General features: G+C 64.3%; 57 protein-coding genes. 21 read left to right on the plus strand and 36 right to left on the minus strand.

Features of this window, described 5'->3' with window-relative positions; translation table 11 throughout:
• Positions 1–502 precede the first annotated feature (502 nt).
• Positions 503–2,107: a peptidoglycan L,D-endopeptidase MepK gene (locus DY468_RS09270; protein ID WP_164604510.1), complete on the plus strand. Its 1,605-nt coding sequence runs from the start codon at positions 503–505 to the stop codon at positions 2,105–2,107.
• 154 nt (positions 2,108–2,261) lie between these two features.
• On the opposite strand, the gene DY468_RS09275 is transcribed toward DY468_RS09270, so the two are convergent.
• Both DY468_RS09275 and DY468_RS09280 read right to left on the minus strand, forming a co-directional pair.
• Complete coding sequence (locus DY468_RS09275; RefSeq protein ID WP_013504056.1) at positions 2,262–2,534, minus strand: DUF2312 domain-containing protein; 273 nt, start codon at positions 2,532–2,534, stop codon at positions 2,262–2,264.
• A gap of 186 nt (positions 2,535–2,720) precedes the next feature.
• The gene (locus DY468_RS09280) at positions 2,721–3,020 is read right to left on the minus strand and encodes a DUF1244 domain-containing protein (RefSeq protein WP_164604512.1); all 300 of its coding nucleotides are present in this window, start codon (positions 3,018–3,020) and stop codon (positions 2,721–2,723) included.
• 188 nt (positions 3,021–3,208) lie between these two features.
• On the opposite strand from DY468_RS09280, the gene DY468_RS09285 reads away from it, so the two are divergent.
• Both DY468_RS09285 and pyk read left to right on the plus strand, forming a co-directional pair.
• Entirely contained in the window at positions 3,209–3,793 is a 585-nt protein-coding gene (locus DY468_RS09285) for a DUF1036 domain-containing protein (protein ID WP_164604514.1), read from the plus strand.
• Positions 3,790–5,223 carry a pyruvate kinase gene (pyk, locus tag DY468_RS09290; RefSeq protein WP_164604516.1) on the plus strand — a complete coding sequence of 478 codons (1,434 nt, stop codon included), beginning with the start codon at positions 3,790–3,792 and terminating at the stop codon, positions 5,221–5,223. The genes DY468_RS09285 and pyk overlap by 4 nt, the downstream gene beginning before the upstream one ends.
• A gap of 256 nt (positions 5,224–5,479) precedes the next feature.
• On the opposite strand, the gene DY468_RS09295 is transcribed toward pyk, so the two are convergent.
• From DY468_RS09295 to ykgO, 5 genes are all read right to left on the minus strand, one after another.
• Positions 5,480–5,917, minus strand: a complete 438-nt coding sequence (locus tag DY468_RS09295; protein ID WP_164604518.1) for a type II toxin-antitoxin system HicB family antitoxin — start codon at positions 5,915–5,917, stop codon at positions 5,480–5,482.
• A 35-nt stretch (positions 5,918–5,952) separates the two neighbouring features.
• Entirely contained in the window at positions 5,953–6,153 is a 201-nt protein-coding gene (locus DY468_RS09300; RefSeq protein WP_164604519.1) for a hypothetical protein, read from the minus strand.
• A 187-nt stretch (positions 6,154–6,340) separates the two neighbouring features.
• The gene (locus DY468_RS09305; protein ID WP_164604521.1) at positions 6,341–6,769 is read right to left on the minus strand and encodes an OsmC family protein; all 429 of its coding nucleotides are present in this window, start codon (positions 6,767–6,769) and stop codon (positions 6,341–6,343) included.
• 123 nt (positions 6,770–6,892) lie between these two features.
• Positions 6,893–7,555 carry a tetratricopeptide repeat protein gene (locus DY468_RS09310; RefSeq protein WP_164604522.1) on the minus strand — a complete coding sequence of 221 codons (663 nt, stop codon included), beginning with the start codon at positions 7,553–7,555 and terminating at the stop codon, positions 6,893–6,895.
• Positions 7,556–7,651: 96 nt separating this feature from the next.
• A complete protein-coding gene (gene ykgO / locus DY468_RS09315; RefSeq protein ID WP_013504065.1) occupies positions 7,652–7,777 on the minus strand; it encodes a type B 50S ribosomal protein L36 in 126 nt (41 codons plus the stop codon).
• 299 nt (positions 7,778–8,076) lie between these two features.
• On the opposite strand from ykgO, the gene DY468_RS09320 reads away from it, so the two are divergent.
• The 3 genes from DY468_RS09320 to DY468_RS09330 all read left to right on the plus strand — a co-directional run bounded on the left by DY468_RS09320 (position 8,077) and on the right by DY468_RS09330 (position 10,371).
• Positions 8,077–8,946 (plus strand): amidohydrolase family protein, encoded by an 870-nt coding sequence (locus DY468_RS09320; protein WP_164604524.1) that lies wholly within the window; start codon positions 8,077–8,079, stop codon positions 8,944–8,946.
• Between the two features lie 141 nt (positions 8,947–9,087).
• Positions 9,088–9,828: a haloacid dehalogenase type II gene (locus DY468_RS09325; RefSeq protein WP_013504067.1), complete on the plus strand. Its 741-nt coding sequence runs from the start codon at positions 9,088–9,090 to the stop codon at positions 9,826–9,828.
• Between the two features lie 75 nt (positions 9,829–9,903).
• Positions 9,904–10,371 (plus strand): YbaK/EbsC family protein, encoded by a 468-nt coding sequence (locus DY468_RS09330; protein WP_164604526.1) that lies wholly within the window; start codon positions 9,904–9,906, stop codon positions 10,369–10,371.
• 326 nt (positions 10,372–10,697) lie between these two features.
• Here the strand turns inward: DY468_RS09330 and DY468_RS09335 are convergent, their stop codons facing one another.
• The 3 genes from DY468_RS09335 to DY468_RS09345 form a co-directional block, all read right to left on the minus strand.
• A complete protein-coding gene (locus DY468_RS09335; RefSeq protein ID WP_164604528.1) occupies positions 10,698–11,000 on the minus strand; it encodes a hypothetical protein in 303 nt (100 codons plus the stop codon).
• Positions 11,001–11,138: 138 nt separating this feature from the next.
• The gene (locus tag DY468_RS09340) at positions 11,139–12,464 is read right to left on the minus strand and encodes a methyl-accepting chemotaxis protein (protein WP_164604531.1); all 1,326 of its coding nucleotides are present in this window, start codon (positions 12,462–12,464) and stop codon (positions 11,139–11,141) included.
• Complete coding sequence (locus DY468_RS09345) at positions 12,439–12,960, minus strand: PAS domain-containing protein (RefSeq protein WP_164604533.1); 522 nt, start codon at positions 12,958–12,960, stop codon at positions 12,439–12,441. Before DY468_RS09345 ends, DY468_RS09340 begins: the two co-directional genes overlap by 26 nt.
• Positions 12,961–13,668: 708 nt before the next feature.
• Between DY468_RS09345 and DY468_RS09350 the strand changes: the two genes are divergently transcribed.
• From DY468_RS09350 to DY468_RS09360, 3 genes are read left to right on the plus strand one after another with little or no spacing between them, the layout of a single operon-like run.
• Positions 13,669–15,027, plus strand: coding sequence for a lipopolysaccharide biosynthesis protein (locus DY468_RS09350; protein WP_164604535.1), 1,359 nt, complete (start codon positions 13,669–13,671; stop codon positions 15,025–15,027).
• A 55-nt stretch (positions 15,028–15,082) separates the two neighbouring features.
• On the plus strand, positions 15,083–15,316 hold the full coding sequence (locus DY468_RS09355) for a hypothetical protein (RefSeq protein WP_164604537.1): 234 nt from the start codon (positions 15,083–15,085) through the stop codon (positions 15,314–15,316).
• Complete coding sequence (locus DY468_RS09360; RefSeq protein ID WP_164604538.1) at positions 15,313–15,606, plus strand: type II toxin-antitoxin system RelE/ParE family toxin; 294 nt, start codon at positions 15,313–15,315, stop codon at positions 15,604–15,606. Before DY468_RS09355 ends, DY468_RS09360 begins: the two co-directional genes overlap by 4 nt.
• 124 nt (positions 15,607–15,730) lie before the next feature.
• On the opposite strand, the gene DY468_RS09365 is transcribed toward DY468_RS09360, so the two are convergent.
• The 4 genes from DY468_RS09365 to DY468_RS09380 form a co-directional block, all read right to left on the minus strand.
• Entirely contained in the window at positions 15,731–16,519 is a 789-nt protein-coding gene (locus DY468_RS09365) for a 3-hydroxybutyrate dehydrogenase (protein ID WP_164604540.1), read from the minus strand.
• A 48-nt stretch (positions 16,520–16,567) separates the two neighbouring features.
• Positions 16,568–17,707, minus strand: coding sequence for a DUF3734 domain-containing protein (locus tag DY468_RS09370; protein ID WP_164604542.1), 1,140 nt, complete (start codon positions 17,705–17,707; stop codon positions 16,568–16,570).
• A gap of 94 nt (positions 17,708–17,801) precedes the next feature.
• A complete protein-coding gene (locus DY468_RS09375) occupies positions 17,802–18,314 on the minus strand; it encodes a CAP domain-containing protein (RefSeq protein ID WP_164604544.1) in 513 nt (170 codons plus the stop codon).
• Positions 18,315–18,503: 189 nt separating this feature from the next.
• Positions 18,504–19,541, minus strand: a complete 1,038-nt coding sequence (locus tag DY468_RS09380; RefSeq protein ID WP_164604546.1) for a glutamine synthetase beta-grasp domain-containing protein — start codon at positions 19,539–19,541, stop codon at positions 18,504–18,506.
• 494 nt (positions 19,542–20,035) lie between these two features.
• Here DY468_RS09380 and DY468_RS09385 point away from each other — a divergent pair, with 494 nt between their 5' ends.
• Positions 20,036–20,218 carry a DUF2735 domain-containing protein gene (locus tag DY468_RS09385; protein WP_164604548.1) on the plus strand — a complete coding sequence of 61 codons (183 nt, stop codon included), beginning with the start codon at positions 20,036–20,038 and terminating at the stop codon, positions 20,216–20,218.
• Between the two features lie 96 nt (positions 20,219–20,314).
• On the opposite strand, the gene DY468_RS09390 is transcribed toward DY468_RS09385, so the two are convergent.
• The 5 genes from DY468_RS09390 to cysG form a co-directional block, all read right to left on the minus strand.
• Positions 20,315–21,250, minus strand: coding sequence for a glutaminase (locus DY468_RS09390; protein WP_164604549.1), 936 nt, complete (start codon positions 21,248–21,250; stop codon positions 20,315–20,317).
• Between the two features lie 165 nt (positions 21,251–21,415).
• Entirely contained in the window at positions 21,416–21,925 is a 510-nt protein-coding gene (locus DY468_RS09395; RefSeq protein ID WP_164604550.1) for a DUF934 domain-containing protein, read from the minus strand.
• Positions 21,912–23,567 (minus strand): nitrite/sulfite reductase, encoded by a 1,656-nt coding sequence (locus DY468_RS09400; protein WP_164604551.1) that lies wholly within the window; start codon positions 23,565–23,567, stop codon positions 21,912–21,914. The genes DY468_RS09395 and DY468_RS09400 overlap by 14 nt, the downstream gene beginning before the upstream one ends.
• Before the next feature lie 10 nt (positions 23,568–23,577).
• Positions 23,578–23,892 (minus strand): DUF2849 domain-containing protein, encoded by a 315-nt coding sequence (locus DY468_RS09405; RefSeq protein WP_164604552.1) that lies wholly within the window; start codon positions 23,890–23,892, stop codon positions 23,578–23,580.
• Entirely contained in the window at positions 23,889–25,325 is a 1,437-nt protein-coding gene (gene cysG, locus DY468_RS09410; protein ID WP_164604553.1) for a siroheme synthase CysG, read from the minus strand. The genes DY468_RS09405 and cysG overlap by 4 nt, the downstream gene beginning before the upstream one ends.
• 413 nt (positions 25,326–25,738) lie before the next feature.
• On the opposite strand from cysG, the gene DY468_RS09415 reads away from it, so the two are divergent.
• Complete coding sequence (locus DY468_RS09415) at positions 25,739–27,913, plus strand: malate synthase G (protein ID WP_164604554.1); 2,175 nt, start codon at positions 25,739–25,741, stop codon at positions 27,911–27,913.
• 194 nt (positions 27,914–28,107) lie between these two features.
• Positions 28,108–28,308 carry a CsbD family protein gene (locus DY468_RS09420; protein WP_164604555.1) on the plus strand — a complete coding sequence of 67 codons (201 nt, stop codon included), beginning with the start codon at positions 28,108–28,110 and terminating at the stop codon, positions 28,306–28,308.
• Between the two features lie 141 nt (positions 28,309–28,449).
• Here the strand turns inward: DY468_RS09420 and DY468_RS24610 are convergent, their stop codons facing one another.
• From DY468_RS24610 to DY468_RS09430, 3 genes are all read right to left on the minus strand, one after another.
• Positions 28,450–28,611 (minus strand): Thivi_2564 family membrane protein, encoded by a 162-nt coding sequence (locus DY468_RS24610; protein WP_205512161.1) that lies wholly within the window; start codon positions 28,609–28,611, stop codon positions 28,450–28,452.
• A 304-nt stretch (positions 28,612–28,915) separates the two neighbouring features.
• Positions 28,916–29,578, minus strand: coding sequence for a DUF2865 domain-containing protein (locus DY468_RS09425; protein WP_205512163.1), 663 nt, complete (start codon positions 29,576–29,578; stop codon positions 28,916–28,918).
• A gap of 26 nt (positions 29,579–29,604) precedes the next feature.
• Positions 29,605–30,318 (minus strand): L,D-transpeptidase, encoded by a 714-nt coding sequence (locus DY468_RS09430; protein ID WP_164604591.1) that lies wholly within the window; start codon positions 30,316–30,318, stop codon positions 29,605–29,607.
• Positions 30,319–30,576: 258 nt separating this feature from the next.
• On the opposite strand from DY468_RS09430, the gene DY468_RS09435 reads away from it, so the two are divergent.
• Entirely contained in the window at positions 30,577–31,677 is a 1,101-nt protein-coding gene (locus tag DY468_RS09435) for an AI-2E family transporter (RefSeq protein WP_164604557.1), read from the plus strand.
• A gap of 187 nt (positions 31,678–31,864) precedes the next feature.
• Here DY468_RS09435 and DY468_RS09440 read toward each other — a convergent pair whose 3' ends face one another.
• Positions 31,865–32,386, minus strand: coding sequence for a hypothetical protein (locus DY468_RS09440; RefSeq protein ID WP_246700932.1), 522 nt, complete (start codon positions 32,384–32,386; stop codon positions 31,865–31,867).
• A 253-nt stretch (positions 32,387–32,639) separates the two neighbouring features.
• Positions 32,640–33,446: a response regulator gene (locus DY468_RS09445; protein WP_164604558.1), complete on the minus strand. Its 807-nt coding sequence runs from the start codon at positions 33,444–33,446 to the stop codon at positions 32,640–32,642.
• 203 nt (positions 33,447–33,649) lie between these two features.
• Here DY468_RS09445 and DY468_RS09450 point away from each other — a divergent pair, with 203 nt between their 5' ends.
• Positions 33,650–33,877, plus strand: a complete 228-nt coding sequence (locus DY468_RS09450) for a NepR family anti-sigma factor (protein WP_164604559.1) — start codon at positions 33,650–33,652, stop codon at positions 33,875–33,877.
• 3 nt (positions 33,878–33,880) lie between these two features.
• Entirely contained in the window at positions 33,881–34,426 is a 546-nt protein-coding gene (locus DY468_RS09455) for a sigma-70 family RNA polymerase sigma factor (protein WP_164604560.1), read from the plus strand.
• Between the two features lie 380 nt (positions 34,427–34,806).
• Here the strand turns inward: DY468_RS09455 and DY468_RS09460 are convergent, their stop codons facing one another.
• Positions 34,807–36,474 (minus strand): CHASE domain-containing protein, encoded by a 1,668-nt coding sequence (locus tag DY468_RS09460; RefSeq protein ID WP_164604561.1) that lies wholly within the window; start codon positions 36,472–36,474, stop codon positions 34,807–34,809.
• Between the two features lie 248 nt (positions 36,475–36,722).
• On the minus strand, positions 36,723–37,355 hold the full coding sequence (gene ureG, locus DY468_RS09465) for an urease accessory protein UreG (RefSeq protein ID WP_164604562.1): 633 nt from the start codon (positions 37,353–37,355) through the stop codon (positions 36,723–36,725).
• A gap of 348 nt (positions 37,356–37,703) precedes the next feature.
• Here ureG and DY468_RS24770 point away from each other — a divergent pair, with 348 nt between their 5' ends.
• Complete coding sequence (locus tag DY468_RS24770) at positions 37,704–38,051, plus strand: hypothetical protein (protein WP_246700933.1); 348 nt, start codon at positions 37,704–37,706, stop codon at positions 38,049–38,051.
• A gap of 464 nt (positions 38,052–38,515) precedes the next feature.
• Positions 38,516–38,800, plus strand: a complete 285-nt coding sequence (locus DY468_RS09475; RefSeq protein ID WP_011159765.1) for a hypothetical protein — start codon at positions 38,516–38,518, stop codon at positions 38,798–38,800.
• A 71-nt stretch (positions 38,801–38,871) separates the two neighbouring features.
• Here DY468_RS09475 and DY468_RS09480 read toward each other — a convergent pair whose 3' ends face one another.
• Positions 38,872–40,983, minus strand: coding sequence for a molybdopterin-containing oxidoreductase family protein (locus DY468_RS09480; RefSeq protein ID WP_164604563.1), 2,112 nt, complete (start codon positions 40,981–40,983; stop codon positions 38,872–38,874).
• A 139-nt stretch (positions 40,984–41,122) separates the two neighbouring features.
• Here DY468_RS09480 and DY468_RS09485 point away from each other — a divergent pair, with 139 nt between their 5' ends.
• The gene (locus tag DY468_RS09485; protein ID WP_164604564.1) at positions 41,123–41,446 is read left to right on the plus strand and encodes a hypothetical protein; all 324 of its coding nucleotides are present in this window, start codon (positions 41,123–41,125) and stop codon (positions 41,444–41,446) included.
• Positions 41,447–41,458: 12 nt separating this feature from the next.
• Here the strand turns inward: DY468_RS09485 and DY468_RS09490 are convergent, their stop codons facing one another.
• The gene (locus DY468_RS09490; protein WP_164604565.1) at positions 41,459–42,697 is read right to left on the minus strand and encodes a cyclic nucleotide-gated ion channel; all 1,239 of its coding nucleotides are present in this window, start codon (positions 42,695–42,697) and stop codon (positions 41,459–41,461) included.
• Positions 42,698–42,746: 49 nt separating this feature from the next.
• Positions 42,747–43,466: a transcriptional activatory protein AadR gene (gene aadR, locus DY468_RS09495; RefSeq protein WP_164604566.1), complete on the minus strand. Its 720-nt coding sequence runs from the start codon at positions 43,464–43,466 to the stop codon at positions 42,747–42,749.
• A gap of 195 nt (positions 43,467–43,661) precedes the next feature.
• On the opposite strand from aadR, the gene DY468_RS09500 reads away from it, so the two are divergent.
• Entirely contained in the window at positions 43,662–43,979 is a 318-nt protein-coding gene (locus DY468_RS09500; RefSeq protein WP_164604567.1) for a c-type cytochrome, read from the plus strand.
• Here the strand turns inward: DY468_RS09500 and DY468_RS09505 are convergent.
• From DY468_RS09505 to DY468_RS09515, 3 genes are read right to left on the minus strand one after another with little or no spacing between them, the layout of a single operon-like run.
• Entirely contained in the window at positions 43,939–45,135 is a 1,197-nt protein-coding gene (locus tag DY468_RS09505) for an ABC-type transport auxiliary lipoprotein family protein (protein WP_164604568.1), read from the minus strand. The genes DY468_RS09500 and DY468_RS09505 overlap by 41 nt on opposite strands.
• A 12-nt stretch (positions 45,136–45,147) precedes the next feature.
• Positions 45,148–45,927, minus strand: coding sequence for an ABC transporter ATP-binding protein (locus DY468_RS09510; RefSeq protein WP_164604569.1), 780 nt, complete (start codon positions 45,925–45,927; stop codon positions 45,148–45,150).
• A gap of 2 nt (positions 45,928–45,929) precedes the next feature.
• A complete protein-coding gene (locus DY468_RS09515) occupies positions 45,930–47,078 on the minus strand; it encodes an ABC transporter permease (RefSeq protein ID WP_164604570.1) in 1,149 nt (382 codons plus the stop codon).
• A 150-nt stretch (positions 47,079–47,228) separates the two neighbouring features.
• Between DY468_RS09515 and DY468_RS09520 the strand changes: the two genes are divergently transcribed.
• Positions 47,229–47,639: a hypothetical protein gene (locus DY468_RS09520; RefSeq protein ID WP_164604571.1), complete on the plus strand. Its 411-nt coding sequence runs from the start codon at positions 47,229–47,231 to the stop codon at positions 47,637–47,639.
• A gap of 22 nt (positions 47,640–47,661) precedes the next feature.
• Here DY468_RS09520 and DY468_RS09525 read toward each other — a convergent pair whose 3' ends face one another.
• Together DY468_RS09525 and DY468_RS09530 are read right to left on the minus strand one after the other, a co-directional pair.
• Positions 47,662–50,385 (minus strand): bifunctional acetate--CoA ligase family protein/GNAT family N-acetyltransferase, encoded by a 2,724-nt coding sequence (locus tag DY468_RS09525; protein ID WP_164604572.1) that lies wholly within the window; start codon positions 50,383–50,385, stop codon positions 47,662–47,664.
• Between the two features lie 138 nt (positions 50,386–50,523).
• The gene (locus DY468_RS09530) at positions 50,524–50,952 is read right to left on the minus strand and encodes a CBS domain-containing protein (RefSeq protein ID WP_205512173.1); all 429 of its coding nucleotides are present in this window, start codon (positions 50,950–50,952) and stop codon (positions 50,524–50,526) included.
• A gap of 253 nt (positions 50,953–51,205) precedes the next feature.
• Between DY468_RS09530 and DY468_RS09535 the strand changes: the two genes are divergently transcribed.
• A complete protein-coding gene (locus DY468_RS09535) occupies positions 51,206–52,771 on the plus strand; it encodes a bifunctional aminoglycoside phosphotransferase/ATP-binding protein (protein WP_164604573.1) in 1,566 nt (521 codons plus the stop codon).
• On the opposite strand, the gene DY468_RS09540 is transcribed toward DY468_RS09535, so the two are convergent.
• Both DY468_RS09540 and DY468_RS09545 read right to left on the minus strand, forming a co-directional pair.
• On the minus strand, positions 52,753–54,516 hold the full coding sequence (locus DY468_RS09540; protein WP_164604574.1) for a PHA/PHB synthase family protein: 1,764 nt from the start codon (positions 54,514–54,516) through the stop codon (positions 52,753–52,755). The two genes, DY468_RS09535 and DY468_RS09540, sit on opposite strands and share 19 nt — an antisense overlap.
• A 250-nt stretch (positions 54,517–54,766) precedes the next feature.
• Positions 54,767–55,603 carry a universal stress protein gene (locus tag DY468_RS09545; RefSeq protein WP_164604575.1) on the minus strand — a complete coding sequence of 279 codons (837 nt, stop codon included), beginning with the start codon at positions 55,601–55,603 and terminating at the stop codon, positions 54,767–54,769.
• Positions 55,604–55,643 lie beyond the last annotated feature (40 nt).

The following is a 55,643-nucleotide window of genomic DNA, read 5'->3' on the forward strand; positions in this document are numbered from 1 at the left end:
GCCGAACTACACCCGCCCCACCCGTCTGCCCGATGGCGTGAGCGTCGCCGGCGACTACACCGGCTCGTCGGGAGCGTCGTCGAGCCCGTTCTCGTTCCTCGAGAACCTGTTCGGCGGACCGCAGCCCCGGCCGCAGCAGCCGGCTGCGCGCAATCAGCGCCGGGTCTACACCCGCTGAGCAGCTTTCGCGTCTTCCGGGCGCGCACAGCTAGCGAGAGATCTTCAAGGGCTCGCCGCGAGGCGGGCCCTTTTTGTCGTTAACTTAGATTAACCATCCTCCATCTAGATTGGGGCACCGGGCTCGATTTCGCCATAGTCAGAGGGTTAGGGTTGACAATCGACTTGGGGTCACGGGCGCCGTTTCCGGATCGCTAACTTCGGTGAACGGCGCGTTTACCCTGCCACGCAGGCTTGGGGTTCGCGGGCAAGGGTTTGTTGGTCGACCATAGGTGGGGCTGCGTTCGTGCTGGCTGCAATTTCGCGCCGTCTGAAATCACTGTCGATGCCAAGAGCCGGTTACGGCGCCGTATTGACGACGGCGTTGCTCCTGGCCGGGGCCGGTTCGGTCCATGACGCGTCCGCGGTCGGCGATACCCGGACCCTGTCGTTCCACCACACCCATTCGGGCGAAAACCTCACCGTCACCTTCAAACGCAGCGGCCGCTACGACGAAGACGCGCTGAAGCAGCTCAACCATTTCCTGCGCGACTGGCGATCCCAGGACCAGACCGTGATGGATCGCCGGTTGTTCGACATCCTGTGGGAAGTCTACCGGGACGTCGACGCCAAGCAGCCGATCCAGATTATTTCCGCCTACCGCTCCCCCTCCACCAACGCCATGCTTCGCCGCCGCTCCTCCGGGGTGGCGCGCCACAGCCAGCACACGCTGGGGCATGCGATGGACTTCTTCATTCCGGGCGTCGCGCTCGAGCGGATCCGTTTCGCCGGCCTGCGGCTGCAGCGCGGCGGCGTCGGGTTCTATCCGACCTCTGGCTCGCCGTTCGTGCATCTCGATACCGGCGGAATCCGGCACTGGCCCCGGATGACCGCCGACCAGCTCGCCCGCGTGTTCCCGGACGGACGCACGGTGCACATCCCGTCCAACGGCAAGCCGCTGCGCGGCTACGAGCTGGCTCTGGCCGATATCGAGAACCGCCGCGACGGCAGCAGTGCCGCGCCGGCCAAGACCAATTTCCTGGCAGCGCTGTTCGGCGGCAAGTCGCGAGACGACGAAGACGAACAGGCAGCCGCCAAGCCCTCCTCCGGCGCCAAGCCGATGGCCGACATCAAGGTCGCCGCTGCTGATGCCGTCGCGGCAGCCGCCGGCGTCAAGACTGCCGATGCCGGCAGCAGCGATCCGGTGCCGGTGCCGCGCGCCAAGCCCGCCGCCGCGATCCAGCTCGCCTCCGCCAGCGACGTAGTGCTGCCGGCGCCGCGTCCGGCCAAGGCCGTCCAGGCGGAAGCAAAATCGGCCAACGCCAAATCGGCCGAGCCGAAACTGCAGACACCGGCCGACATCATCAATGCCCGCGGCTTCTGGGACGATTTCCCGCTGGCCTCCGAGCAGGCGAAGCGACCGCAGGTCGCCGCCGTCAGCGCGCGCGAGGCGTTGGCCGCCGCTGATAAATCGGACGAGGTGGCAATGAATGCGCTGGCCTACGCCCCGTCGGTCCAGGACAACAGCTCGCAGCATGCGCGAAGCCGGCACCCGCGGGTGGTCACTGCCAGCGCGCCGATCCCGCACAGCTTCCGCCCTCATCCGCAGCGCCATGCGGCAGTGTCGGACAAGATCGACACCGTGATCGGCAAGTCCGAACAGGGCAAGACGGTCGTGGCGAATTCAGCGCGGCTCGCCGCCGCCGGCAGCCGGGACAACGACGTCTGGATTCGCGCGATGATCCTGATGCCGCGAGCGATCCGCACCGCCGCAACGGTGATCGGCGACACCGACATGACGCTGCTGACCGGCTATTTCGCCAAACCGGACGCCACGCTGGCGATGGGCTTTGCCGACGACCCGCAGCCGGGCCTCTATGCCGATGCCTTCAGCGGCACGGCGGTGGCGACGCTGACCACCACGTCGTTCCCGGACCAGGCATCGCGCTGACCGCTGCGCCTCGATCCGATCGTGTCCATAAAAAAATGCCCGGGTTCGTCCCGGGCATTTTTCGTTTTGGGCGATGTCTTGCCGTTGAGCGATGCCTTGCCGGATCGTCGCGCGGATCGCGACGGTCCGGTCCAGACTCCGACCGACGCCGGCCTCAGAGCATCCCGAGCGCCTGCATATAGGTTTCCAGGATGGTCTCCTGCTCGGCGCGCTCATTGGCGTCCTGCTTGCGCATGCGGACGATGGTGCGCAGCGCCTTGACGTCGAAGCCGTTGCCCTTGGCCTCCGCATAGACGTCGCGGATGTCGTCGGAGATCGTCTTCTTTTCTTCCTCGAGACGCTCGATCCGCTCGATGATCGCCCGGAGCTGGTCCTTGGCAAAATTGGTCGCGGGATCGTCCTGGACGGCGGCAGCGGAGGTGGCCATCGTGCACTCCTGGCAGATAATGATTGGAAAAAGCGGCGGGGCGGTCGCCTCGCGCGCCGCATCTGCGCCGGACACTCTTCGCCGCGGCGGCTCCCGTCAAGGGGCATCACGCCGATCCACAGCGACCCACAGCGGAAATCGCCGCCGCCGAATTTGCGCCTTGATGGGCGGCGTGGACGCGCCGCGTCAGTGACTGTGCGGGTGAGATTTCTTGAACGCCTCGACCTGGTCCGCGGTGGCCACGCTCTGGTACTTCGCCTTCCAGGTCTCGTAAGGCATGCCGTAGACCGCCTCGCGGCTCTCGTCCCGACTCATTTCCACGCCCTGTGCGTCGGCGGCGTCCTTCAGCCAGTTCGACAGGCAGTTGCGACAGAACCCGGCGAGATTCATCAGATCGATGTTCTGAACGTCGGTGCGCTCGCGCAGATGCGCCACCAGACGGCGAAACGCCGCCGCTTCCAGTTCTGTCCGGGTGCTGTCGTCCATGCGATCACCTTATGCTGAGCTTGTGGTGCTCCCCAAATGGGGACGGGCTGAGATTTTGCCACATCTGGAGGCTACAGCCGACTCCGCCGCGCCGTGGCTCCGGTCCAGAAGGCTCGGCGGGAGGCGCGGCCGTTGACAGGCCGCCTCTGTCACGCGAAATCATCAGCAAATTGGTATAGCTTGGCTGCATGATCATCATAGATTCCCTTCCCTTCCGGCAGATCTGGGCCCGCCCCGCCGCAGCCGTGACCGCGGCGCTGGCCGTCGGCGCGCTGCTGTGCGGCAGCGCTCCGGCCTCGGCCGACTTCCGGCTGTGCAACAACACCTCGAGCCGGGTGGGAATTGCGCTGGGCTACAAGGACGTCGACGGCTGGACCACCGAAGGCTGGTGGAACGTGTCGTCGCGGAGCTGCGAGACGCTGCTGCGCGGCGCGTTGGTCGCCCGCTACTACTACATCTACGCGCTCGACTACGACCGCGGCGGGGAATGGTCCGGCCAGGCGTTCATGTGCTCGCGCGACAAGGAATTCACCATCAAGGGGACCGAGAACTGCCTGGCGCGCGGGTTCGACCGCACCGGCTTCTTCGAGGTCGACACCGGCGAGCAGCGGGCCTGGACCGTGCAACTGACTGAAAGCAACGAACAGAACATGCAAAAGCTGCCGGGAATGCCCGGGGCGCCAGGGACCGGACTGCCGGGCATCCCGCCGACGCCGGGCCGCACCGCCCCCGCCACGCCTGGCACGCCAGGCGAGGCCGGGACCAAGCCATGAGACGCCTGCGCCGGATCAAGATCCTCGCCACGCTCGGCCCCGCCTCCTCCGACAGCACGATGATCCGCAAGCTGTTCGAGGCCGGTGCCGACGTGTTCCGGATCAACATGAGCCACACCCCGCACGACAAGATGCGGGAGTTGGTGAAGACCATCCGTAACGTCGAAAGCAGCTACGGCCGGCCGATCGGCATCCTGGTCGACCTGCAGGGACCGAAGCTGCGGCTGGGGTCGTTCGCCAACGGCCCGATTCAGCTCAACAACGGCTCGAACTTCGTGCTCGACTCGATCAAGGAGCCGGGCGACGCAACGCGTGTGCATCTGCCGCATCCGGAAATCCTCGCCGCGCTGAAGGTCGGTGACGCGCTGCTGCTGGACGACGGCAAGGTGCGGCTGATCTGCGAAGAGACCGAGGGCGACCGCGCGGTGACCCGCGTGGTGATCGGCGGCAAGATGAGCGACCGCAAGGGCGTCAGCCTGCCCGACACCGACCTGCCGATGTCGGCAATGACCAACAAGGATCGCGCCGACCTCGAAGCCGCATGCGAAACCGGCATCGACTGGGTGGCGTTGAGCTTCGTGCAGCGGGCCGAAGACGTCGTCGAGGCCAAGCGGATGATCCGCGGCCGCGCCGCCGTGATGGCCAAGATCGAGAAGCCGCAGGCAATCGACCGGCTGCAGGACATCCTCGACGTCTCCGACGCGCTGATGGTGGCGCGCGGCGACCTCGGCGTCGAGATGCCGCTGGAGCGGGTGCCATCGCTCCAAAAGCAGATGACCCGCATGGCGCGGCGCGCCGGCAAGCCGGTGGTGGTCGCGACCCAGATGCTGGAATCGATGATCACCAGCCCGGTGCCGACCCGCGCCGAAGTCTCCGACGTGGCGACCGCGGTCTATGAAGGTGCCGACGCGATCATGCTGTCGGCTGAATCTGCCGCCGGCAAATATCCGGTCGAAGCGGTGTCGACGATGAACCGCATCGGCGAAGAAGTTGAGCGCGACGTCACCTATCGTACCGTGGTAACGGCACAGCGCCCCGATCCGGAAGCGACCGCCGGCGACGCCATCGCCGGCGCGGCGCGGCAGATCGCCGAAACGCTCGACCTGTCGGCGATCATCTGCTGGACATCGTCGGGCTCGACCGCGCTGCGCGTCGCACGCGAACGTCCGAAGGTGCCGGTGGTGGCGATCACCCCCAGCATCAGCACCGGCCGCAAGCTGTCGGCGGTGTGGGGCGTGCATTGCGTCGTCGCCGAAGACGCCAAGGATCAGGACGACATGGTCGACCGCGCTGGCCGCATCGCGTTCCGCGACGGCTTCGCCAAGTCCGGGCAGCGCGTCATCATCGTCGCCGGCGTCCCGCTCGGCACCCCCGGCGCCACCAACATGGTCCGCATCGCCTATGTCGGACCGAGCGACGCGGACGTGTGAGGCGGCGCGGAGAGGCAAGCCCTCCCTCGTTCAACCTCACGGTCGTGCTTCCGGGGCGCGCGTAGCGGGAGTCCGGAATCCATAATCACCGAGTGAGTTGTTGCGCTAGCTAATCCCCATCGCCCAGTGCTTGACAGCTTGCACAGGGCATATGGATTCCGGGCTCGCTCACTTCGTGAGCGCCCCGGAATGACAAACGAGAGGCTGAGCGTCGGGTCTGGTCGCCCGTGTTGAGCAGAGACGTAAATGCGGCGGATCAGGCCGCCTCTTCGACTCCGATGACCAGCCGCTTGCCGAGCGCACGTAACGCTTCAACCATCGCCGGCAACTTGGTCGGGTGCCGTGGATCGAGGATTCGGCGAACCTCCTTCTCGTCTTTGCCCATCCGGCGAGCCAATTCGCTTTTGTTGATACCGGCCTCCGCGAAGGCTTCCAGGACTGCCAGTTTCGCAGCGACCTCGGGGGCAACTGCAATCATGATAAGCCCCTTGGTCTTGGTCTTCGCTTTCGGCAGCGGAAGACCGCGCTGCGGATAGCTCAGAAGCGCCAGACCAAGAGCTTCCTCCGCCTGCGCGCGGGCGTCAGCCATATCGTCACCCTGAGTGATCGCCTCGGGTACATCGGGAAAACTCACCACGACGACGCCGCGCCGATCGCCCGGCTCGAAATCTGCCGCGTAGGCGTAGGTTTTCATCGGCAAATCCTCATTCGGTGGCCACCGTCGGCCGATTAGTCTGCAAGACCCAGATGTTTTCGTATCTTCCTCGCGGTCTTGGGATCGATCTCACGACTCGGCAATGTCGTCAGGCGATCGCCGACGAACACCATCGCGTGACCGCCTTTGCCCTTGCGATAGTCGACGCGAAAGCGCAGCCCGCGAGCCTGGGCCTCTTCGCGCAACTCCGCGATGAACCGATCACGCTTGTCCATGCCGAGACCTCGACCGGACCAGCATCGGACATTTTTGTCCGATTGTCAAAGTTCGCTAGCCTTGTCGTTCCGGGGCGCGCGAAGCGCGAATCCGGAACCTCGAGATGGTCTGGCCTGAGGGGCGACAACTCTGGATTCCGGGTTCGCTCACTTCGTGAGCGCCCCGGAATGACAGGGGAATTGGCGCTCAGCTCACCAGCTTCGCATCCAGCGTGATCTTGGTGTTGAGCAGCTTCGAGACCGGGCAGCCGGCTTTGGCCTTGGCGGCGCAGTCCTGGAAGGTGGCGTCGTCGGCGCCGGGGATCTTGGCGGTGAGCGTCAGGTGAATTGCGGTGATGGCGAAGCCGTCTCCCTGCTTCTCCAGCGTGACGTCGGCCTTGGTTTCCATCTGCTCGGCGGTGAGCTTGGCTTCGCCGAGGATCAGCGACAGCGCCATGGTGAAGCAGGCTGCGTGCGCCGCGCCGATCAGCTCCTCGGGATTGGAGCCCGGCTTGCCTTCGAACCGGCTGGAGAAGCCGTAGGGATAATCCGACAGCGCACCGCTCTTGGTCGAGATCGCGCCCTTGCCATCCTTGATGCCGCCCTGCCATTTCGCCGAGCCGGATGTCGTGCTCATTGGGATCTCCCTGATTGATGTCGATGACCGACCGCCATCACCCGAGCGAGCGACGGCCTTGAGGTGGACCTTGGATGTGGGGTGGTTCAGCCGAATTCAAAGCGCGATGGACGCAGAAGCGCCTCAGATGTCGCGGCCTTCGACCTTCTCGGACAGCGTCTTGACGAGGTCCGGCACCTTGTCGAGGTGAGGATTGAGCGCAAGCGCCTGGCGGAACGCATCGAGCGCGCGTTTGTCGTCGCCGAGTTCCTGCATGATCATACCGAGCCCGGCGAGCGCGCCGAAGTGGCGCGGCTCACGCGCCAGCACCTGCTCGATGTCTTCGAGCGAGCGCATGTACTCGTTCTGCAGATAGTAGATCGTTGCGCGCCGGTTCCAGCCTTCGACATAATCCGGCTTCAGCTCGAGCACGGCATCGAGCAGCTTCAGCGCGACGTCATACTGCTTGGCGTCCATCGCCACTTTCGAGCGCGCCATCAGCAGCGCCGTAGTGTCGCTGCTGGTCTGGCTCCACAGCGCCCAGATCCGCCCTTCGACGTGTTTGGCGCTGGCTTCATCCGGCGCGGCCTTCAGCGCTCCGAACAGGAAATCGAGCCCCTTGGTGCGATCGGTCGGCACCCGGGGCAGCTTCTCCGGTGGCGCCGGCGGCTGGGCGAGCGGCTTCTCCAGCGGATGCTTGGGCCCATCGGGTGCCTGGGCCCACGCATCATGAGGCGTTCCCAGCAGCAACGCGGCGAGAGCCAGCAGGCACGGGGCCATACCCGAATGTCGGAGGACGAACGCCATCGGTGCAGTCTAGACACGACAAAGCGCGCTGCAAAGCAGCGCGCACGTCACAGCGGCGTGAAATCGAAGGCGCGAGCCGCAAGCGGCCCGGCGCAATCAGCCCTGGCGGGCCTTGAAACGGCGCTGGGTCTTGTTGATGACGTAGAGCCGGCCCTTGCGGCGAACCAGACGGTTTTCGCGGTGACGGGCGAGCAGCGACTTCAGCGAGTTACGGACCTTCATGGGTCTACCCTGACTGTTTGAAAGGCCGTGACAATTGGCCGAATGCAAAATGAGAACAGCCCGCTGGCGGGGAGCCCGCCCGGGACGGTGTTTATCTATCCAGCGAGTCCCGGCGTGTCAATCGATCGGCTGCCGGAACCGGCGGATCGCTTGCGGAAAACCAGGAACCGAGGCGATCGCACGCCGGCGTGGGGCGGAATCCTGTTGGCCGAGCCGCTTCACAGCTCCACAAAATAATTATACACCATAATCAATTCTATGCCGCCAAGAAGGCGAGCAACGCCCGAAGGAAACGCCCGATGCTGAATCCCGACGACCTCGTCGCCATCGACATCCACACCCACGCCGAGGAGCCGTGCGGCTGCCACGCCGACGACGGCTACGACGACTTCCAGGCTCGGATGGCCGAGTATTTCGGCTCGCCCAACAAGCATCCGCCGACAGTGCCCGAGACCGCTGCGTATTATCGCGCCAAGAAGATCGCCGCGGTGATCTTCCCGGTGGACGCCGAGCGCGAAACCGGCTTCCGCCGTTACAACAACGACGAGATGATCGAACTGACGCGGCAGAATTCCGACGTGCTGATTCCGTTCGCCTCGATCGATCCGCACAAGGGCAAGCTCGGCGTCCGCGAAGCGCGGCGGCTGATCGCCGACTACGGCATCAAGGGCTTCAAATTCCACCCGACGATGCAGGGCTTCTATCCCAACGACCGGCTCGCCTACCCGCTGTACGAGGCGATCCAGGAAGGCGGCGCGATCGCGCTGTTCCACACCGGCCAGACCGGCGTCGGCTCCGGCATGCCGGGCGGCATGGGGATGCGGCTGAAATACTCCAACCCTATGTACATGGACGACGTCGCGGCCGATTTCCCGGACATGAAGATCATCCTGGCGCACCCGTCCTTCCCCTGGCAGGAAGAGGCGCTGTCGGTCGCGACCCACAAGCCCAACGTCTATATCGACCTGTCGGGCTGGTCGCCGAAGTACTTCCCGCCGATCCTTGTGCGCTACATCAACACCATTCTGCAGGACAAGATGCTGTTCGGCTCTGACTGGCCGGTGATCACCCCGGACCGCTGGCTGTCGGACTTCGCCAAGCTCGAGATCCGCGACGAGGTCCGGCCGAAAGTGCTGAAGCACAACGCCCGCAAGCTCTTGGGGATCTAGGACCTCAACCTTCGTCATTGCGAGCGAAGCGAAGCAATCCAGGAGCGTCGTGCACTGAGCCGCTGGATTGCTTCGTCGCTTCGCTCCTCGCAATGACGAAGGAAAGGCTTCTTCACCGAAACAAATCGAGAGTTGCCACCCATGCCCATCGCCGCCGTCGTGTTCGATGCCTATGGCACGCTGTACGACATTCAGTCGGTCGCGGCGGTGACCGAGGCCGAGTTTCCCGGCCGCGGCGATCTGATCACGCAGCTTTGGCGCATCAAGCAGCTCGAATATACGTGGCTGCGCTCGCAGATGGGGACTTACGAGGACTTCGCGGTCGTCACCCGGGATTCGCTCGCCTACACGCTCGACTGCCTCGGCATCGAAGCGGGCGGCGGCGCGTTCGAGCGGATCTTCGCCAAATATCTCGATCTTGCGCTCTATCCCGAAGCGCTGTCGGCGCTGGATGCGCTCGCGCCCTGCAAGCGCGCGATCCTGTCCAACGGCAGCCCCGATATGCTCGGCGATCTCGTCCGCAACACGGGACTCGATCGCGTGCTCGACGACGTGATCAGTGTCGATGCCGCCAAGGTGTTCAAGCCGCACCCGCGCGCCTACGCGCTGGCCGAAGCGCGGCTCGGCGTGGCGCCGCGCGAGATGCTGTTCGTGTCATCCAACCCGTGGGACGTCGCCGGCGCCAAAGCGTTCGGCTTCAACGTGGCCTGGATCGAGCGCGTCAGCCGCGACGCGATGGCGCGCGAACTACAGCGGCCCGGGCCCCTGCCGCCGCAAACGCTGTTCAAGGCGCTGCGTACCCAGATGGACGTGCTCGGGTTCGAACCGGACCATCGCATCGGATCGCTGACGGCGCTGGCGGAGATCGTGGCGAGCCGCTGAGTTTGCGCCGTCGCAGGCTTTGCGGCATATCGGCTGCTCAGTTGCCGGCACCGAGCGCCGGCCCCGAGGAGCCGCATGAGTCTGGAATCCGTTCGCGCCTGGTTCGCCCAACACGCCCCCGATATCGCCGTGGAAGAATCGACGATGAGCTCGGCCACCGTGCCGCTCGCCGCCGAAGCCTACGGCGTGCCGCCGGAACAGATCGCCAAGACGCTGTCGCTACGCGTCGGCGAGCGCGTGGTCCTGATCGTCACCAGCGGCACGACGCGGCTCGACAACAAGAAGGCCAAGGCGCTGCTCGGCGGCAAGCCGAAGATGCTCGGCGTTCACGAAGTTGCCGATCTCACCGGCCACGAGGTCGGGGGCGTCTGTCCGTTCGGGTTGAAGGAGCCGCTGCCGATCTATTGCGACGTGTCCCTGCGACAATTCGACCTCGTGGTTCCGGCCGCCGGCTCGACCCACAGCGCGGCGCGGATCGCGCCGCAACGGATGGCCGAACTGGTCGGCGCCGAATGGGTCGACGTTTGCGAAGCGCGCGACTGACCGCGCGCCCACGATCGATCCACAGCCGCACGACCGTCGCTTCGAGCGATTCTGTTTTTGATAGAATCGAGAGCGTGCTTCGGAGTGCTCACAACAAGGTACAACCTCATGGTGAGGAGGCGCGAAGCGCCGTCTCGAACCATGCGCCGCAGGCGATGCCGTTGCTCGCTACGTTTTCAACGAAGCCCCGGCGACCTTCGGCGCGAAGAAGTGGCGACGAGAAAGCGCTGCTCGACCCAAATGCGAAGGGGCGGCCTCGCTGCGCAGGCCGCCCCTTCTTCAGTTGGAAAACGAGTTCTTCAGTTTGAAAATGAGGCGTCGTCCGCTCACCAGCGGCGCCAACCATGATGCCGCCAATACGGCCGCGGTCCGTAATAACGCGGACCGTAATAGCGCGGGCCGTAGAACCGCGGACCATAGTAGCCGTAAGCGCCGTAGTAGTTCGGCCGCCACCAGCACCGGCCCCATTCATTACAGACGTAGCGAACCTGGTCGACCTGGGCGGCTGCGCCGCCGGCGACTTGCGCGGTGCCGGGAAGACCATTCGGCATCGCCGCAGACGCAATGCCGGGAGCGAACGCGGCCGCGCCCAGAGTGGCAGCGGCAGCAATGGCGAGTTTCAGTCTCATCGAACAACCTCCTTCGGACCGAGAACCATTGATCGATCCGGAATCTAGGAGGTCGCATCTGAACGGGCGCTGACGAGCGAGTTCATCTACATGAACTTGCATTAAGGTATGCGGCACAATTCGTTCGGCCACAGCCGCTCACGCGGCCTCGCGGGCCTCCGCGCCGTCGCGATGAAGCGTGCGCAGGAAGTCGCGCACCGCATCGCCGAGTGAACGAGCCTGCTGCGCCAGCGTGCCGGATGCCGACAGCGTCACCTCGGCGTGCTGTTCGGTGTCACTGATGTTGCTGCCGACGCTATGGATGTTCCCCGAGATGTCGCGAATGCCGGCGAACGCCTGTTCGACGTTGCGCGCGACTTCTTCGGTCGCCGCCGTCTGCGCTTCGACCGCGAGCGAGACCTGATGCGTGATGTCGTCGACTTCCCCGATCGAACGGCCGATCCCGGAAATCGCATCGACCGCAGCGCGGGTGGTCTCCTGCACTTCGGCGATGCTGCGCGAGATGTCGCGCGTGGCATTGGCGGTCTGTTCGGCGAGCGACTTCACTTCCTGCGCCACCACCGAGAACCCCCGCCCCGCCTCGCCGGCGCGGGCCGCTTCGATCGTGGCGTTGAGCGCCAACAGATTGGTCTGGGACGCGATTTCTTCGATCAACTGCACGATCGCGCCGATCCGCTCGGTAGCGGTCGACAGGCTGCCGACCGTGTCGCGAGCGTGATCGGAGGCCGCCACCGCGGCCTTCGCGATCTCCGCCGAGCGATTGACGCCGCCCAGGATCCCATTGGCGGAGGCGGTCAACTCGGCGGTGGCGGCCGCCACCGTCTCCATATTGTTGGAGGCCTGTTCGCTGGCCGCCGAGACCGCCATGGTGCGTTCGCGCGTTACGCTGACGCCGCGGCTGAGGCTGCCAGCGGTCTCGCCCATATTGCTGGACGCGGCGCCGACGGCATCGATCACCGTACCGATCGCAGTCTCGAACTCTGCGGTGTTGGCGTTGAACGCCGCGACCCTGGTCTCGATCACCTGCATCGCCTCGTTGATGGTGCGGCTGGCGATCAGCAGCGAGCCGCGCAGCCCCTGCGGCAAGATGTGACGATAGTATTTGTCGTCGCGGATCGCCGCCATCGCGGCGCTGGATTCGCGCACGAACGCGTCGCAGCGATCGATCATGTCGTTGAAACGATGCTGCAGGTCGAGCAGACGCCCGTGATCGCGACGCCCGACCAGCCGGGCCTCGAAGTCGCCGTCGGCGACGCGGCCGCAGACCTCGTCGATCTGGGTCAGCATGCGATCCAGCCGCAGCAGCATCGCCGCGACGCCAGCGGCGCCGAGCAGCGATACGCCGAAGCCGATCAGCAGCAGCAGCGGTACGGCGAGCACAACGCCCGCCGCCGCAGCCAGCGTCCCGGCCACGCAGGCGGCGAGGCAGAGACCAGCCCTAAAGAGAGAAGACGAGTTGATCATAGGAAATGTTCTTCGACTTGACGAAATCGATCAGGTGATGATGGCCGGCCGCCAGCGAGTCCTTGCCGTTGCGGTGCCGTGCTTCCTGCGCCAGCAGCTCGGCATAGACCGGCTCCAGTGCGGCGACGACCCGGCGCTCCGGAACGCGGCGATTGGAGTGATAGCCGATCACGGTCCCGGCAGGATCGAACGACGGCGTGACGTGGGCGAACACCCAGTAATGATCGCCGTCCTTTGTCATGTTCTTGACGTAGGCGAAAATCTCGCGCCCTTCGGCAAGGGTGTCCCACAGAAGCTTGAACACACAACGCGGCATGTCGGGATGCCGCACGATCGAATGCGGCTGACCGAGCAGTTCGGCCTCACTGTATCCGCAAATGTCGATGAACACCCGATTGGCGTAGGTGATCCGCCCCTTCAGGTCGGTCTTGGACACGATGATGTCGTCGGCGTCGAAGAACACTTCAACGCCCGTGGGTTTGACGGAAGAGGTCACGGCGAAATCCGGCTCTGCGACTGAAGGCGATCTGCGCGGACACTGATCAACGCCCTGGTCCCGCAACGCAAAGCTACGAGGTAGGTCTTAATAGTTAGTTCGCCAGACGAGCGGCCAACCCACCCCATTACAGATAATCAACGGCAGGCGTCACGATCATCCGATCGATCCTTCGACGTACTACCAACTCAGGTTGTAGTATTTTACCTGACAAGAACAAATCGTCCGTCCGGGCTTCACCTCTTATCGTTCTGGCGACGGCCCACACCTGCGACAAGAAGAAATGCAACGACCAGACTGGCGACGTTCAGCGCCCAAACCCTCACGGACGAGACCGGCCATCCAAAGCCGCTGACCATCACCACGCTGAGAACAGCCGCGATGATGACCGCGGCCGCGCCTGCCCCAGCGAGGCGTCCGACATCCCTTCGCGATAACTTCGGCATCGGCCATTTCGGCATCGGGGGACGTCCGCATGTGAGGGCTTGGCCAGGCTGTTCTGGCGGCACAGGCGCCGCTGCAATTTGCGGGGCTGGCCATGACCCTTAACGCGGTGCGCGGGACTGAGTTCCAAAACCGAAACCGACCGTCTCGTCTCCGACAAGCAAGCCCGGCCTCACCCAACCGATTCTTAAGATCCGGTTGCTAGATCAAGCCGTTGCCGCGTCGTGCCCGACACGGCCGGTTCGGGGAAGCGCTTTGGCCGTCATGGACTCTCCACCAGCAACGCCCCTGGCGGCGCTGAAGGCGCGCCTGATCGCTCTGTTCGGCGGCTCGAACGAAGCCTCGCTCACCAACCGGCTCGCCGGTACCATTTTCCTCATTCGTGTCATCAGCGCTGGCCTCGCCTACGGAGCGCAGATCCTGCTGGCACGCTGGATGGGCGGGTCGGACTACGGCATCTATGTCTACGTCTGGACCTGGGTGCTGCTGCTCGGCTCGATGCTGGACTTCGGCATTTCGGCCTCCGCGCAGAAGATCATTCCAGAATATCGCGCGCGCGGCGAGCTCGACCGGTTGCGCGGCTTTCTGTCCGGCAGCCGCTGGGGCACGCTGGCAGCTTCCAGCGTCGCATCGCTGCTGCTCGCGCTGCTGGTCTGGGCGCTGTCGCCGCTGATCGGCGACGCCACCGTGGTGCCGCTGTATCTCGGCTGCCTGACGCTGCCGGCCTTCGTGGTCGCCAACACCCAGGATGGCATTGCCCGGTCGCACGACTGGATGCGGCTCGGGCTGATGCCGCAATTCATCATCCGGCAGGCGTTGATCATCGGTTTCACGGCCGGCCTGTTCGTGCTCGGCTTCGAACTCGGCGCGGTCGCGGCGATGGCGGCGAGCTGTGCGGCGGTCTGGATCGCCATGCTCGGCCAGATGGTCGCGCTCAATCGCCGACTCGCCGGCCACGTCCCGGCCGGCCCGCGCGCCTACGACGTCCGCGGCTGGCTCGCCACCTCGCTGCCGATTCTGCTGGTGGAGAGTTTCTATCTGCTGCTGTCCTACACCGACGTTCTGGTGCTGCAGCAGTTCAGCACGCCGGAAGAGGTCGGCATCTACTACGCGGTGGTCAAAACGCTGGCGCTGGTGTCGTTCATTCACTACGCGATGTCGGCGAGTACCGCGCACCGCTTTACCGAATATAGCGTAGCCGGCGACAATGTGAGGCTCGCCGCCTATGTCCGCCATGCGATTCAATGGACGTTCTGGCCGTCGCTGGCGGCGACGCTGGCGCTGCTGGCGCTCGGCAAACCGCTGCTGTGGCTGTTCGGACCGCAGTTCACCACCGGCTACGGCATCATGTTCGTCGCCGCGATCGGCCTCGTCGTCCGCGCCGCGATCGGTCCGGTCGAGCGCCTGCTCAACATGCTCGGCCACCAGCAGATCTGCGCCCTCGCCTATGCGCTGGCGTTCGCGGTCAATCTGGCGTTGTGCCTGATCCTGGTCCCCCGTTTCGGCGGCTACGGCGCCGCCGCCGCGACCTCCGCGGCGCTGACCTTCGAGACCGTGCTGCTGTTCTGGATCGTCCGCAAACGCCTCGGCCTGCATGTGCTGGCGTTCGGCAGCAAAGGCTAGATCAAGCGGTCTGGACTCTACTGACCGTCTCACCGTCTCGTGCTATAGTTTCAGAATGAGCGCGGACAACCTCGAGGATCTGATCAAGCGGGCGGAATCCTGGCCGGAAGCGGCGCGGGAGGAGCTGGCTGCGGTAGCTCGCGAGATCGAAAGCGAGCTTCAAGCAGACCGCTATCACGCCAGCGCCGAAGAACTGCTGATCATCGATGCTGCGGTTGCTGCTCTCGACGCAGGCGAACAGGCCACGGACGACGAAATTAGAGCTGCGTTCGCTAAGTTTGGGCGATGAAGGTCGTCTACTCCCGGCAGGCTCTCGCCGACCTCGACCAGATCTCCGCCTATTACGGCCAGCACGCAAGCCCGAGAGTTGCCCGATCGATCGGCGCGCGGATCGAGAACGTGATCGCTCGGATCGCATCGGCTCCCAATTCGGCGCCCAAGGTCACACAACGTCCCGACATTCGATCGGCAGCCGTGGTGCGCTATCCATTTCGGGTCTTCTATCGCGTGCGAGACTCCAAGATCGAGATCCTGCACATCCGTCACACGGCGCGAGCGCCGATGCGGCAGAGCGATTAGGCGCCCTACTCATCGACCACGTCGTCGCCCGGCTTGGACGGACAACCAAGTACCCCAGAGACGAAATGCTCTGCATACTGGATCCTCCGCATTCGCGGAGGATGACGTCGGCTGTTGGTGCGCCTTACGCCGCAGTCCAGCCGCCGTCCATCGACAGGTTGGCGCCGGTGATCTGGCTGGCGTCGTCGCCGCAGAGGTAGACCGCAAGTGCCGCGACCTGCTCTGGCGTGACGAACTGCTTGGTCGGCTGAGCGGCGAGCAGCACGTCGTTGATCACCTGCTCCTTGCTGAGGCCACGCGCCTTCATGGTGTCGGGGATCTGCTTTTCGACGAGCGGCGTCCAGACGTAGCCGGGCGAGATGCAGTTGCAGGTGATCTTGTGGGTGGCCAGCTCCAGCGCCACGGTCTTGGTCAGGCCGGCGATGCCGTGCTTGGCGGCCACGTAGGCCGATTTGAACGGCGACGCGACCAGCGAGTGCGCCGAGGCGGTGTTGATGATGCGGCCCCAGCCGCGTTTCTTCATCCCCGGCACCGCGGCGCGGATGCCGTGAAACGCCGACGACAGATTGATGCCGATGATCGCGTCCCACTTCTCGATCGGAAAATCCTCGATCGGCGAGACGAACTGGATGCCGGCATTGTTGACCAGAATGTCGACCGAGCCGAAGGTGGTTTCGCCGAGCTTGATCATCTCGGCGATCTCGGCGGGCTTCAGCATGTCGGCCGGGGAATACACCGCCTTCACGGCGAATTCGCTCTCGATCGCCTTGCGCTCCTTCTCGATCGCGTCCGCTTCGCCCATGCCGTTGATCACGACGTTGGCGCCGGCCTTGGCGAAGGCGCGCGCATAGCTGAGCCCGATGCCCGAGGTCGAGCCGGTCACGACCGCGGTTTTGCCTGTCAGATTCGTCATCATCCGCTCCTGTTCGCGGGGTTGAGAGAGCGGCGCAGAACAGGCCGCTTATTCGAATGCATCCCGGGTGAGGTCCCAGGTCACCATGGTCTCGCCGTCCTGCGGCGCGCGTTGCCAGCTCTGGTCGCGCATCGAGACATAGACGTCCTGCTCGCCGGCCTTCCAGTGCTCGGTCATGTTCAGCCGGGAGAAATCGTAGTCCTTCGACGACGCCTCGTAGTCCCGTTTACGGTAAATCAGATGCACAACCGTGACGGCATTCTCCTGCGCCGCCTGGTGCAGGATGGCGTAGGCCGGATCGTCGCGCAATTCCGCAGGCAGCCGGTCGATCAAGTCCCGCAGCGCCGTGCGGGCATTGTGGATCATCTTGTTCTTGTCGGTATTCAGCCGGGTGCGGCTGGAATAGCGAATGTCCTTCTCGCGCTCGGCAGCCTCCAGCAGCGTCTCCGGCAGACGGCCGCGCGAGCTGAAAAGATCCACCTGAAAGATCAGCAAATTCTCGCGCTGCTCACAGTCGAGCACGTAATCCAGCGGCGTATTCGAAGCGACGCCGCCGTCCCAGTAATACTCGCCGTCGATCTCGATCGCTGGAAACCCCGGCGGCAGCGCGGCCGACGCCATGATGTGCTCGGGGCCGATGGTCTGCCTGGTGGTATCGAAATACACGAAGTTGCCGGTGACGATATTGACCGCACCGACGCTGAGACGGATGCCGTTGTGGTTGAGGCGGTCGAAGTCGACCAGTCGCTCCAGCGTCGAACGCAGCGGCGCGGTGTCGTAATAGCTCAGATTAGACGGCTTGCCCGACGGCAGCAGATGCGTCGGCGGAAACCGCGGCGTGAAGAATCCGGGGACGCCGAAGGTGGCGATCATCGCCGCCGAGGCCTCGTTGAACAGCGAGTGCACATGATCGTCGTGCAGCAACGGCTGCCACGGCACCGGCGAGGACGCCATCTCCCAGAATTGCTTCAGCTTGTCGACGCGCTGCTCGCGCGGATTGCCGGCGATGATCGCCGCATTGATGGCGCCGATCGAGATTCCGGCGAGCCATTGCGGCTCGAAATCATGATGGCACAGGGCCTGATAGGCCCCGGCCTGATATGCCCCGAGCGCGCCGCCGCCCTGCAGCACCAGCACGCGGCGCGCATCGCACGGCCTCCCGGCCTTTCTGTGAGGTGTTTGATCCATCCGGTCGGTTGCACCTTCGAGCAGACGCCGGAAACTTGGCGGGGCGCGGCGCCTGCGTCAATCGCGCTAACGTCGGGGCGCGATCACGCCCGGTTTATCGTGGCGTGTCGGTGGAGGCGAGGATCATGGTCCAGAACACCTTGTATTTGGTGCCCGGAGCATAACTCGCCGCGATGCCGATCCGGTCGACGCCGCTCTTCAGCATGTTGGCACGGTGCGGCGGCGAATCCCGCCAGCCCGAAAACGCTTCCGCCAGCGTGTGATAGCCGGCCGAGACGTTCTCGACCGCGACCGCCGCCGGATAGCCGGAGGCATTCAGCCGCTGCGCCAGCGGCGCCTTGACGTCGTGGTCGAGCTTGTTGCGTCTCGCCATGGTCGAGGACTGATCCTCGGCGAGCTTGGTCAGCGCCGGATCCACCGTCACCGGACCGAGGCCGTTGTTCTGGCGATATTGCGAGATCATCGTGGCCGCCGCGGCGACATCGACCCGAGCGCCTTCGCGCGCCATGCTCTGATACATCGACGGCGTATCGACAGACGGCGCGACATCGCCGGCACAGCCTGCCAGCACCAACAGGCCGAGAACGGCCATCACCCCGCGAAACATTGTGCAGATTCCCCATTCGCGCGCGATCGGCACCGCCGGCCCGTCACCGGCTCACGACGCGCCGGGCAGTTGTTGCACGTCAACAGTGGCTGAATGGTGAAGATGGGGCCGGCCGGGAATCGCGTTCCGGGCCTGGAAACGGCAACGGCCCGGACTTGCGTCCGGGCCGCGAGCAGTCGCCGTGGAGGTTCAGGCGGCGGCTGCCGACTTCGAGGTGGGGACCGACGAAATCGTCTTCAGAACCTGGGACGCGATCTGGTAGGGGTCGCCCTGCGAGTTCGGGCGGCGATCTTCCAGATAGCCCTTGTAGCCGTTGTTGACGAAGGAGTGCGGCACGCGGATCGACGCGCCGCGATCGGCGACTCCGTAAGAGAACTTGTTCCACGGCGCGGTCTCGTGCTTGCCGGTGAGCCGCATGTGGTTGTCCGGACCGTACACCGCGATATGGTCGTCGAGATTGGCCTCGAACGCCTTCATCATCGCTTCGAAATACTCCTTGCCGCCGACTTCGCGCATGTGGGCGGTCGAGAAGTTGCAGTGCATGCCCGAGCCGTTCCAGTCGGTGTCGCCGAGCGGCTTGCAGTGGAACTCGATGTCGATGCCGTACTTTTCCGTGAGACGCAGCATCAGGTAGCGCGCCATCCACATCTGGTCGGCCGCGGTCCTCGATCCCTTGCCGAACACCTGGAATTCCCACTGGCCCTTCGCCACTTCGGCGTTGATGCCTTCGTGGTTGATGCCGGCCGCGAGGCAGAGGTCGAGATGCTCTTCGACGATCTGGCGCGCGACGTCACCGACATGCTTGTAGCCGACGCCGGTGTAGTACGGCCCCTGCGGCGCCGGATAGCCGGCATCGGGGAAGCCGAGCGGGCGGCCGTTCTTGTAGAAGAAGTATTCCTGCTCGAAGCCGAACCAGGCGCCTTCGTCGTCCAGGATGGTGGCGCGGGTGTTGGTCGGATGCGGGGTGACGCCGTCCGGCATCATCACTTCGCACAGAACCAGGATGCCGTCCTTGCGAGCAGCGTCCGGGTACATCGCGACGGGCTTCAGCACGCAGTCCGAGCTGTGGCCTTCGGCCTGCATCGTGGACGAGCCGTCGAATCCCCACAGCGGAAGCTGCTCGAGCGTCGGATAGACCTCGAATTCCTTGATGGTCGTCTTGCCGCGCAGGTTCGGCGTCGGCTTGTAGCCGTCCAGCCAGATGTACTCGAGCTTGTACTTGGTCATGCGGTCCTCTCGTTGGAGATGCCATCGGCGTTCGGCCCGATGGCGGACGCGGAACCGCACCCGGCGGCCTTCGGTCCAGCCGAGATGAAGCATTTAATATGCCAGACTGGGCCAAATCGCCGCAGGCCCGACAGCGGCGCCTAGACAGCAACCTGGGCGCGAAAAGCGCGATCGATTGATCGCCGGACATCCACGCCAAAACGCCCGAATGATCCGTATTCCCCCGCGTTCGCAGCGGTAAACAAAATTAACCACTCGGGCGCACGATTTTCTCGGAGGTGGGAAGCGCAACCAAGCCATTCCGGCCGCGTTGCACCAAAACTGGGCCCGAGTTCATCAGCAGGCGGATGAATGCGCAAAGAATCGCCAATCACTGGTTGTTCATTGACCAATCTGCCTGAACGCCAAGCAACCACGTTATGATCCGCTTCGACGCGTGCCCGTCGCTTGTCGAGCCAGCTTCATCGAACCCGAAGGAAGAAAGGAGAGATCGCGTGAGCAGCCTGAATCAGACCTCAGCCAAGATCTACCAGTTCCCGGTCGGCGGCCGGGATGGAGCCAACCGAACCGTGCTGTCGAGCAGCGAGGCTGCGTCGAATCCGGCCAATATCCTGACCTGCTCGAGCTGGTATCACGAGATCGCGATGCTTGAAGAGCAGTCGACCAAACGGCCATGACGCCAGAGCTTGCGCGGCGACGACGCCGCGACCATCGCAGCGACTGAGGAAGGGCCGGCGCGCGCGTTCGGCCCTTTTTGCTGCGCAGAGAGCCCGTCAGACGCCGAAGATCGACCAGCCCATGCGCCTGGTCAGCATCTCCAGGGCGACCCGGCCGAGATGAGAGTTGCCGGCGGCATCGAGACCCGGCGCCCATACCGCGATCGAGGCTCTGCCCGGCGCCACCGCCAGCACGCCGCCGCCGACGCCGCTCTTACCTGGCAGGCCGACCCGGTAGGCGAATTCACCCGACCCATCATAATGGCCGCAGGTCAGCATCAGCGCATTGATGCGGCGGGCACGTTCACTGGGCACGACATTGTGGCCGGTCGACGGGTTCTGACCGCTGTGCGCCAGGAAGCGCCCGGCCATCGCCAGCTGCCGGCAACTCATCGCGATCGCACAGTGGTGGAAATAGACCCCGAGCGTGTACTCGACCGGATTGTCCAGCACCCCGAATGATTTCATGTAATTGGCGAGTGCGGCGTTGCGAAATCCGGTGCGCTGCTCGGATTTGGCCACCGCTTCATCGATCGCGATCGAGGAATCGCCGGCCAGGAACTGCATGAAGCGCAGGATGTCGCCGAGCGCCTCACGCGGTTGATGCCCGGACAGGATCAGATCGGTCACGGCGATCGCGCCGGCATTGATGAACGGATTGCGCGGGATGCCGCGCTCGTGCTCGAGCTGCACGATCGAGTTGAACGCCGATCCCGACGGCTCTCGGCCGACGCGCCGCCACAGCCGATCGCCGGCCTTGCCGAGCGCCAGCGTCAGCGTGAACACCTTCGAGATGCTCTGGATCGAGAACGGCACGTCGGCGTCGCCGGCGGCGGCAACATGGCCGTCGGCACCGATCACCGCGAGGCCGAACGCCTTCGGGTCGACCCGCGCCAGTTCCGGAATGTAGCTTGCCACCTCGCCGCGGTCCGCCCGCTGCGCCATCTCATCGGCGATTTCGGCAACGACACGGTCGAGAAGCTGATTGCTCATGGCGGCGCATTTGATGCAAAGCGCGCACCAGGTCAACGGCGGCGTGATGGTCGAAGCTTCCCCCCGTCATTGCGAGCGAAGCGAAGCAATCCAGACGCCACGCGTGCGGCTTCTGGATTGCTTCGTCGCTACGCTCCTCGCAATGACGGCGTGGAGAACTGCGGCTTAACTGGCCGACGTCAGATGCCGCTGCCGCCGCAGCTGCAGCGCGCTGCGGTGACCGTCGCCGGTCGGCTGATAGAACTCGGTGTAGCGATGCGTCGCTTCGCGGAAGGCGTGTGCATCGGCTTCCTTCTTGACGTCGAGCGCGTCGAAGCCATTGCGGACCAGGAAGGTGAACTGGTCGCGCAGCACCTGCCCGGTGGCGCGCAGTTCGCCGCGATAACCATAGACCTCGCGCAGCCGCCGCGCCTGGCTGTGGGCGCGGCCGTCCTTGTAGGTCGGAAACACCAGCGCGATCAGCGCCAGCCGGTCGAGCCAGGGCTTCAGCTCGGCGACGTCACGGTTGTTCGGCCAGACCACGCCGAGCGGGCTGTTGCGCGCCACCAGCCGCTCGGGATCGGCCAGCAAGCGCGTAGCCGAGATCAGCACCGGACCGGCGGCCGGCAACTCTGCGTCGTCGGCGACGGCGACGAAATCGTCCGCCGCAATCTGTCCGTTCTTAACGAGTGGCATAGACCCGCTCCTTGAAGGGTTCGACGCCGAGCCGCTTGACCGCGTCGACGAACAATTCGTCCGGCCTCTGCCGCAGGCTGAGATAGGCCTCGACAATATCCTCGATCACATCGGCGACTTCGCCGTAAGGCACCGCCGGGCCGATCAGAACGCCGAGTTCGGCGCCCTCGTCGGCGCGGCCGCCGATGGTGATCTGATAAAACTCCTCGCCATTCTTCTCGACGCCGAGAATGCCGATGTGGCCGACGTGATGATGGCCGCAGGCGTTGATGCAGCCGGAGATGTTGATGTGCAGCCGCCCGATCAGTGCCGCGGTCTCGGGATTGGCGAAGCGGCGCGACAGTTCCTGGGCGATCGGGATCGACCGCGCATTCGCCAGCGAGCAGTAATCGAGACCAGGGCAAGCAATAATGTCACTGACCAAACCGACATTCGGCGTGGCGAGACCGAGCTTGTCGAGCGCGGCCCACAGCGCCGGCAGATCGCGCTTGGCGACGTGCGGCAGCACCAGATTCTGTTCGTGGCCGACGCGGATCTCGCCGAACGAGTATTTGTCGGCAAGGTCGGCGACCGCGTCCATCTGCTCGGCGGTCGCATCGCCCGGCGGTCCGCCCGCGGGCTTCAGCGACAACGTGACGATGGCATAGCCGTCCTGACGATGCGGCGCAACCGAGTTGCCGCGCCACGCTTCGAACCGCGCATCGCCGGCCGCGGCGCGCAGCTCGTCCGGTTCGGCCGGCAGCTTTTCATAGGCCGGATAGATGAAGCGCGAGCGGATGTCCTCGATCATCTCGTCGTCGAGCGTCAGCGGTCCGTCGGCAATCTCGGACCATGCCTGCTCGACCTCGGCGGCGAACTTCTCGATCCCGAGCTCGTGCACCAGGATCTTGATGCGCGCCTTGTAGATGTTGTCGCGGCGTCCGTACTGATTGTAGACGCGCAGGATCGCCTCGATGTAGCTGAGGATGTCGTGCCCCTTCACGAAGGACTTGATGGTCCTGCCAATGAATGGACTGCGGCCGAGCCCGCCGCCGACCAGCACTTCGAAGCCGGTTTCGCCGGCGTCGTTCCTGACCAGCTTCAGCCCGATGTCGTGGATCTTGATCGCGGCGCGGTCGTGATCGGACGCCGTGATGGCGAACTTGAACTTGCGCGGCAGGAACGAGAATTCCGGATGCAGCGCGGTGTGCTGGCGCAGGATTTCGGCCCAGACCCGCGGATCCTCGATCTCGCCCGGCGCGACGCCGGCCCACTGATCGGCGGTGACGTTGCGGGTGCAATTGCCGGAGGTCTGCATCGCGTGAATGCCGACCTCGGCGAGCTCAGCGAGCGCATCCGGCAGATCGGCGAGCGCGATCCAATTGAACTGGATGTTCTGGCGCGTCGTGAAATGACCGTAGCCGCGGTCGTAGGTCCGCGCGACATGAGCCAGCTTGCGAAGCTGCTCGGAGGACAGCGTCCCGTAAGGAATGGCGACGCGGAACATGTAGGCGTGGAGTTGCAGATACACGCCGTTCATCAGCCGCAGCGGCTTGAACTCGTCTTCGGTCAGCTCGCCGTTGAGACGGCGGCGCACCTGATCGCGGAATTCGTCGACGCGCTCGTGGACAATGGCGCGGTCGATCTCGTCGTAAGCATACATGGAACAGCCCTCAAGCCCGAACGGGCAGCGCGATGGTGACGCCGTCGCGGCGGATTTTTTCGCGCAGATTTCCGGGAGCGACGGCACCGTCAGCCCCGATCTCGACCGGCGCGATGTAGGCACCGACCGCGCCGACATCGTCGGCGGTCGCAGCGGCGAGCAGCGCGCGCGCCGGCTCGGCCTCGCGCACGATCGCAGCGTCGGCCAGATCGGTCGACCAGCCGTTCGTTGCGGTCCGGTAGATCACCACGCCGTCGGTGGTGCGATTTGCAGTCACCACCGAGGGGCCGGTGATCTTGATCTTCTGTTGCAGCGGGGACGTCATTCGGCGGCCATCTGATAGGTCGAAACGAGTTGCAGGAGTTGTTGCTGGCGCCACGGCGCCGAGTGGGTGACGACATCGCCGATCACCAGCAGCGCCGGGCCGCCCTCGACCTGCTCGACCAGTGCCGGCAGATCGTCGAGCACGCCCACCGCCGCCACGGCGTCCGGCCGCGTCACGCGCGCGAACACGCCGACCGGGGTATCGGCGGCGCGGCCCGCCGCGAGCAAGGCCTGACGAATCGTCGGCGCGGCGCTCATGCCCATGTAGACCACCACGGTCATCTTCTGGTCGGTCAGCGCCGACCAGTCGACCGTCTCGGCGTCCTTGGCCTTGTGCGCGGTGAGGAAGGTGATGCGCAGGGCTTCGTGGCGATAGGTCAGCGGCACTTCGAACTGCGACGCCGCGCCGAACGCCGCGCTGATGCCCGGCACAACCGCATAGGACACGCCGGCTTCGCGCAGCGCTTCGACTTCTTCGCCGCCGCGGCCGAACACGAATGCATCGCCGCCCTTGAGCCGCACCGCGCGCTGTCCGGCGCGCGCGGCTTCGATCAGCAGCGCATTGATCGCCTCCTGACCGATGCCCGACTGCCCGACGCGGCGGCCGACCGGGACACGCTTGGCGTCGCGGCGGATGCGATCGAGAACCTCCGGAGAAACCAGTTCGTCGTAGAACACCACATCGGCGTCCGATAGCGCCCGCAGCGCCTTCAGCGTCAGCAGATCGGGATCCCCCGGTCCGGCGCCCACCAAGGTGACATGGCCATTGGCACGGCGGCCGAGCGAATGCCGTGCGTAGTCGGTGGCATCGTCGATCTTCTTCAGTTCGGTCTCTGCATCCGTTAGCCGCCCGTCGAGCACCGCGCGGCCGATCGGGCCGTCGACGACGCGCTCCCAGAACCGGCGGCGCAGCGGGAATTCAGGGATTCGCGCCTTGATCGGCGTGCGCCAGCGGCCGATCAGCGCCGCCAGATCGCCGATCCGCGCCGGCAGCACGGTCTCGATCAACTCGCGCACGCGGCGCGCCACCACCGGCGACGTACCGCCGGTGCCGATCGCCACAACGACGTCGCTGCGATCGACGATCGCCGGAAAAATGAAGGTCGAATGCGACAGCTCGTCCATGACGTTGACCGGCACACCGAGCGCCCGGGCTTTTGCCGCGAGCGGAGCCGCGAGATCGCCGGCGCCCGCGCACAGCAGCGCAATCGCACCGGTGAGCTCGGCGTGCAGCGGCTCGCCGTCCGGAAACACCACCTGCGACCGCTCGGCCTCGGTCAGGCCGGCCAGATCGCGATCACCATCGGTCGCATACCAGCGGATCGAAGCGCCGGCGCCAAGCAGGAGCCGCAGCTTGGCCCGCGCCATCTCGCCCGCGCCCACCAGCACGACGGGCCCCGCCGCCAGATCCAGAAATACCGGAAGAAATCGCATGTTCGCTCCGTCGCCACACTTGGCCTGTTTAGAATTATTTTCTCCACGAACCCGACACAACCCATCGGGGAAGAAAATCATTCCGTTTCACTCGCGACCCACTGGAGAGAAATTCCGCCCCTCACAGCGGTGTTCCGGAGACTGTGGTTCTCGCGGACCGCCCCGCCGTGCTGGGTTAGCAAACGCCGTGCCGCAGATTTGACGATTCCTGACCACGCCAAGCGGCGGCTCGGACCATATGCCGGCCGGCGGATCACGACGCCTCTGGGGCATCGCTCGCTCAGGTGGGCGGTCGGGCCTTCTCTTTTGGCGGGCTTTGACGCTAAAAGGAGCACCCGGCGCCGCCCCGCGGCGATCGGTCATTTGACCCTGAAAAGGCGCCAGCGCGCCGTTTTCCCGCGAGACATCCAAAAATGAATCGTATTGACGCCCACGGACTGAAAATCGCGCCTGTGCTGTTCGACTTCATCGCCAAGGAGGCCGCGCCCAAAACCGGCGTCGCACCCGATGCGTTCTGGGCTGGGCTTGCCGCAATCGTCCGTGATCTGGCGCCGAAGACCCGCGCATTGCTGAAGACCCGCGACGATCTGCAGGCCAAGATCGACGCTTGGCACCTCGCCAACAAGGGCAAGAAGCAGGACATGGCGGCCTACACCGCTTTCCTGAAGGAGATCGGCTACCTGCTGCCGGAGCCGGCGACCGCCGCGGTCGAGACCGCCAATGTCGATGAAGAAATCGGCAAGCTGTGCGGCCCGCAGCTCGTGGTGCCGCTGTCGAATGCGCGCTACGCGCTGAACGCGGCGAATGCGCGCTGGGGCTCGCTGTACGACGCGTTCTACGGCACCGACGCGATCCCGCAGGAAGCCACCCAGGCCAAGGGCTACGACAAGGCGCGCGGCGACAAGGTGATCGCCAAGGCCAAGGCATTCCTCGACGGGGCAGCGCCGCTCGCCACCGGCAGCCACAGCGACGTCACCGGCTATAGCGTGATCGCCGGACAGTTCTCCGCCAAGCTGAAGGATGGCAACGCCACCGGCCTGAAGAAGCCGGCCCAGTTCGCCGGCTACAATGGCGACGCCGCCTCGCCGACCGCCGTGCTGCTGGTCAACAACGGCCTGCATGTCGAGATCAAAATCGACCGCTCGAACAACATCGGCAAGGACGATCCGGCCGGCGTGGCCGATCTGATCATCGAGTCCGCAGTCTCGACCATCCTCGACATGGAAGACTCGGTCGCGGCCGTCGACGCCGACGACAAGGTGCTGATCTATCGCAACACCCTCGGCCTGATGGACGGCACGCTGTCGGAAAGCTTCGAGAAGGGCGGCAAGACCGTCACCCGCGCGCTGAACGGCGACCGCACCTACACGGCTCCGGACGGCAAGCAGCTCACCCTGCACGGACGCAGCCTGCTTCTGATGCGCAACGTCGGCCATCACATGTGGACCGACGCCGTGCTCGACAGCGAAGGTCAGGAAATCCCTGAAGGCTTCCTGGACGCCGCCGTCTCCGGCCTGCTGGCGATCAACGACCTCAAGCACCTCGGCAAGACCCGCAACAGCCGCACCGGCTCGGTCTACATCGTCAAGCCGAAGATGCACGGCCCGGACGAAGTCGCCCTCACGGTCGAGCTGTTCGGCCGCGTCGAAAAGATGCTGGGCCTGACCGAAAACACCCTGAAGGTCGGCATCATGGACGAGGAGCGCCGCACAACGGTGAACCTCAAGGCCTGCATTCAGAATGCGAGCAAGCGGATCTGCTTCATCAACACCGGCTTCCTCGACCGCACCGGCGACGAGATCCACACTTCGATGGAAGCGGGCCCGATGATCCGCAAGAACGAGATGAAGGCGCAGCCCTGGATCAAGGCCTACGAGGACTGGAACGTCGACACCGGTCTGATCGACGGCCTGCCCGGCCATGCCCAGATCGGCAAGGGCATGTGGGCGGCCCCCGACAAGATGGCCGACATGATCGCCCAAAAGATCGGCCATCCGCAGGCCGGCGCCACCACCGCCTGGGTGCCGTCGCCGACCGCTGCAACGCTGCACGCTCTGCACTACCACCAGGTCGACGTGATCGCTCGCCAGCAGGAGCTCGCCAAGGGCGGCCCGCGCGCCAAGCTCGAAGACATCCTCACCATCCCGGTGTCGAATTCGAACTGGGCGCCGGACGATGTCCGCCAGGAGATCGACAACAACTGCCAGGGCATCCTCGGCTATGTGGTGCGCTGGATCGACCAGGGCGTCGGCTGCTCGAAGGTGCCGGACATCCACGACGTCGGCCTGATGGAAGACCGCGCCACGCTGCGCATCTCCAGCCAGCATCTCGCCAACTGGCTGCATCACGGCGTCGTCACCAAGGAGCAGGTGATGGATTCGCTGAAGCGGATGGCCGTGGTGGTCGACAAGCAGAACGAAGGCGATGCGCTGTACCGGCCGATGGCGCCGGACTTCGATGGCGTCGCGTTCGAAGCTGCCTGCGACCTGATCTTCAAGGGCCGCGCCCAGCCGAACGGCTACACCGAGTTCATCCTGCATGAACGCCGCCGTGAGGCCAAGGCGGCGCACCTGGAAACCGTGCGCTGAGCCAGCACAACCTTTGACTTCGCTGCCATCAGACCTCTCCCGAAAGGGAGGGGTCTTTTGCTTTGGTAGCTCATGACTGACGACGACCTTCGAGCGCGAAAGACGCCAATATCAAGCGACCGGTTGCCGCGGCGCAGACCGGAACGATCCTCCGACCTGTCCGTTGGACCGGCATCAAAACACTGGAGGACGAGATGGATTGGAATCGCGTTGAAGGTAACTGGAAGCAGTTCAAGGGCAACGTCAAAGAGAAGTGGGGCAAGCTCACCGACGACGATCTCAACGTCATCGAAGGCCGCCGTGACCAGCTCGAAGGCAAGCTGCAGGAACGCTACGGCTACGCTAAGGATCAGGTCCGCAAGGACGTCGACGACTGGTTCTCGAAACTGAAGTAATCGACCGCACAGGTCGACGTACAAAAGCCCCGGCTTCCGCCGGGGCTTTTTGATTTCAACGACATTTCAGAGTTCGAAACGACAACGACGATGGCCGCAGAAACGCAACGGCCGGGCAAAATGCCCGGCCGGAGCGGTGATTTAGAAGACCGCCAGATATTTCAGCAGCGACACGACGCCGATGATGATGACGATGATCCGTGCGATTTGTTTGGCACGACCATCCAACGGCAGCATGTTGATCAGGTACAGCACCAGAATGATGACGAGAAATGTAATCAGAATGCCAATCAGGACGCTCATTTTTGCTAGCTCCAACCCGCGATGATTCCACCTGGGTCAATCGCCGAGAAGCTGATCGGTTCCCGCCTCGGAACTGACGACGTCTCGTTGGCGGGAGCCACGTCGCGAAGGACGCAGGCAGAAGCCCGCGCTAAGTACGCCTTGCGCGGCCCTCTCGATCAGGCGGCATGGTTGGTTATGGTCGCTCGGCCGCAAAGGCACCTACCGAGTGGCGCAGGAGCATTTCAGGTGTTCCGGATCGCTCAACCGTCGCTATCACAGCGTCGATCGAGCGGCCGATTTTTCCATTGATGCGCGCGAACGCTCAGTCCCGCGCCAACACCGGGACATTGGAATCGCCGGCACGGACATGATCAACGCTTGACGCGGGTGCCAGGGCAATCTTGCCGTCACTGGCGGAGGCGTTACGAGCAGCGACCATCAGGCCGTCCTTTTCGGCGATGAGGTCACCCTTGCGCACAGTCGGATCGTCCCGGATCGGAATCTTGGCGAGCCCGAACTGGTCCTTGCCGTTGCAGGTGCAGCCAGCGACAATCTCGGTGCGGTACTTGAACGCGTTGGGCAATTCGGAATACGGCTTGCCGCTGGAGGTCCGGGCATTGTCGATCGACGAGCCATACACCACCTTGGTCTCGCTCGACGGACAGAAACTGTTGCACATTTCGGCCTTGCTCTCGCCGCCGGTTGCCGAGAGTGGGAAATAGCGACCATCGCAACTGCGGACGCAATACGCCTGACCGCCCCCCGAAGAATAGGTGCGCGCGCTCGAACGGGACGTCCTTTCGCGCGGCTGGGAAGCGTAGCCGTCATCGGCAAACGGCAAAGCCGGCATCCGCGGCTGATAGCGCGGCGCCTGAAAGCCACCGAACAGAGCCTGAAAGAAGTCCTGCGCATGCGCGGGGGACGCCACTGCGGCGCTGGCCAACACTAGGCCGACTGCGATCCGGCCTGAATTGAGCTTACGCATCACCTGTCTCCGGTCACTGTCTGGCATTAGTCGATCGACGAGACTGAAATGTTCATCGCCTGCCGGCCCGGCCGCGAATTCGCACGAGCCTCGATCGGATGCGCCCCAGACTTCGGCAGCACCACCACCCGGGTCCCGACGCCCACCCGGCTGAAGAGGTCCTCGACGTCTTCGTTCGTCAGCCGGATACAGCCGGACGAAACGAACTTCCCGATCGTCGAAGGATCGTTGGTGCCGTGGATGCGGTAGTCGGTCGAGCCGAGATACATCGCCCGCGCACCGAGCGGATTGCCTGGACCACCAGCCATAAACCGCGGCAGATAAGGCTGACGCGCGATCATTGCCGCCGGCGGGCGCCAATCCGGCCACTCCGCCTTACGGGTGACGGTCTGCACGCCGGACCAGGTGAAGCCTTCGCGCCCCACACCGACGCCGTAACGGATCGCACGACCGCCGCCGAGCACGTAGTACAAATAGGTGTTGCCGGTATCGATCACGACGGTGCCGGCCGGCTCCCTGGTCGGAAAGCTGACCACGGTGCGGCGGAGCCGGTCGGGAAGCTGCGCATCCTCGTCGCCCACCGTGGCGTCGTTGGCCTGATCCCTCGGCGCAACCAGCACTTCGTCACCAGTGGTGAAAGGGCCGGCTTCGGGGGCGGCCGCATAGCCGAGGGTTTGAGCCGATGCAACGCCGCCATAGAGCGCACTGGCGATCAGGACCGTGGCAGCACCGAGCAGCATCCGGCGCGCCGCACCCGACGGCGACCGATCCAAAGCCTTAGTATTCGAAAGAGCAGTCATGATCGCATCCCCGCCTGGTAATTGCGTCGTATCGACACGAGCTGCTAACAAACGTCGCCACGTACCAAACCGTTCCGTCGCGCTCGATGGAAGACGCCGCGGTCGGTCCGGGAACTTTCAGCGACATCACCCGTTTAAGGCGCAAGCCGTAGCGAGCGGCGACCACAGGTCCGTTCGATCTCGTCGCGGGGGTATGTTGTGCGCAGTCTTCCGGCCGAGCTTCCCGGCACACCGCTACCTGGCAGCCCCGACGATCGGCCACCGCTGATCAGACGAACCGAGGTCGTCGCTTTCGCCCTGGTGGCGTTGTTGGGAATCTTCCTGATCGGTCTGCTCTATGTCGGCAAGCCGTTCTTTCTTCCGATCGTCACCGCCTTCGTGGTCGGCACGATGCTGTCGCCGTTGGCGAGCTTCTTGGAACGCTGGCGAATTCCGCGCGGTGTCAGCGCCGTAATGATCGTACTCGCCGGCTTGGCCGGCGTCACTTTCATGATCGGATTGATCTCGGTGCCGTTGATCGAGTGGAGCAACAGACTCCCGGAGCTCGGCTCGGTACTGCGTGACAAACTCCACGTTCTCGATAAGCCGGTGGCGATGTGGAGGCAGGTTCAGTCGGCGCTGGGCGGGACCGACACTTTGCCGCCGGCCACGATGCAAATGCCCAAGATCGACTGGATGCAGCCGACGGTCCAGTTTCTCTCTCCCACCATCACCGAAATCATGTTGTTTCTGGTGACACTCGTATTGTTCGTCGCGAGCTGGCGCGGGCTTCGTCGCGCATTGGTTATGCTGTTCGCCGAACGCGAGGCCCGGCTTCGGACGCTGAGGATCCTGAACGAACTCGAGGACAGTCTCGGCTCCTATCTCATGACCGTGACGGTCATCAATCTGTGCTATGGCGCCGCCACCGGCTTGATCTGTGCGTGGGCCGGCATGCCGAACCCCGCCGGCCTGGGAGCGCTGGCGGCAACACTCAACTTCATCCCGATAATCGGCCCCTTCGTGATGTTCTTGATTCTGTGTGTTGTCGGAATCGTCAGCATGCCGACGCTCGGAGCTGGGCTGCTTGCTGCGCTCGGTTTCGCCTGCCTGACCTTCATCGAAGGGCATTTCATCACGCCAACCGTTATCGGCCGCCGCCTCTCCCTCAATGCGCTGGCGGTATTTATCGCGATCGCCTTCTGGAGCTGGCTGTGGGGCCCGATGGGAGCCTTCCTCGCGTCGCCGCTGCTGATCGTCGGTCTGGTGTTGAAGGACCATCTGGTACCGGACACCTCTCCGCAGCTTCCCGACAGCTAAGGCCGCTTCAACGCGGCTGACTTAGGCAAGAGCGCGCCGTCGCCCCCGGCACCGTGCGATCGACGGTCAAGGTGCACACAGCATCACGATCCGAACATGGCTTAGAACGAAAACATCCGCCCAGGAGGGCGGATGCCGGTCGGACAGCCGATCCAGACGATCGGCGACAATTCATCAAGCTAACGCGTCAGGCCACGCAACGGCCGGGCTGGAGCTGCTTGGCGACTTCGGTGAGAACGCTCACCACGGGCTCGCAAGCCACGATCGGCTTGGGCGCGAGCATCGGGCGTTTGGTATCTGGCAGACGCAGCGCGCCGCTGATCTGCTCCTCCGGAATTCGAACCAGCACCGACTGGCCGATCAAATTCACCGCAAACGTCTGTCCTGGCTGGGTCGCCAGCGGCGTGACAGCCCGGTCGGCTTTGCTCGAACGATTGACATCCTGGACCGCGGTCGCGATCGATGCCTGCCGAATGAGGTTGGCGCGGCCAAGGTCTTCGCCGACTGCCAGTTGCGCTACGCCGAGCGTCCCGGTGATAGCAAGGGCGCCCAAAATTCCCCGCACGATGTGTGACATGGTTATCTTGCCGCTTTGTTGTAGCAGGCGTTTTGCCGCTTTCCCTGTTACGGAGGCCGGCACAAGGTCTTCGACGGCGCCCGTACTGGTTAATCGCGCGAGGGGGGCTGCGGTTCGATAATGATCGATCAACTGAGTGTGTTAACGATTTTAACGTTTGCCGGGAACATTCCGATCCCAGCCGGGTTTGTCCCGCGCTGGTCGAGTCCCCTCCCCCGATTTCAAGACCGGCAAGACAGAGCGCCGCTGTGTGATGCCAGCGGCGCTCTGTCTGTTTTCGGGGAGCCTAAACTTCCAATCGGTTGGCGACATCCATCGGCCACAAAATGAAAGCGCCGCCCAGGCTCACCCCGGACGGCGCTGACTTTGTGCAACCCGCGAAGTGTCAGGATGCGACGGCGCTGGGCTTGCGATTGCGCGAATTGCGCTGGAAGAACAAGGCTTGGCTCGCGACCGCCGAGACCATCGCCGGCTGGAACGGCTTGGAGATCAGGAAGGCTGGCTCCGGCCGCTCGCCGGTAAGGAAGCGCTCAGGATAAGCGGTAATGAACACCACCGGCACTTCGAAGGTCCGCAACAATTCGTTAACCGCGTCGAGACCCGAGCTGCCGTCGGCGAGCTGAATATCGGCCAAAATCAGGCCGGGCTTCTTGGTCTTTGCCAGCGCGATCGCGTCGGCATGCGTGCGCGCGACGCCGATGACATTATGACCCAGCCCTTTGACCAGGCTCTCGATATCCATCGCGATGAAGGTCTCGTCCTCGATAATCAGGACGTCGGTGGCGATATCCTCGGCCATCTCGCGACCCGCGGTATCGACGAGCTGCCGGACCTCGACGACGTCGACCTGAAGCACGAATGCGACTTCCTCCTCCGAGAAGCCTTCCAGCGAAAGCAGCAAGAAGGCCTGCCGCGGCAGCGGCGTGATCGCCGACAGCCGGCGCTCGGTCGGCATCGGCAACGTCGTCACATCGGTATCGTCGTTCAACGCCACCGAATTCCAGATCTGTGTGAACAGACGAAACAGACCTGCCCGGGGGCCGTGTCGCTCGTCGAGAAGGGCGGGATCCTGAAGCAGCGCCTCCAGCATAGCGCCCACATAGGCGTCACCGGAGGCCTGGCTTCCGGTCAGGGCGCGCGCATAGCGGCGCAACAAGGGCAAATGCTCGGCAACAACCTGTGATCTCGACATCCCCACTCCATCAGTCATCTGGGCCGACGCCTGAGGCGGGCCTGTACCTTTGCGAGGTCAACTACGCCCGAGCCGAGCAAAAGTTCCATTGCCTGCGGGAACTTTCAAGCCGGGACCGCATTAGGCTCCGGTAAACGGCGGCAGATCAAGGAAAACCCTCGAAGTTCAGGGGACTTGACCATGGGGAACACATTGGATCAGTCATGCAAGAATTCAAGGCTCAAACCATGAAGAAGTCAGCTCCAGGCTCCAAGGGAGGTCTCAACGCGGAAATCCAGGCTCGGATCGGGCATCAACTGCGTGCGATGTACGACGACGTCGTTCGCCAGGGCGTCCCCGATCGGTTCGCAGAACTGATCAAGAAGCTGGATGATCCTCAGCAAGCGGCCGAAGCCGCGAGCGCCACGAGTACAACCGAGGGGAGGGACTAATTCATGCCTCTCACCGATAACCTTCGAGACGACATTCTCGCCGCCGTGCCGAGCCTGCGCGCGTTCGCGATCTCGCTGAGCGGCAATGCCGACCGCGCCGACGACCTGGTTCAGGAGACCCTGTTGCGCGCGCTAGCCAACATCGACTCGTTTCAACCGGGCTCCAACTTGCCGGCTTGGTTGTTCACGATTCTGCGCAATCTGTTCCGCTCGGACTATCGCAAGCGCCGCCGCGAAGTCGAGGATGCCGACGGCAGCTATGCCAAAACGCTGAAGTCGCAGCCGGGACAGACCGCTCACCTGGAGTTCGAGGAATTCCGGACGGCCCTGGACAAGCTCCCGCAAGATCAACGGGAAGCACTGATTTTGGTCGGCGCCTCGGGCTTCTCTTACGAAGATGCCGCCGCGATCTGCGGATGCGCGGTGGGCACGATCAAAAGCCGCGTCAACCGCGCCCGGTCCAAACTCAGCGCGCTGCTCTATGTCGAAGGCGCCGAGGACTTCGGCCCGGACGACACCGTGCGCGCGGTGATCGGCAGTAACGGCTAGAGCGCTTCATCGATTGATTGAAGCCGACTTGGCCCTTGCCAAGGGTCCAAGTCCTCATCCTGAGCAGCCCGGCATCGCCGGGCGTCTCTAAGGATGAGGAGCCGCATCGCCCACGCCTCCTCACCCATGAGGTTTTGCAAGCTGCGACCGTTAAGGAACGTGCAGTCCTGTTTCTGTCCGAAGCAGAACTGCTCCATCCGCTCCGATCGACCGGATGATCGATCGCAGATGAACGATGTCGTGCGAAAGGTTGCCACGGCCAATTCCACAAAAGCACGCGTGCGAGGACGACCCTGCAAAGGGCCCCCTCGCCCGCACAAGTCGAGGTCGCGTCAACCCGACGCTGGTCGCCGGTGGGACGCCCGAGTTTCTCTTCTGATTCAGCGCCTACGTGGCTTAGCGGCCGGCCGCACCGGAGCAGTGATCTGACCGGTGCGGTCGCGCTCGTTGACGTCGACGACCGTTTCCAGTGGCGCATTCAGCTCGTAGACGTAGCTGACATCGGTGAAGTAGCGCTTCGACGTGCCCCCGAGGGCTTCCGGCGCCACCCGATCGAGCAGGATGATCCCGAATTCACTGTCCGGACGTCGGGTGGCAGCGCTGGTGTTGAACTCCTCCCACCGGAAGTGGAAAGTCGCGTCCTTGTCCTCGCCAGCAACGGACCAGCTCGCCACCACCCGCGGATGCTTGCCGACAACGGCCAGCCCTTCGTCGGAGTGCGACGCCAGCTCGAAAAACAGCAGCGACAAGCTCTGCGCGGCACGAGCGCTGACCGCGATGTCCGGCCCATCGACCTCGATCCGGTCCGCATGCGGAATCGCGCGCCCCTCGAACAGTCCTTTCAGCATCACGCCCTGCCATTGGCTATCGCTGAGCAGGGACACCACGTTCGACATGGCATGAATCCGGCCGATCAACAGCTCTCGGGCTACGTCGACATCAGAGCCATGGCGCAAGGTTCGGGTCACGATCGACTGGATCACCGCCAGGATGTTCTTCACCCGATGGTTGAGCTCATCGATCACCGCCGTCAGACGCCGTTCGAAGCCGATCCGCATCTGGATCTCGCGCCGAAGCCGAATATTGCTGTAGCTCACGTACCCGAACAGACCGCCGACGATCAACGTCAGGGCCAACCCCGCAAGGCCGATCAGCACCGCCATTCTCTGCGCGCGGTCGTAGGGGTCGATCTTGGGATAATAGGCGAGCGACCAATCGCGGTTACCGAACGTCACCGTCCGTGTGATGATCGGCGCAGCACCGTCCGGAATCGCGCGCGTCGTCACCTCGCCGCTATCGTCGGCGACCAGCTCGTATCCGTCGCGGCTCGGATCCTTCAGCACGACCGAAAACAACGACAAATCGTCGTTGGTCAGCATCAGCGTGGCCAGATTGTAGGAAAAGGTGACGAAACCGACGGTGTCCGAACTATCGGCGTTCTTGACCGGGGCCGCCAGCACCACACCGATCGGACCATTGCCCGTCAACGGCACCGGATCGGAGACGAAGGGCTGACCTTCGGCCAGCGCCTGCGCGAATGTACGCCCGAGTACAGGATCGTGGTCCAGCATCCTGCCGGTGAGCGCCATCGTCTCGGGATTGCGAGGCTCGACGTCCATGACGACGTCCAGCGGGACCGCGTCGCTACTCGGCTGAAGAGGCCTGCCGTCAAATTCCCGAACGGTGGCATCCGGGAATCCTGCTTTGGCCAGCTCCGCCTCCGCCGCCGCGACTTCGTCAGGCCTCAGCCGCGCGACCCAGGTCGCGAGGACGAAATCGGTCTTGAAGGTGTAGATCGAGGAACGCAGCGGCTGCAGCATGTCGGCCTTGATCACCGACGGCTTGCGGAACAGTCCGGACGCGACACGGCCGAGCAGCTCTCGCTCGGTGAGCCGATCCTGAACCTGACTGGCGTGAACGTCGATGGCCCGACCGAGAGCGATCCGCTGGATCGCCGCTTCCTGTTCGTAAACCCGGGATGCGGAAAAGCCCGACAGCGCCACCCCGATAACAGCGATCAAGCCGATGATAAAGCCAAGCCTAACCACGCTCTTACTCGTTGTCCCAGGCGGAGCGCCCCGCCTCTGATATTCAAGGTATCGATGCCCTCCACCATGCAGAGACATCGACGGCAACGCAACCGAATGATCCCTGAGGAGTGCGCGTCGGTGCTTCTTTTCAAGAGCGGTTCAACACAGCCGCCCCAAGTCCGGTTCCGATGCCGCCGATCACAAACGCGATACACCGGCACCCGAACGCCTGGCTGTGGACTGAGCCTTCGCCGACCGCGGCAGCTTCAAGCCGAATTGCCCCGCGGGATCAGGCCGCCCTTCTCCTCGATGAAGCTGATGATGCGGTCCAGCCCTTCGCTTTTCTTCAAATTGGTCATCACGAACGGCCGCGCACCACGCATCCTCCGGGTGTCGGCATCCATCTTGTCGAGCGAGGCGCCGACGTAGGGAGCCAGATCGATCTTGTTGATCACCAGCAAGTCGGACCGCGTGATACCGGGTCCTCCCTTCGAAGGGATCTTGTCGCCGGCGGCAACGTCGATCACGTAGATGGTGATGTCGGCGAGTTCCGGAGAAAATGTCGCAGCCAGATTGTCGCCACCGGATTCGATCAGCACGAGGTCGAGGCCAGGAAACTTGCCGCGCATCTCGGCGACGGCGGCGAGATTCATCGACGCATCCTCTCGAATAGCCGTATGCGGACAGCCGCCGGTCTCCACTCCGGCGATCCGATCCGGCGTCAGCGACCCGGAGCGCACCAGGAATTCGGCGTCCCACCTTGTATAGATGTCGTTGGTGATCGCGGCGATGTCGTAGCGCTCGCGCATCGACTTGCAGAGCAGATCCATCAGCGCGGTTTTGCCGGAGCCAACCGGACCGCCGATACCGACGCGAAGGGGGCCGTGATGATCAGACATGTTGGATTTCCGCTGAGACCTCGGTGCGAGCGGCCCCGAAGGCCGTTCGAACGCTCAGAATGCACCGCCATGCGACTAAGAACGATGCTGCGTGATATTGCAAGCCGGCAACAGCCGAGATAGGCAGCGCACATCTCGGTGGTCTTGGCCGCGGCGTGGCGGATTGCGCGATACGCGAGGAATGAAGATCGCTGTTCGCCATGCCTCCTCTCAATGTTGGAAACCGGCTACCGAGTACCGCACACGACCGCAACCGGGCGCGTGCCTTATCCACTACTGCAGTTCTGGCAGGGCGCATTTCAATTGACGCACCAGATCAGCACTTCAATGATGCCCGCTGGGGATAGAATGACGTCATCGCAATTGCCGGACAACGGAATCCCGAAGCGAACCGGTAGCAGTCCTGAGCGGCAAGCCGCTGCAGAGCTGGTTGGCGATGCCGCTCCGCATCCGGCGGTCGCTGAAACCTCCGACGATCACGACCAGCAGACAGCCGCTGCGGCGCTGCGCTCTGACGATCCCGCAAACGAGCAGAACGCGGCCAAAGCCCTCGACGAGCGCGACGAAATCGCAAAACGCATTGCAGCCTTCCGAAATCTGCAGATCAGGCTGAAGCAGGAGCGTGAGGAATATTACGAGCGCACCTTGGCTCGCGCCCGCGCCGAACTCGCGCCTGACGCGAAACCGCGCCGCTAAGCAATCTCGATTCGCACCTCGCTGCACCCGACTATCCGGCCGAAGAGTCCCGGCTACACCTTTGGTCGAGCGATCACGTCGCCGTCGACGCACTAAGCGCAGCAGCGCTCAGACCTCGTCGTTCGCGACAAATCGTCTCCATCAGCAGCATGTTTGCGGGAAATACACGGCGAACGGCCGTCAATTCGCACTCTTCGGTGGCAGGTTTCCACTTTGCGAGAAAACGCGGCAGCCAGCACAGCCGGCGCTGATTTGCAGTCGTTTGAGGCGGATCAACGGTGGCGAATTCGACGAAACGACCATTGTCACTACGCGACGAGTACCTATTTCCGCCGGATCGGCAACTACACAACCTTAAACTAACGCTAACCGAAGCCGCTTCGATCAGTTCGAAATTCTCAAATTCTGAATTGTCGGCACGAATTGAGTGTAGTAGAAGGGCGCTTCACTAAAGGAGCCTACGCGTGGCAAAGAAAGCGAAAGCAAAGACTGCGAAGACCGCAGCGAAGTCGAAGAAGGCCAAGAAGGTCGTGACCAAGGCCGCGGCGAAGACCGCTACCAAGGCCAAGGCCGCCAAGAAGGGCAAGATCACTCGCCGCGAATACACCAAGGAAGACATCAAGGAGCTGAAGGCGCATTCGAAGGCGCGCACTCCGGTGGCGGAAATCGCCCGTCTGACCAATCGGACCGTTGGCTCGCTGCGTCAGAAGGCGCTGAAGCTCGGTATCGGCCTCGGCCACCAGCGCTGAGCCCGAACGCGCAGCTCGCGAAGCGACTACGACAGCCGATTGCCGGCCAGGGTCGAATCCATCCGGCCCTATCAGTCGCGCTTCGCGAGCGGCGCTGCAGCCTTTTTGACCCAGACTTTATTATCGTGGAACGCCGCACCGCCGTGCGGCGCGATTGCTTCTGCGCTGGTCAGGACGTTGATTCCGCGTCCACCACGATGAGTCCGGTTCGGAAACACTGATTCGGCGACCAAAACGCCGCGCCGCAGTCCGCCGTTCAACCGGACCGTGAGCAACGTTTCCCCCCGGGTATTCCCCAGCATCACGAGTTCGCCGTCCCCGGCACCGATTTCGACCGCGTCGGACGGATGCATCATGACGGTCGGCTCCCCCTCGCGCGCTTGCGACGAGGGCGTCTCATTGAAGGTGGAGTTGAGGAAGCTGCGGGCCGGGCTGGTCGCGAGCCGGAACGGATGCTCCGCGTCGGCTTCTTCGGTCACCGCCCAGTGGTCCGGCAGGCTCGGCATCGCCTGCCACGGCCCGAGCTTCAGCTTGCGTGCCAGGTTGACGTTGCTCCAGTCCGCCCGGAAATGAAACTTGCCGTCCGGATGCCCGAAGCCGTCGAGAAAGTGCGACGTGCGGAAATCTGGCTGCAGATCGCGCCAGAGATCGGCCTCGAGCTGCTCGATATCACCGTAGCCACTGCTTTTCAGCGTCGTATCGACGACTTCGCGCGGTGTCATGGCAAATGCCGGATGCTCGACGCCGAGCCGCTGCGCCAGCCCCTGTAGCACCTCGTGATTGGAGCGGCACTCACCCGGCGGGTCGATCAGCCGCGCGCCGACCGAGATGTGCTGATGACCGCCGCCGTAGTACAGATCATCGTGCTCCAGGAACATCGTCGCCGGCAGTACGATGTCGGCCATCAGCGCGGTCTCGGTCATGAACTGTTCGTGCACCGCAACGAACAAGTCTTCGCGCGCAAAGCCGGCGCGTACCAGCTCCTGCTCCGGCGCCACGGTCATCGGGTTGGTGTTCTGGATCAGCATCGCTTTGACCGGCGCGCCGCCGGCCAGCGCCTCGGCGTCGCCGGTGAGGATCCGGCCGATCTGCGACTGATCCAGTATCCGCGTCGCCGGATCGAGCTGATCCAACCCTTCGATCAAGGATTTGTCGAAGCCGAAGATCGCGCCGTTGTTAAAGAATGCGCCGCCGCCTTCGTGCTGCCAGGCACCGGTCACGGCCGGAATACACAGTGCGGCATGCATCTGGGCCGCGCCGTTGCGGCTGCGGGTGAAGCCGTAGCCGAGCCGGAAGAAACTGCGCTTGGTGCCGCCGACCGCGTGCGCGAACGCTTCGATCTCCGCCTCCGGCACACCGCAGATTGCCGAGGCCCAGGCCGGAGTCCTGGTCGCGAGATGCGCTTCCAGCGCCTCGGGACAATCGGTGTAGCGCGCCATATAGGCGCGGTCCGCGAGACCATCGCGAAACAGAACATGCATCACGCCGCAGGCGAAAGCACCGTCGGTGCCCGGCCGCAGGATGATCCGGATGTCGGCCTGCTGCATCGTTTCGTTGTCGTAGATATCGACGACGGCGATCTTGGCTCCGCGGTCTTTGCGGGCACGCGCCGCATGGGTCATCACGTTGACCTGGGTCGAGACCGGATTGGTACCCCAGATGACAATCAGATCCGACTTCGCCATTTCGCGCGGATCGACACCGGCGACCTTACCGGCACCCGCCGCATAGCCCGCCCAGGCGATGTTCGCGCAGATCGTCGAATAGAACCGCGAGTATTTCTTGACGTTGGCGAGGCGGTTGATGCCGTCGCGCATCACCAGCCCCATGGTGCCGGCATAGTAATATGGCCAAACCGACTCCGCGCCGAACTCGGCTTCGGCGGCCTGAAACCGCGCAACGATCTCGTCCAGGGCATCGTCCCAGGAAATACGCGCAAACTGCCCGGAGCCTTTCGGGCCGGTCCGACGCATCGGATAGATCAGTCGGTCGGGATGGTGGATGCGCTCGGCGTAGCGAGCAACTTTGGCGCAGACAACGCCGGCCGTGTAGGTCTGCCGCTTCGAGCCGCGCAGCCGACCGACGGTCGCGCCGTCGATCACTTCGACGTCGAGCGCACAGGCCGACGGACAATCATGCGGACAGGTGGAGTGGCGGATATCGATCGCGGCACGCTGGTTCATATGCGAACCGTTATCATGAGTTTTCGCGACTGAGAACGGTAGCGGACCATTGCTCCGCAAAGCTTCCGTCCGCACCCGGCGCGCTGCAACTTTTCAGGGGTCTGTTCGTTAAGCCGGCTCAACAAGGACGACGCGCAATATGCAACCGGCACAAAACATCGATTTCAACCGTTTGGCGCAGGAAATGGCCGCATGGCGGGCGGTGCCGGCGGGCGATCGTGCTCCCGCGCCCGGCTGGTGGTGGGGCCCCGCAATGGCGTTGCGCCATGCCAAGCAGACACTGTCGGCTGAGGATTGCCGCAAGTTCGGCCTTCCGCCCGGTGCATCGTTCGCCGACGCCGGCAACAAGGTGATGGCGTTTCTGGCAGCGCAGCGGTCGCTGGCGCGGCCGGGCGAATTTCCGAAGAAGCGTCACCGTGATGGCGGAACGCGGTACGCGTCGTTCGCGATGGCGGCCGAGTAAGTCCTGCCGCAGTCAGGCGCGCTCTCCGAGCGTCACCTCCGCCTGTCCCTCGAGATCGGCGATCTCGAGGTTGAGGTTACGGCCGGTGCGGCCTTCGACGATCTCATTGATCTTGCGCGCGATACTCGGCTCGCGTGCAATCAGCGCGCGCAAGTCTGCGCCATCCAGCACCAGCAGCCGCGTGCGCGACACTGCCTTGACGGTCGCCGAGCGCTCCACTCGATTCAAAACGGCGATTTCGCCGAAGAAGTGCCCGGTGCCGAGCCTGATCCTGCGGCCTTTCTCCTCCGGGCCCAATTCGATTTCGATCTCCCCCTCGGCAATGAAATACATCGCGGTGGCGGGCTCGCCCCGACGGAAAACGACTTCGCCGCGATCGATCTGGCGCGCCTGAAGAAGCTGCATGATATGGGCGATGTCGCCGGCGGTGAGGTGAGAAAACAGCGGGACCCGCGCCACCATGCTCCAGTTGACGATGAAATCACGCCGGTGGATCACCTCGGAGAACGCATTGGCGACGATACCGACCGGCAACGCGATCATGATCAGGCCGCAGATGATGGTGGCCGACGCGATCATCCTGCCCACGCCGGTCGCCGGCACGACATCGCCGTAGCCGATCGTGCTGAGCGTCACGATCGCCCACCACATCGCATCCGGAATGGTGCCGAACTTCTCCGGCTGAACGTTGCCTTCGGCGATGTGCATTGCGGTCGCCGAGACCAGGGTCGCACAGGCGAGAATAACCAGACAGGCCATCAGCGCCCGTCGCTCGCTTTCCAGCACCTCCAGCAATGACCGCATCCCCGACGAGTACCGCGCGAATTTCAGCACACGCAGGACGCGCAGGATGATCAGCACGCGCAGATCGTCGAACCCGAGCATCGCCACCCACAGCGGCATCACCGCCAGGCAATCGACGATGCCCTGCGGGCTCAGCATGTAGGCGAGCCCGGCACGCAGCGGACTCATGTGGCGATAGGGAAGATGCTCCGGAGCGATCCAAATCCGGATGTAGTATTCGATCGAGAACACCACCAAGCAGAGCAGCTCGATGGCCCGGAACACCAGCGCGTAGCCTTCGCGCATCGCCGGCACCGACTCCGTCACGGTGACCGCGACGCTGAGCACGATGAAGAACACGATAACGCGATTGACCGCCACGCCCATGCGCGAGGTCTGCGCCTGGGAATCCAGGATTTCGTAGCAGGAGTGCCTGACTGCGAGATAGGCCGGCGGTTCGTCGCGCATTGGCGCCTCGGGTGGGATCCCGACGGGCGCGCGACGACGGTTCAACGGTTCAGGCCGCGGCGAGCGCGTCGAAGCGTTTCGGGTCCAGCACGCGCACGCCGTCCGGGACGATCACGATCAGTTTTTCCCGTTCGAGCTTGGTGAAGGTGCGGCTTACGGTCTCGATGGTCAAGCCGAGGAAATCGGCGATGTCCTGTCGGCCCATCGGCAGGCTGACGGTCTTGGTGACGCCCTCGAGGCGCGCGAGCCGCTCCCGCCAACCGACCAGGAAGGCGGCGACCTTTTCCTCTGCCGAGCGCCGACCGAGCAGCAGCATCTGATCCTGCGCGAGGCTGAGTTCGCGGGTCGCGAACTCGTTCATGCGGAGCAGCATCTGCGGGCGATTTTCGATGAAGCGCAGGAACGGTCCGCGGAAGAACTTGCAGACGGTGACGCCGCCGATGGAATCTGCCGAAAACGAGTAACGGTTACCGGGCGCCATGCCGAGGAAATCGCCCGGAAGCGCAAAACCGATGATCTGGCGACGACCGTCGGGGAGCAGTTTGTACAGGCGGGCAATGCCTTCGACCAAGCTGTAGACCGAATCGGCGACCTCGTCCTCGGAGAACAGCGCCTCTTTCGGCCCATAGCGGACGTGCTGGGCGAGACGCTCGAATTCCTCGTGCTCGGCCGGGGCGAGTTCGCCGCAAATGGCCAACCCGCGCACCGCGCAATGCGTCTCACACCGAAATCCCTCGCAGGTCGTGGTCGGGTAAGCGAGATGCGGCATCCATCACTCCATGCGGTCGCCAGAACGAACCAATCCTGGCGCGCATCGCCGTCGACTGACCGCCCCGTTGCGCCAGAAAATCTAATATGTCGGCAAATCGTCAAGCGAGCTTGACACAGATCAAGGTCATGCCACGCCCCACATGCATCGTGCAAGTTGTTGTTGGCTGACCTACTCTACCGACCGGACGGCTTGATGCGACGTCTTTTCGCCGGTACGGCGATCCTCTTGATGCTGGCGGGCCAAACGTCTGCGGCAACCCCGTCGGAAAGGCGGGGCCTCGGCTTTGCGAAAGCCCATTGCGCGCGCTGCCATGCAATCGGGCGCTCGGGCAAAAGCCGGCTCGAACAGGCGCCGCCATTCCGCACTCTGCACAAGCGGTATCCGGTTGAAACGCTGGCCGAAGCGTTCGCCGAGGGGATCTATACCGGTCATCCACGAATGCCGGAGTTCGAACTCGATCCCGCTCAGATCAACGACCTTTTGTCATACCTGAAGACTTTGGAGCGCTAGGCGGCCGACTGGTCTGCGGCGCCGGATCGGCCTCGGCATGGCCGGACGCGAGCGCCTGCGCGGCCCACGGCACCAGCTCCTTGGCGATGGTATCGAACGATTTGTCGAACGCGGTGACGGCGGCAGCCGGCTCCGGCTTGTCGAGCGGCGTTGCCTGCTGAAACAGCTTGGCCGCGACCAGCTTGCCGTCCTTGTCGATGATCTTGGCGCTGAACGCGATCTCAGCACGAAGCGCATCCGCCTCGCCGATCACCTGAAAACTCCTGATATCGGTCAGCAGCTGGTAGTCCGGCTGCACGGCGTCGTTGGGGCGCATCGGCGCGTGGGCGATGTCGTAGTTTTCGAAGCTCTGGATCAGCTTTTCCTGCAGCATCTTCGGAAGGCTGTCGCTCCACTGCGCGCCGGCAAAGGCCGGAACGTCCAGACCGGGCGCCAGCAGCATCTTCTGGCTGTCGAACAGCACCACCGTATTGGATTCCGGAATGGTAAGCTGCGCCTTGAGCGGCGGCGATGGCGGCGGGAAGCCGCTCGCAGCCGACAGGTCGTACACCACCTTCTTGACCACCGGCTCGTTGGCGCCGGTCATCCGTTCGACGCCGCCGAGGATGCCGTCGAGCTTGCCGGTCTTGCTCGACAGCCACTCCGAGAACGTCTTGAGATTCGCAATCGTGTCCTTCAGCGGCCCGGCATTGTCGCCGAGCACGGTATCGACCTTGCGCAGCGCCTCGCGGGCGGCCTGCGTCATGCTCATCCCGGCGCCCGGCTCCGCGATCAGCGTGGTGGCGATCGCCGATCCGGTGAGCTGCTTGCCGCCCTCAAGAGCGACCACCGGCACGCCGGTCAGTCCCTGGAAATCCAAGCCGACCTTGGTGTCCGGCCGGACCGGCGTCGCCGGCGCCACCGCGATCGTCACGTCGACCCGCCGCGGATCATCCGGCGCGAGCCCCAGCGCCGTGACCTCGCCGACGCGGATGCCGTTGAACAGCACCGCGGCGCCGACCAGCAGCCCCGGCACGGGGTCGCGAAATTGGACGTGGTAGCTGGTGCGCGCGCCGACGCCCGAGGTGTTGTGCAGCCAGAACACGAAGCCGAACACCGCGAAGATCGCCGCGAGCACGAACGCACCGACGATCACGAAAGGAGCACGAGTTTCCATGGGCGTGGCGTCCTAGTCCTGTTTGGGCTGGAGCATCGCCGAGCGCTTGCCGTGGAAATAGGCCCGCACCCAGGGATGTTCGGATTGCAGCAGGTCGTGCATCGGCCCCACCGCCACGATCTTGCCGTCCGCCAACGCGGCGACGCGGTCGCAAACGACGTTGAGGCTGGCGAGGTCGTGGGTCACCATGAACACGGTGAGCCCGAGCGTGGTTTGCAGGGTCTTGATCAACTGATCGAAGTCGCCGGCCGCAATCGGGTCGAGGCCGCTGGTCGGCTCGTCGAGAAACACGATCGAAGGATCGAGCGCCAGCGCGCGGGCCAGTGCGACACGTTTGGTCATGCCGCCGGAGAGCTGCGCCGGAAACTTGTCCCAGTCGTCGGGACCGATACCGACCATTTCCAGCTTGGCGGTGGCGATCTCGTCCTGCAGCTTCTCCGACATGTCGAGCATCTCGCGGAGCGGAAACTGCACATTCTGGCGGGCCGTCAGCGAGGAGAACAAGGCGCCCTGCTGAAACAGGATACCCCAGGTCGCCGCCACCGATGCACGAGCGCTGCCGAAGCCGCGTTCGGTGTCGTGGCCCATCACTTCGATGTGGCCGCTCTGCTTCGGGATCAGGCCGATGATGGTACGCATCAGCACCGACTTGCCGCCGCCCGACGCACCGACCAATCCGAGGATTTCGCCGCGGTGAACATCGAGCGACAGATGATCGAGCACGGTCTGCCGACCGAAGCCGACCACGAGATCGGCGACGCGGATGGCGTAGAGTTCGGCGAGCGCGTCCATCGCTACATCCCGATCGAAGCGAAGAAGACGGCGAACATCCCGTCCAGCACGATCACCAGGAAGATCGACTTCACCACGGATGTCGTGGTCTGCAAACCCAGCGACTCGGCGCTGCCCTTGACCCGCAGGCCTTCGCTGCAGGCGACGATACCGATCACCAGCGCCATGAACGGCGCCTTCCACATCCCGACCTGAAACGAATTCAGCGACACCGCTTCGTGCAGCCGGGCGATGAACACCGATGGCTGCATACCGCCATAGAACCAGGCCGTCAGCATGCCGCCATACAGCGCCGCCATCGAGCCGATGAAGGCGAGAATCGGCAGCGCGATCACCAACGCGATAATCCGCGGCAGGATCAGCACTTCGACCGGATCGAGCCCCATGGTCGAGAGCGCATCGATCTCCTCGCGCATCTTCATCGAGCCGAGCTCGGCCGTATAGGCACTGCCCGAGCGCCCGGCGACCATGATCGCGACGATCAGCACGCCGATCTCGCGCAGCACCAGGATGGCGACCATGTCGACGACATAAGACTCGGCGCCGAACTTACGGAAGTGGAAAATCCCCTGCTGCGCAATGATCGCGCCGATCAGGAAGGTGATCAGCACCATGATCGGAATCGCCTGCCAGCCGACCCGGTACACTTGGTAAGTCAACGAGGTCAGCCGCAGCGAACGCGGCCGGCGCAGCACACCGAGCAACGCGGCGCCGAGCGCGCCGAGCATCTCCAGGAAGACCGCGATATCGGCGGTGGCGCTCCAGGCGGAGCGGCCGATCTGATCGAGCTTGGCGATGATCGGATTGGGTTTCGGATGCGGCGTCGGTCCACGCCGGTTGAGCTGCCGCACCTCGTCGATCAGTTCGGCGTAATTGCCGGAAATGCCCTTGAACTGGGCCGTGCGACCGGCCTGCGCGGCGCTGCGCGACAGCTTTTCCAGCACCCAGGCGCCGATGGTGTCGATCTCACCGATCTCGGCCATGTCGATCGTCAGCGACTTCGCCGCGGCGATCTGCGGGGCCACGTCGTCGGACAGCCGCTCCATCGACTTGCTGTTGGTCGCAATCCAAGCCCCGGTCGGCTTGAGCTCCAGCGTATCACCATCGGTGTGGGCATCCAGGACAGGCGCTACGCTCACGGCTGGTCCCATCCGGTGTCGAAGGCCAGCATGTGCTGCTCCGTTTCGATTCGCGCCGATCTGTTGCGGTGCACAGTCTGCGTCCCGCGCCTCGGTTGATGCAAATCAATTATGTTGCTTCTGCGCTGAAGCAGCATTGTGCGCAACGACAGGAGCGAAACAATGACCAAGGCCACGCCCTCCGCAATCCTCAACACCTCGTTGCCGGCATGCTTTCGCCAGATCAGGCTCGAACTCGCACGCGAACCTGGACATCCGGAAGGCGAAGCCAACATCGCCTACGTGATCATCGCTCCGCTCGATGCCGAGGATCGGATCGATCCGGAGATTTGGAAGAAGCACCGCGAAGCCTGCCGGGTGTCACGGCAGCGGCCGCATCAGCCCGACAGCCTCGGCCATCTGGTGCATCGTCCCGGCGGATCATGGGCATTTCAATATGACAGCGATACGAAACTTCCCGACGAAGCCGGCTATCACTTCGCCGACGAACGCTTCGTTCAGGGCGAGTACGTATCGCTCCGTGAAGAAGGCGACATGCATACGTTCCGCGTCGTCGCGGTCAGCCGGCTGTAGCGGTCAATAGGCCAGTGGATCGTCACGCCGAATTGGCGGCGCGCGCGGCTTCTTCGGTCAGCGGCAGCCGGACGTTGAGAATGTCCGGCTCGGACGCATCGGTCTTGGTCTCGAAGCCGAGATCACGGCACATCCGCAGCATCGCGGTGTTCTCCCGCAGCACCTGGCCGCAGACATAGTGCAACCCTTCGGACCGGGCGTATTCGATGATCAGCTTCATCAACGCCCAGCCGAGCCCTTTGCCCTTCAGGTCGGAGCGCAGCAGGATCGCGTATTCGCCGCTTTCATAGATCGAGTCCGAATGGATGCGGACCACACCGAGCATCTCGCCGGTGATTTCATCGAACGCCACGAACGCCATCGCGCGGGCGTAATCGATCTGCGACAATCGCGCGATGAAGGCGTGGCTGAACTCCTTCATGGCCGCGAAGAACCGCAGCCGCAGATCCTCGGGCGTGACGTGCTTGAGCAATTCGTGGATCCCCGGCTCGTCGTCCGGGCGGATCGGCCGGGCCAGCACGCGCCAGCCGTCCTTCACGGTCAGATGCCGCTCCCATTCGGTCGGATACGGCTTCACCGCGAAATGAACGTTGCCGCGGCCGGCAAACCTGCGTTCCGGCGCGCGTACCACGACCCGTGCGTCGATCGCCACCACGCCGGTTTCGTCGGCCAGCAACGGATTGACGTCGAGTTCGCGGATCTCCGGCAGGTCGGCCGCCATCTGCGACAGCTTGACCAGCGCGAGCGCCACCGCGCTGCGCTTGACCTCCGGCACATCGCGATAGGCACCAAGCAGCTTCGACACGCGGGTGCGCGCGATCAGCGACTCGGCGAGCGGCAGATCGAGCGGCGGCAGCGCCAGCGACCTGTCGTCGATCAGTTCGACGCCGGTGCCGCCTTGGCCGAAGGCGATCACCGGACCGAAGGTCGGATCGTCGGCAATGCCGATGGTGAGTTCGCGCGCCTTCGGCCGCAGGATCATCGGCTGCACCATGACGCCGTCGAGCCGCGCATTCGGCCGCAGTTTGGCGGCGCGCGCCAGGATGTCGTCGACTGCGGCGCGGACCGCTTCGACGCTGGTGAGATTGAGCACCACGCCGCCGATGTCGGACTTGTGCGGGATGTCGCGCGACAGCACTTTCACCACCACGGTGACGCCTTGCGACAGGAACGACGACGCCCACGACACCGCCTCTTCGGCATTGGTCGCCGCCAGCGTCGGGATCATCGGAATCTGATAGGCCGCGAACAGACCACTGATCTCCAGCGGATCGAGCCAGGAGCGACCCTCGCGCAGCGCCTTCTCGACGATCGCCCGCGCGGTCTCGGTGTCCGGGTCGAAATCCTTCGGGAGCGACGGCGGCACTTCGGTGAGGAGCTGCACCGCCTCGCGGTAGCGCACCATGTTCATGATGCTGCGGACCGCGTCGTCCTCGGTCGGATAGTTCGGAATCGAGGCGGCGTCGAAGCCGTGGGTGACCGCCTCCTCGGCACCGACCCAGACCGCGAACACCGGCTTGAACAGCGTGCGACGCACCCGCTCTTCGCCGACGACGCGGATGACTTCGCGGGCGATGTCGCCGGGCGAAGCCACCGCCGTCTGCACGTTCATCACCAAAATGGCGTCGTTATCCGGATCGGCGAGCAGCATCGACAGCGTCGCCGAGTAACGCTCGGCGTCGGCATCACCAGTGATGTCGATCGGATTGAATCCGGACCACGAGGTCGGCAGGACCGCGTCGAGCTTCTTGTGCAGATCGGCCGACAGCGCCGCCGGTTCACCGCCGAGTTCGACCAGCCGGTCGACCGCCAGAATGCCGATGCCGCCGCCATTGGTGAGGATCGCGACCCGCTTGCCGCGCGGCGCGCTGACGCGCCCGAGCGTTTCGGCGCAATCGAACAATTCGCGCAGGTCGTACACCCGCAACATGCCGGCGCGGCGAAACGCGGCCTCGTACACGGCATCGGCACCGGCGAAGGCGCCGGTGTGGGTCGCCGCGGCCTTGGCGCCGTGCGCCATCCGCCCCGACTTCACCACCACCACCGGCTTGACCCGGGCAGCCGCGCGGGCCGCCGACATGAACTTGCGAGCGTCGGTGACGGCTTCGATGTAGAGCAGGATCGCGCGGGTCTCGAGATCGGCCGCATAGAAGTCAAGCATGTCGGCGATGTCGACGTCGAGCTGGTCGCCGATCGAGACGATGCCGGAGAAGCCGATCTCCTTCACGGCCGCCCAATCCACCATGCCGGCCGCGATCGCGCCGGACTGGGAGATCAGCGCCAGATTGCCCCGCCGCGGCATGTGGGCGGCGAAGCTGGCGTTGAGATTGACGCCGGGAATCATGATGCCGAGACAGTTCGGGCCGATCAGCCGGATGCCGGACTTGCGCGCGGCGCGATTGGCTGCTTCCGCGTAGGAGCCCTTGCCGCGCCCCATCTCCGAACTGATGATGATCGCGCCCGCGACGCCGAGTTCGCCAGCTTCGGCTACGACCTTGGCGACCGAGCGCGGCGGCGCAGTGATCACAATCAGATCGGGAACGAACGAGAGCTGCGCGAGCGAGCCGACGGTCTTGAACCCGCCAATTTCCGGATAGCGCGGATTGACGACGCCGATCGCGCCTTTGAATCCCGCCTCGCGCAAATTGGTGAGGATCGCTCGGCCGAGCGATGCGGGACGCGGACTGGCACCGACCACCGCGACTGCACCAGGCGACAGGAGAGTGTTCAATCGATAGGTCGACATCTCACCTCGACACCGGCCGGCCAGCAGCGAACGGCAGCCGTCTCTCCATCCGGAACTCGCGGGTGACTGTGTACGACAGATATCGCGGTAAGCCAACGCCAGCGGTGCGCGGCGGAGAGACGCGCACCGATCGATCCGTCAGCGTACCTTTGTGAAGCTCGCTAGCGCCTTGATGAGGTCCTCACGCGAGATGATGCCGTCCAGTTTTCGATCGGCATCCAGGACCGGGATGCTGCGCGTCTGGTGCTCCACCATCAATTGGAGCACCCGGGTGAGCTTGGTATCGGAGTGCACGTACAAAAAATCCGCCGACATCACGTCGCCGACCGTCCGATTCATCAGGTCGTCGTAATGCGGCAACATCTGGGTCGGGTGAAACGCAAAGCAACTCAGAAAATCGTACTTGGTCACCATGCCGATGACACGCTGATCCTCCACCACCGGATAGGCGTTGAAGTCGTCGTGCTCGAACTTGTCCTCCAGCTCGCGCATGGTCAACTCGCGCGAGACGGATTTCACCGCTCGCGTCATATGGTCGGCAACGGTTGCCTCTAGAAACTTGTACAAGACCGGACCCAATCACTTGGAATTTTCACCGACGATCTGCAATGCCCAGATGGCAGCTCTGCTAATCGTCGTTGGGGTGCAAATTGACCGCAGCTCCGGCGAATTGAATTGATCAAGGTCAAACAGGCGTCAATTCGCGGCAGTGCCGGTTTTCGTATAACAATGTGCACAATCTGCCCGTCCGCACTGCTCATTCGGAATGCAGCGTGATCCATCTTCGGACAGTTCCGCGATCCCCTAAGTAGTAATCCCGATGCCCGCGACCGACGCCACCGCCGACAATTCCCAGCAACAGGAAGTCTTCGACTTTCTCCGCCATGGCGGCGACGATGACAGCTCCCCGGCGGTGCAGATCGACACCCACGGCGCAGCGGTCTTTCTCCAGGGAAAACGGGCATTGAAGGTCAAACGGGCCGTCAAGTTCCCGTTCCTGGACTATTCGACGCTCACTCGACGCAAGACGGCCTGCGAACAGGAGCTCGAGGTCGGTCGCCGATTCGCACCCACCATCTATCGCCGTGTCGTTCCGATCACGCGCACTGACAAGGACGCGTTACAGATCGGCGGCGACGGGCCCGCGGTGGAATGGGCGGTCGAAATGACACGCTTCGACGATAAAGCAACATTGGATCATCTCGCCCGCGCCGGCGCACTCGGTCCCGAGCTGATCGACGCCGTCGCCGACACGATCGCTGCATCGCACCGCGCTGCGCCGCTGGCGGCGAGCGAGCCCTGGGTGGCGTCGATCGAACCGATCCAGGCCGACAACACCAACGAGCTCGCTGCGGGCGGCTATGCCGCCGCCGATGTCACGGCACTGGATCAGGCCAGCCGCGCCGCCCTCTTCCGGCTTCGGCCGCTGTTGAAGCGGCGCGGTGCCGCGGGCTTCGTGCGCTGGTGTCACGGCGATCTGCATCTCGCCAACATCGTGATCATCGACGGCAAGCCGATGCTGTTCGACGCCATCGAATTCGATCCGGCCTTCGCCTCGGTCGACGTGCTGTACGATCTCGCCTTCCCGCTGATGGACTTGCTGCACTACGGCCGCGGCAGCGACTCCGCGCAACTTCTGAACCGCTATCTGGCGGTGACGCCGGAGGACAATCTCGACGCCCTATCGACACTGCCGCTGCTGCTGTCGATGCGCGCAGCGATCCGCGCCAAGGTGTTACTGGCACGGCCCGCAGCCGACGACGCGACGAGGCGCTCCAACAGGAGCACGGCCGATTCCTATTTCGCACTGGCGCTTCGGCTGATCGCGCCGCCGCCTCCTCGGCTGATCGCGGTCGGCGGCCTGTCGGGCACCGGCAAATCGGTGCTGGCGCGCGCGTTGTCCGGTCACGTCCCGCCTCTGCCGGGGGCCGTGCTGCTGCGGTCCGACGTAGCGCGCAAACGACTGCACGGCGTCGCCGACACCGAGCGGCTGCCGGCAACCGCCTACACCGCTGAAGTGACCGAGGCGGTGTATCGCGGTCTGGCCGAGCGTGCCGCGCATATCTTGAAACAGGGGCATTCGGTGATCGTCGATGCGGTGTTCGCCAGGCCCGACGAGCGCCAAGCGATCGAAGCCACCGCGGCTGTGCTTGCCGTTCCGTTTCATGGCCTGTTTCTGACAGCCGACCTCGACACCCGGATCGCGCGGGTCGCCGGCCGCACCGGCGACGCATCCGACGCGACGCCCGAGATCGCGCGGCAGCAGCAGAGCTACGCGCGAGGCGTGCTCGGCTGGACCGAAATCGATGCGTCGGGAACGCCGGCCGACACACTCGACCGGGCACTCACGGCGTTGCGGCGGACCGCTCAGGTCTGCAGCACGTAGCTGCCGGGCGCATTCGGGAGCGTCCCCGGATCGACCTCCGGCAAGCCGACCCGCGGCGGCGCAACCGGCTCGCCGGAGCGAGTGCCGAGCCAATGCACCCATTCGGTCCACCACGAGCCTTCGGCGTGGGGTGCCTGCTTCAACCAATCGTCGGGCCCGACATACGGACCATCGGCTTCCTTGGTCATCACCTGATAGCCGTGTGCCTTCGGCGACGGCGGTGAGACGATGCCGGCATTGTGGCCGCCGCCTGTCAGACAGAACGTGATGTCGGCGTCGGCGAGCAGATGGATCTTGAAGGTCGAGCGCCACGGCGCGACGTGATCGCGCTGGGTGCCGACGACGAAGATCGGCGTGTGGATGTCCGACAACGCGATCGGCCGGCCATCGACCGTGTAGCGGCCTTCGGCCAGGTCGTTGTCGAGGAACAGCTTACGCAGATATTCGGAATGCATCCGATACGGCATCCGGGTGGCATCGGCGTTCCAGGCCATCAGGTCGTTCGGCTCGGAGCGCACCCCCATCAGATATTCGTGCACCAGCCGCGACCAGATCAGATCGTTGGAGCGCAGGATCTGAAACGCCCCGGACATCTGGGTGGTGTCGAGTACGCCGCGATTCCACATCATGTCTTCGAGGAACGCGACCTGACTCTCGTTGATGAACAGCGTCAGTTCGCCGGCTTCGGTGAAATCGGTCTGGGCGGCGAACAGCGTGATCGATTTCAGCCGGTCGTCGCCGTCGCGCCCCATCGCGGCTGCGGCGATCGACAGCAGCGTGCCGCCGAGACAATAGCCCACCGCATGCACCGGACGTTCCGGCAGGATCGCGCCGATCGTGTCGAGCGCCGCCATCACGCCGAGCCGGCGATAATCTTCGAGCGAGACCTCGCGATCTGCGGCAGTCGGGTTGCGCCACGAGATCATGAACACGGTGTAGCCCTGCTCGGTGAGATACTTCACCAGCGAATTGTGCGGCGACAGATCGAGAATGTAGTATTTCATGATCCACGCCGGCACGATCAGGATCGGCTCCGGCCGCACCGTCTCGGTCGCGGGCGCATATTGGATCAGCTCGATCAGGTTGTTGCTGTACACCACCTTGCCGGGCGTCACCGCGACGTCCTTGCCGACCACGAAATCGTGCTTGGGCTCGTGCGCCATCAGCTCGAGCAGATCCTCCCACCAGTTGCGGAAGCCGTCGGCGAGGTTGCGGCCTTCGGTCGACACGGTGCGTCGAAGCACTTCCGGATTGGTGAGGGCGAAGTTCGACGGCGCCCAGACGTCGAGCATCTGCCGGGTCGCGAACTCGACGATCTTCTCGTTCTGCTCCGAAACCCCGCGGATGTCGGTTGTGGCGGCGTGCCACCATTGCTCGGCCAGCAGAAAGCCTTGAGCCATCAGGTTGAACGGCTGCTCTCGCCACTCCGGCGCGGTGAAGCGGCGGTCCTGCGGCTGCGGCGCGATCAGCGACCACGGCGCGGACTGATCGAGCGCAGCCTCGCCGAGCTGCGCGGCGCGACGCAGCGCGTCGCTCGCAAGATCCATCCGACGGGTCGGCGCCCAGAACAAATGCGACAGCCAATCGGCATAGGCCAGCGTCAACGCGGTCGGTGACAGTCCGCCGGTCAATGGCGCAAGCGTCGCATGCAGCGTGCGATCGCTGTCGTTGGAGCGGCTGAGCGGCGCAGGCGGCCGAGCCTGCTGGGGGACGGCGCTTTGCGCCTGCGGAGAAGTCTGCAACATCGTCACCTCGTCGCGGCCTTCGCTGCGAAGGCCGCGCTATCTATCGGTCATTCTCGACTGGATTTGGGCGTCTTGGCACCCGATGCTCTCCGCATATAGAACGATGAAGCTGTCATCTTACAGTCATCTCATAATCCGTCGGCGACCGGCGGACGACGTGGTTAAATCGCGGTAGCGACCTCGGCGGGGCGCCGGAGAGGCGCCCCAGTCGAACCCGGCAGAGGACGGACACAGTCCGCCTCCATTGCCGTCAGCGCGCCAGGAATGCGCAACGCGAAGTCTGCTCCAGCAGATGCTGAGTGACACCGCCGAGAATCCACTCCCGGAAGCGAGAGCGTCCGTAGGCTCCGGCGATCACGATGCCAGCCCCGACTCTGCGGGCCACCTCGGTGATTTGCCGCGACACGTCGCCGGTGGGCTCGGGGACCTCGCCGACCGCATGGATGTGATGACGCGACAGCCAGTCGACGACATCGTGCACACCGGCGAGCGCGGCCGCCCGCCCCTCGTCCTCCTCGCTCTCGACAATCTGCGCGACGGTGACATGGGTCGCCTGGCGGAGCAGCGGCAGCGCATCGACGATCGCACGCCGCGCTTCCGGATCATCCTTCCACGCGACCAGCACGCTGGACAGATCGATCCGGCAGACATTCGGCGGCACCACCAGCAACGGCCGGCCGATTTCCATCACCAGATCGGCCGGGTCCGCCAGAGCGAACGGATCGGTGAGGATACTCGGCGTGCCGGCACCGCACACCACGATGTCGGCCGCGCGCGCCTGCTGAACAATATAGCGCGACGGCTGCTCGATCGCGCCGCGCCACTCCAGTTCGCGCGCGTGCCCGCTCATCGCCTGGCGGAACTCTGCTTCCAGCTCGCCCAGCCGCTGCTTGATGGCAGCGAGCCCTTCCGCCATCACCCGCTCGGCCTGTGTGCCGCTCATATAGTAGACGGGCGGGCTCAATTCCGAAGCGGCGATACCGATCAGCCGCGATTCGAACCGCTCGGCGAGTTCCGCGGCGATGCCGAGACGACAGGCATTGGGCTGATCGAACGCAAGCGCGACCATCACTGTCGAGTATGTCACCGACACCTCCCCCGGAACCGCCGCGGCATTGCATTCTCCT

Source organism: Rhodopseudomonas sp. BR0M22 (genome assembly GCF_010907035.1).
Lineage (GTDB): Bacteria > Pseudomonadota > Alphaproteobacteria > Rhizobiales > Xanthobacteraceae > Rhodopseudomonas.

What these genes read in the sequence shown, in the direction of transcription:
- DY468_RS09485 (WP_164604564.1), top strand. Translation starts at nt 41,123, where the DNA reads ATGCAACCGGCACAAAACATCGATTTCAACCGTTTGGCGCAGGAAATG.
- ureG (WP_164604562.1), bottom strand. Translation starts at nt 37,355, where the DNA reads ATGTCTGATCATCACGGCCCCCTTCGCGTCGGTATCGGCGGTCCGGTT.
- DY468_RS24770 (WP_246700933.1), top strand. Translation starts at nt 37,704, where the DNA reads ATGACGTCATCGCAATTGCCGGACAACGGAATCCCGAAGCGAACCGGT.
- DY468_RS09350 (WP_164604535.1), top strand. Translation starts at nt 13,669, where the DNA reads ATGGACTCTCCACCAGCAACGCCCCTGGCGGCGCTGAAGGCGCGCCTG.
- DY468_RS09355 (WP_164604537.1), top strand. Translation starts at nt 15,083, where the DNA reads ATGAGCGCGGACAACCTCGAGGATCTGATCAAGCGGGCGGAATCCTGG.
- DY468_RS09300 (WP_164604519.1), bottom strand. Translation starts at nt 6,153, where the DNA reads ATGGACAAGCGTGATCGGTTCATCGCGGAGTTGCGCGAAGAGGCCCAG.
- DY468_RS09455 (WP_164604560.1), top strand. Translation starts at nt 33,881, where the DNA reads ATGCCTCTCACCGATAACCTTCGAGACGACATTCTCGCCGCCGTGCCG.
- DY468_RS09425 (WP_205512163.1), bottom strand. Translation starts at nt 29,578, where the DNA reads ATGCGTAAGCTCAATTCAGGCCGGATCGCAGTCGGCCTAGTGTTGGCC.
- DY468_RS09280 (WP_164604512.1), bottom strand. Translation starts at nt 3,020, where the DNA reads ATGGACGACAGCACCCGGACAGAACTGGAAGCGGCGGCGTTTCGCCGT.
- pyk (WP_164604516.1), top strand. Translation starts at nt 3,790, where the DNA reads ATGAGACGCCTGCGCCGGATCAAGATCCTCGCCACGCTCGGCCCCGCC.
- DY468_RS09335 (WP_164604528.1), bottom strand. Translation starts at nt 11,000, where the DNA reads ATGAGACTGAAACTCGCCATTGCTGCCGCTGCCACTCTGGGCGCGGCC.
- cysG (WP_164604553.1), bottom strand. Translation starts at nt 25,325, where the DNA reads ATGCGATTTCTTCCGGTATTTCTGGATCTGGCGGCGGGGCCCGTCGTG.
- DY468_RS09505 (WP_164604568.1), bottom strand. Translation starts at nt 45,135, where the DNA reads ATGGAAACTCGTGCTCCTTTCGTGATCGTCGGTGCGTTCGTGCTCGCG.
- DY468_RS09450 (WP_164604559.1), top strand. Translation starts at nt 33,650, where the DNA reads ATGCAAGAATTCAAGGCTCAAACCATGAAGAAGTCAGCTCCAGGCTCC.
- DY468_RS09405 (WP_164604552.1), bottom strand. Translation starts at nt 23,892, where the DNA reads ATGACGTCCCCGCTGCAACAGAAGATCAAGATCACCGGCCCCTCGGTG.
- DY468_RS09490 (WP_164604565.1), bottom strand. Translation starts at nt 42,697, where the DNA reads ATGCGCGACGAACCGCCGGCCTATCTCGCAGTCAGGCACTCCTGCTAC.
- DY468_RS09535 (WP_164604573.1), top strand. Translation starts at nt 51,206, where the DNA reads ATGCCCGCGACCGACGCCACCGCCGACAATTCCCAGCAACAGGAAGTC.
- DY468_RS09500 (WP_164604567.1), top strand. Translation starts at nt 43,662, where the DNA reads ATGCGACGTCTTTTCGCCGGTACGGCGATCCTCTTGATGCTGGCGGGC.
- DY468_RS09415 (WP_164604554.1), top strand. Translation starts at nt 25,739, where the DNA reads ATGAATCGTATTGACGCCCACGGACTGAAAATCGCGCCTGTGCTGTTC.
- DY468_RS09480 (WP_164604563.1), bottom strand. Translation starts at nt 40,983, where the DNA reads ATGAACCAGCGTGCCGCGATCGATATCCGCCACTCCACCTGTCCGCAT.
- aadR (WP_164604566.1), bottom strand. Translation starts at nt 43,466, where the DNA reads ATGCCGCATCTCGCTTACCCGACCACGACCTGCGAGGGATTTCGGTGT.
- DY468_RS09370 (WP_164604542.1), bottom strand. Translation starts at nt 17,707, where the DNA reads ATGGATCAAACACCTCACAGAAAGGCCGGGAGGCCGTGCGATGCGCGC.
- DY468_RS09510 (WP_164604569.1), bottom strand. Translation starts at nt 45,927, where the DNA reads ATGGACGCGCTCGCCGAACTCTACGCCATCCGCGTCGCCGATCTCGTG.
- DY468_RS09420 (WP_164604555.1), top strand. Translation starts at nt 28,108, where the DNA reads ATGGATTGGAATCGCGTTGAAGGTAACTGGAAGCAGTTCAAGGGCAAC.
- DY468_RS09525 (WP_164604572.1), bottom strand. Translation starts at nt 50,385, where the DNA reads ATGTCGACCTATCGATTGAACACTCTCCTGTCGCCTGGTGCAGTCGCG.
- DY468_RS09430 (WP_164604591.1), bottom strand. Translation starts at nt 30,318, where the DNA reads ATGCTGCTCGGTGCTGCCACGGTCCTGATCGCCAGTGCGCTCTATGGC.
- DY468_RS09380 (WP_164604546.1), bottom strand. Translation starts at nt 19,541, where the DNA reads ATGACCAAGTACAAGCTCGAGTACATCTGGCTGGACGGCTACAAGCCG.
- DY468_RS09305 (WP_164604521.1), bottom strand. Translation starts at nt 6,769, where the DNA reads ATGAGCACGACATCCGGCTCGGCGAAATGGCAGGGCGGCATCAAGGAT.
- DY468_RS09400 (WP_164604551.1), bottom strand. Translation starts at nt 23,567, where the DNA reads ATGTATGCTTACGACGAGATCGACCGCGCCATTGTCCACGAGCGCGTC.
- DY468_RS09515 (WP_164604570.1), bottom strand. Translation starts at nt 47,078, where the DNA reads ATGGGACCAGCCGTGAGCGTAGCGCCTGTCCTGGATGCCCACACCGAT.
- DY468_RS09320 (WP_164604524.1), top strand. Translation starts at nt 8,077, where the DNA reads ATGCTGAATCCCGACGACCTCGTCGCCATCGACATCCACACCCACGCC.
- DY468_RS09395 (WP_164604550.1), bottom strand. Translation starts at nt 21,925, where the DNA reads ATGCCACTCGTTAAGAACGGACAGATTGCGGCGGACGATTTCGTCGCC.
- DY468_RS09520 (WP_164604571.1), top strand. Translation starts at nt 47,229, where the DNA reads ATGACCAAGGCCACGCCCTCCGCAATCCTCAACACCTCGTTGCCGGCA.
- DY468_RS09360 (WP_164604538.1), top strand. Translation starts at nt 15,313, where the DNA reads ATGAAGGTCGTCTACTCCCGGCAGGCTCTCGCCGACCTCGACCAGATC.
- DY468_RS09540 (WP_164604574.1), bottom strand. Translation starts at nt 54,516, where the DNA reads ATGTTGCAGACTTCTCCGCAGGCGCAAAGCGCCGTCCCCCAGCAGGCT.
- DY468_RS09270 (WP_164604510.1), top strand. Translation starts at nt 503, where the DNA reads ATGCCAAGAGCCGGTTACGGCGCCGTATTGACGACGGCGTTGCTCCTG.
- DY468_RS09375 (WP_164604544.1), bottom strand. Translation starts at nt 18,314, where the DNA reads ATGTTTCGCGGGGTGATGGCCGTTCTCGGCCTGTTGGTGCTGGCAGGC.
- DY468_RS09390 (WP_164604549.1), bottom strand. Translation starts at nt 21,250, where the DNA reads ATGAGCAATCAGCTTCTCGACCGTGTCGTTGCCGAAATCGCCGATGAG.
- DY468_RS09295 (WP_164604518.1), bottom strand. Translation starts at nt 5,917, where the DNA reads ATGAAAACCTACGCCTACGCGGCAGATTTCGAGCCGGGCGATCGGCGC.
- ykgO (WP_013504065.1), bottom strand. Translation starts at nt 7,777, where the DNA reads ATGAAGGTCCGTAACTCGCTGAAGTCGCTGCTCGCCCGTCACCGCGAA.
- DY468_RS24610 (WP_205512161.1), bottom strand. Translation starts at nt 28,611, where the DNA reads ATGAGCGTCCTGATTGGCATTCTGATTACATTTCTCGTCATCATTCTG.
- DY468_RS09275 (WP_013504056.1), bottom strand. Translation starts at nt 2,534, where the DNA reads ATGGCCACCTCCGCTGCCGCCGTCCAGGACGATCCCGCGACCAATTTT.
- DY468_RS09365 (WP_164604540.1), bottom strand. Translation starts at nt 16,519, where the DNA reads ATGACGAATCTGACAGGCAAAACCGCGGTCGTGACCGGCTCGACCTCG.
- DY468_RS09445 (WP_164604558.1), bottom strand. Translation starts at nt 33,446, where the DNA reads ATGTCGAGATCACAGGTTGTTGCCGAGCATTTGCCCTTGTTGCGCCGC.
- DY468_RS09330 (WP_164604526.1), top strand. Translation starts at nt 9,904, where the DNA reads ATGAGTCTGGAATCCGTTCGCGCCTGGTTCGCCCAACACGCCCCCGAT.
- DY468_RS09340 (WP_164604531.1), bottom strand. Translation starts at nt 12,464, where the DNA reads ATGATCAACTCGTCTTCTCTCTTTAGGGCTGGTCTCTGCCTCGCCGCC.
- DY468_RS09310 (WP_164604522.1), bottom strand. Translation starts at nt 7,555, where the DNA reads ATGGCGTTCGTCCTCCGACATTCGGGTATGGCCCCGTGCCTGCTGGCT.
- DY468_RS09325 (WP_013504067.1), top strand. Translation starts at nt 9,088, where the DNA reads ATGCCCATCGCCGCCGTCGTGTTCGATGCCTATGGCACGCTGTACGAC.
- DY468_RS09285 (WP_164604514.1), top strand. Translation starts at nt 3,209, where the DNA reads ATGATCATCATAGATTCCCTTCCCTTCCGGCAGATCTGGGCCCGCCCC.